At 72.9% G+C, this 55,376-nt stretch carries 54 protein-coding genes and 5 pseudogenes (2 of these 59 cut by a window edge); 25 read left to right on the top strand and 34 right to left on the bottom strand.

Going from position 1 to position 55,376, the window contains the following annotated elements:
• Positions 1-107, bottom strand: the 5' end (the start) of a protein-coding gene (locus BLW82_RS02285; RefSeq protein ID WP_093507800.1) for an RNA polymerase sigma factor SigF. Its footprint begins 685 nt before the window's first position; the window shows 107 of its 792 coding nt (coding positions 1-107); its start codon is at positions 105-107; its stop codon lies off the left edge, out of view.
• Between the two features lie 277 nt (positions 108-384).
• Between BLW82_RS02285 and BLW82_RS02280 the strand changes: the two genes are divergently transcribed.
• The 4 genes from BLW82_RS02280 to BLW82_RS02265 all read left to right on the top strand — a co-directional run bounded on the left by BLW82_RS02280 (position 385) and on the right by BLW82_RS02265 (position 3,199).
• On the top strand, positions 385-840 hold the full coding sequence (locus BLW82_RS02280) for a MarR family winged helix-turn-helix transcriptional regulator (RefSeq protein WP_093497211.1): 456 nt from the start codon (positions 385-387) through the stop codon (positions 838-840).
• Positions 837-1,664, top strand: coding sequence for an ABC transporter ATP-binding protein (locus BLW82_RS02275; protein WP_093497210.1), 828 nt, complete (start codon positions 837-839; stop codon positions 1,662-1,664). The genes BLW82_RS02280 and BLW82_RS02275 overlap by 4 nt, the downstream gene beginning before the upstream one ends.
• On the top strand, positions 1,624-2,475 hold the full coding sequence (locus BLW82_RS02270; protein ID WP_093497209.1) for an ABC transporter permease: 852 nt from the start codon (positions 1,624-1,626) through the stop codon (positions 2,473-2,475). Before BLW82_RS02275 ends, BLW82_RS02270 begins: the two co-directional genes overlap by 41 nt.
• Before the next feature lie 199 nt (positions 2,476-2,674).
• Entirely contained in the window at positions 2,675-3,199 is a 525-nt protein-coding gene (locus BLW82_RS02265) for a hypothetical protein (protein WP_093497208.1), read from the top strand.
• A 97-nt stretch (positions 3,200-3,296) separates the two neighbouring features.
• Here BLW82_RS02265 and hemC read toward each other — a convergent pair whose 3' ends face one another.
• Positions 3,297-4,232, bottom strand: coding sequence for a hydroxymethylbilane synthase (hemC, locus tag BLW82_RS02260; RefSeq protein ID WP_093497207.1), 936 nt, complete (start codon positions 4,230-4,232; stop codon positions 3,297-3,299).
• A 157-nt stretch (positions 4,233-4,389) separates the two neighbouring features.
• The gene (locus BLW82_RS02255; protein ID WP_093507799.1) at positions 4,390-5,346 is read right to left on the bottom strand and encodes an ATP-dependent DNA ligase; all 957 of its coding nucleotides are present in this window, start codon (positions 5,344-5,346) and stop codon (positions 4,390-4,392) included.
• A gap of 389 nt (positions 5,347-5,735) precedes the next feature.
• Between BLW82_RS02255 and BLW82_RS02250 the strand changes: the two genes are divergently transcribed.
• Positions 5,736-6,635 carry an ADP-ribosylglycohydrolase family protein gene (locus BLW82_RS02250; RefSeq protein ID WP_093507798.1) on the top strand — a complete coding sequence of 300 codons (900 nt, stop codon included), beginning with the start codon at positions 5,736-5,738 and terminating at the stop codon, positions 6,633-6,635.
• Positions 6,636-6,659: 24 nt separating this feature from the next.
• Here BLW82_RS02250 and BLW82_RS02245 read toward each other — a convergent pair.
• Positions 6,660-6,881, bottom strand: a pseudogene (locus tag BLW82_RS02245) (transposase); the annotation flags it as partial.
• Positions 6,882-6,997: 116 nt separating this feature from the next.
• Between BLW82_RS02245 and BLW82_RS02240 the strand changes: the two are divergent.
• Positions 6,998-7,654 (top strand): annotated as a pseudogene (locus tag BLW82_RS02240) (TetR/AcrR family transcriptional regulator).
• A gap of 72 nt (positions 7,655-7,726) precedes the next feature.
• Positions 7,727-7,852 (top strand): annotated as a pseudogene (locus tag BLW82_RS45055) (winged helix-turn-helix domain-containing protein); the annotation flags it as partial.
• Positions 7,853-7,955: 103 nt separating this feature from the next.
• On the opposite strand, the gene BLW82_RS02230 reads toward BLW82_RS45055, so the two are convergent.
• On the bottom strand, positions 7,956-8,762 hold the full coding sequence (locus tag BLW82_RS02230) for an EamA family transporter (protein WP_093507797.1): 807 nt from the start codon (positions 8,760-8,762) through the stop codon (positions 7,956-7,958).
• 143 nt (positions 8,763-8,905) lie between these two features.
• Here BLW82_RS02230 and BLW82_RS02225 point away from each other — a divergent pair, with 143 nt between their 5' ends.
• Together BLW82_RS02225 and BLW82_RS45050 are read left to right on the top strand one after the other, a co-directional pair.
• On the top strand, positions 8,906-9,763 hold the full coding sequence (locus tag BLW82_RS02225; protein ID WP_093497205.1) for a LysR family transcriptional regulator: 858 nt from the start codon (positions 8,906-8,908) through the stop codon (positions 9,761-9,763).
• Positions 9,764-9,877: 114 nt separating this feature from the next.
• Positions 9,878-10,042, top strand: a pseudogene (locus BLW82_RS45050) (catechol 2,3-dioxygenase); the annotation flags it as partial.
• A gap of 356 nt (positions 10,043-10,398) precedes the next feature.
• Here the strand turns inward: BLW82_RS45050 and BLW82_RS02220 are convergent.
• On the bottom strand, positions 10,399-10,944 hold the full coding sequence (locus BLW82_RS02220) for a TetR/AcrR family transcriptional regulator (RefSeq protein ID WP_093497204.1): 546 nt from the start codon (positions 10,942-10,944) through the stop codon (positions 10,399-10,401).
• A gap of 190 nt (positions 10,945-11,134) precedes the next feature.
• Here BLW82_RS02220 and BLW82_RS02215 point away from each other — a divergent pair, with 190 nt between their 5' ends.
• The 3 genes and pseudogenes from BLW82_RS02215 to BLW82_RS45045 form a co-directional block, all read left to right on the top strand.
• On the top strand, positions 11,135-11,974 hold the full coding sequence (locus BLW82_RS02215; protein ID WP_093497203.1) for an oxidoreductase: 840 nt from the start codon (positions 11,135-11,137) through the stop codon (positions 11,972-11,974).
• A gap of 307 nt (positions 11,975-12,281) precedes the next feature.
• The gene (locus BLW82_RS02210) at positions 12,282-13,733 is read left to right on the top strand and encodes an aldehyde dehydrogenase (RefSeq protein WP_093497202.1); all 1,452 of its coding nucleotides are present in this window, start codon (positions 12,282-12,284) and stop codon (positions 13,731-13,733) included.
• 27 nt (positions 13,734-13,760) lie between these two features.
• A pseudogene (locus tag BLW82_RS45045) lies at positions 13,761-13,861 on the top strand (catechol 2,3-dioxygenase); the annotation flags it as partial.
• 182 nt (positions 13,862-14,043) lie between these two features.
• Here BLW82_RS45045 and BLW82_RS44185 read toward each other — a convergent pair.
• The 4 genes from BLW82_RS44185 to BLW82_RS02190 all read right to left on the bottom strand — a co-directional run bounded on the left by BLW82_RS44185 (position 14,044) and on the right by BLW82_RS02190 (position 17,303).
• Positions 14,044-14,808, bottom strand: coding sequence for a helix-turn-helix domain-containing protein (locus BLW82_RS44185; RefSeq protein ID WP_107408492.1), 765 nt, complete (start codon positions 14,806-14,808; stop codon positions 14,044-14,046).
• 194 nt (positions 14,809-15,002) lie between these two features.
• Complete coding sequence (locus BLW82_RS02200) at positions 15,003-15,425, bottom strand: SH3 domain-containing protein (RefSeq protein WP_093497201.1); 423 nt, start codon at positions 15,423-15,425, stop codon at positions 15,003-15,005.
• Between the two features lie 449 nt (positions 15,426-15,874).
• Entirely contained in the window at positions 15,875-16,885 is a 1,011-nt protein-coding gene (locus tag BLW82_RS02195; RefSeq protein ID WP_093497200.1) for a M56 family metallopeptidase, read from the bottom strand.
• Positions 16,886-16,889: 4 nt separating this feature from the next.
• Positions 16,890-17,303 (bottom strand): BlaI/MecI/CopY family transcriptional regulator, encoded by a 414-nt coding sequence (locus BLW82_RS02190; protein ID WP_177232803.1) that lies wholly within the window; start codon positions 17,301-17,303, stop codon positions 16,890-16,892.
• A 193-nt stretch (positions 17,304-17,496) separates the two neighbouring features.
• On the opposite strand from BLW82_RS02190, the gene BLW82_RS02185 reads away from it, so the two are divergent.
• The 6 genes from BLW82_RS02185 (at position 17,497) to BLW82_RS02160 (ending at position 23,660) form a co-directional block, all read left to right on the top strand.
• Positions 17,497-18,960, top strand: a complete 1,464-nt coding sequence (locus BLW82_RS02185) for a glycosyltransferase (RefSeq protein ID WP_093497199.1) — start codon at positions 17,497-17,499, stop codon at positions 18,958-18,960.
• Entirely contained in the window at positions 18,957-19,682 is a 726-nt protein-coding gene (locus BLW82_RS02180) for a polysaccharide deacetylase family protein (protein ID WP_093497198.1), read from the top strand. Before BLW82_RS02185 ends, BLW82_RS02180 begins: the two co-directional genes overlap by 4 nt.
• Positions 19,683-19,770: 88 nt before the next feature.
• Positions 19,771-20,307, top strand: coding sequence for a MarR family winged helix-turn-helix transcriptional regulator (locus BLW82_RS02175; protein ID WP_093497197.1), 537 nt, complete (start codon positions 19,771-19,773; stop codon positions 20,305-20,307).
• Between the two features lie 92 nt (positions 20,308-20,399).
• Positions 20,400-20,777, top strand: coding sequence for a DoxX family protein (locus BLW82_RS02170; RefSeq protein ID WP_093497196.1), 378 nt, complete (start codon positions 20,400-20,402; stop codon positions 20,775-20,777).
• Complete coding sequence (locus BLW82_RS02165) at positions 20,778-21,245, top strand: peroxiredoxin (RefSeq protein WP_093497195.1); 468 nt, start codon at positions 20,778-20,780, stop codon at positions 21,243-21,245.
• Between the two features lie 57 nt (positions 21,246-21,302).
• The gene (locus BLW82_RS02160) at positions 21,303-23,660 is read left to right on the top strand and encodes an ATP-binding SpoIIE family protein phosphatase (protein WP_093497194.1); all 2,358 of its coding nucleotides are present in this window, start codon (positions 21,303-21,305) and stop codon (positions 23,658-23,660) included.
• A 14-nt stretch (positions 23,661-23,674) separates the two neighbouring features.
• On the opposite strand, the gene BLW82_RS02155 is transcribed toward BLW82_RS02160, so the two are convergent.
• The 3 genes from BLW82_RS02155 to BLW82_RS02145 all read right to left on the bottom strand — a co-directional run bounded on the left by BLW82_RS02155 (position 23,675) and on the right by BLW82_RS02145 (position 25,729).
• Complete coding sequence (locus BLW82_RS02155; RefSeq protein WP_093497193.1) at positions 23,675-24,109, bottom strand: cupin domain-containing protein; 435 nt, start codon at positions 24,107-24,109, stop codon at positions 23,675-23,677.
• A gap of 133 nt (positions 24,110-24,242) precedes the next feature.
• Positions 24,243-24,851 (bottom strand): DNA polymerase ligase N-terminal domain-containing protein, encoded by a 609-nt coding sequence (locus tag BLW82_RS02150; RefSeq protein WP_093497192.1) that lies wholly within the window; start codon positions 24,849-24,851, stop codon positions 24,243-24,245.
• A 47-nt stretch (positions 24,852-24,898) separates the two neighbouring features.
• Positions 24,899-25,729 (bottom strand): aldo/keto reductase, encoded by an 831-nt coding sequence (locus tag BLW82_RS02145; protein WP_093497191.1) that lies wholly within the window; start codon positions 25,727-25,729, stop codon positions 24,899-24,901.
• Positions 25,730-25,877: 148 nt separating this feature from the next.
• Between BLW82_RS02145 and BLW82_RS02140 the strand changes: the two genes are divergently transcribed.
• Positions 25,878-26,852: a TauD/TfdA dioxygenase family protein gene (locus tag BLW82_RS02140; protein WP_093497190.1), complete on the top strand. Its 975-nt coding sequence runs from the start codon at positions 25,878-25,880 to the stop codon at positions 26,850-26,852.
• Position 26,853: 1 nt separating this feature from the next.
• Here BLW82_RS02140 and BLW82_RS02135 read toward each other — a convergent pair whose 3' ends face one another.
• From BLW82_RS02135 to BLW82_RS02120, 4 genes are all read right to left on the bottom strand, one after another.
• Positions 26,854-27,888 carry an LLM class flavin-dependent oxidoreductase gene (locus tag BLW82_RS02135; RefSeq protein WP_093497189.1) on the bottom strand — a complete coding sequence of 345 codons (1,035 nt, stop codon included), beginning with the start codon at positions 27,886-27,888 and terminating at the stop codon, positions 26,854-26,856.
• A gap of 77 nt (positions 27,889-27,965) precedes the next feature.
• The gene (locus BLW82_RS02130) at positions 27,966-29,468 is read right to left on the bottom strand and encodes a metallophosphoesterase family protein (RefSeq protein ID WP_093497188.1); all 1,503 of its coding nucleotides are present in this window, start codon (positions 29,466-29,468) and stop codon (positions 27,966-27,968) included.
• Positions 29,469-29,526: 58 nt separating this feature from the next.
• On the bottom strand, positions 29,527-30,531 hold the full coding sequence (locus BLW82_RS02125; protein WP_093497187.1) for an MHYT domain-containing protein: 1,005 nt from the start codon (positions 30,529-30,531) through the stop codon (positions 29,527-29,529).
• A gap of 166 nt (positions 30,532-30,697) precedes the next feature.
• A complete protein-coding gene (locus tag BLW82_RS02120) occupies positions 30,698-31,348 on the bottom strand; it encodes an NADPH-dependent F420 reductase (protein ID WP_093497186.1) in 651 nt (216 codons plus the stop codon).
• Between the two features lie 419 nt (positions 31,349-31,767).
• Here BLW82_RS02120 and BLW82_RS02115 point away from each other — a divergent pair, with 419 nt between their 5' ends.
• Positions 31,768-34,173 carry a M4 family metallopeptidase gene (locus tag BLW82_RS02115; protein WP_093497185.1) on the top strand — a complete coding sequence of 802 codons (2,406 nt, stop codon included), beginning with the start codon at positions 31,768-31,770 and terminating at the stop codon, positions 34,171-34,173.
• Between the two features lie 63 nt (positions 34,174-34,236).
• On the opposite strand, the gene BLW82_RS02110 is transcribed toward BLW82_RS02115, so the two are convergent.
• The 3 genes from BLW82_RS02110 to BLW82_RS02100 all read right to left on the bottom strand — a co-directional run bounded on the left by BLW82_RS02110 (position 34,237) and on the right by BLW82_RS02100 (position 37,087).
• Entirely contained in the window at positions 34,237-35,436 is a 1,200-nt protein-coding gene (locus BLW82_RS02110) for a glycoside hydrolase family 64 protein (RefSeq protein ID WP_093497184.1), read from the bottom strand.
• A gap of 159 nt (positions 35,437-35,595) precedes the next feature.
• A complete protein-coding gene (locus tag BLW82_RS02105) occupies positions 35,596-36,351 on the bottom strand; it encodes a dienelactone hydrolase family protein (RefSeq protein WP_093497183.1) in 756 nt (251 codons plus the stop codon).
• A gap of 115 nt (positions 36,352-36,466) precedes the next feature.
• A complete protein-coding gene (locus tag BLW82_RS02100) occupies positions 36,467-37,087 on the bottom strand; it encodes an L-threonylcarbamoyladenylate synthase (protein WP_177232802.1) in 621 nt (206 codons plus the stop codon).
• Positions 37,088-37,458: 371 nt separating this feature from the next.
• Between BLW82_RS02100 and BLW82_RS02095 the strand changes: the two genes are divergently transcribed.
• The gene (locus BLW82_RS02095) at positions 37,459-38,988 is read left to right on the top strand and encodes a helix-turn-helix domain-containing protein (RefSeq protein WP_093497182.1); all 1,530 of its coding nucleotides are present in this window, start codon (positions 37,459-37,461) and stop codon (positions 38,986-38,988) included.
• Positions 38,989-39,132: 144 nt separating this feature from the next.
• On the opposite strand, the gene BLW82_RS02090 is transcribed toward BLW82_RS02095, so the two are convergent.
• The 8 genes from BLW82_RS02090 to BLW82_RS02055 all read right to left on the bottom strand — a co-directional run bounded on the left by BLW82_RS02090 (position 39,133) and on the right by BLW82_RS02055 (position 46,571).
• The gene (locus BLW82_RS02090; protein WP_093497181.1) at positions 39,133-40,365 is read right to left on the bottom strand and encodes a cytochrome P450 family protein; all 1,233 of its coding nucleotides are present in this window, start codon (positions 40,363-40,365) and stop codon (positions 39,133-39,135) included.
• Complete coding sequence (locus BLW82_RS02085) at positions 40,362-41,588, bottom strand: cytochrome P450 family protein (RefSeq protein ID WP_093497180.1); 1,227 nt, start codon at positions 41,586-41,588, stop codon at positions 40,362-40,364. Before BLW82_RS02085 ends, BLW82_RS02090 begins: the two co-directional genes overlap by 4 nt.
• Positions 41,585-42,208 (bottom strand): GTP-binding protein, encoded by a 624-nt coding sequence (locus BLW82_RS02080; RefSeq protein WP_093497179.1) that lies wholly within the window; start codon positions 42,206-42,208, stop codon positions 41,585-41,587. Before BLW82_RS02080 ends, BLW82_RS02085 begins: the two co-directional genes overlap by 4 nt.
• On the bottom strand, positions 42,180-42,542 hold the full coding sequence (locus BLW82_RS02075; protein WP_093497178.1) for a DUF742 domain-containing protein: 363 nt from the start codon (positions 42,540-42,542) through the stop codon (positions 42,180-42,182). Before BLW82_RS02075 ends, BLW82_RS02080 begins: the two co-directional genes overlap by 29 nt.
• Positions 42,539-42,961 (bottom strand): roadblock/LC7 domain-containing protein, encoded by a 423-nt coding sequence (locus BLW82_RS02070; RefSeq protein WP_093497177.1) that lies wholly within the window; start codon positions 42,959-42,961, stop codon positions 42,539-42,541. The genes BLW82_RS02075 and BLW82_RS02070 overlap by 4 nt, the downstream gene beginning before the upstream one ends.
• Positions 42,958-44,487 (bottom strand): ATP-binding protein, encoded by a 1,530-nt coding sequence (locus BLW82_RS02065; protein ID WP_107408490.1) that lies wholly within the window; start codon positions 44,485-44,487, stop codon positions 42,958-42,960. The genes BLW82_RS02070 and BLW82_RS02065 overlap by 4 nt, the downstream gene beginning before the upstream one ends.
• A 219-nt stretch (positions 44,488-44,706) precedes the next feature.
• Positions 44,707-45,951 carry a serine hydrolase domain-containing protein gene (locus BLW82_RS02060; protein ID WP_093497176.1) on the bottom strand — a complete coding sequence of 415 codons (1,245 nt, stop codon included), beginning with the start codon at positions 45,949-45,951 and terminating at the stop codon, positions 44,707-44,709.
• Positions 45,952-46,100: 149 nt separating this feature from the next.
• A complete protein-coding gene (locus BLW82_RS02055; RefSeq protein ID WP_093497175.1) occupies positions 46,101-46,571 on the bottom strand; it encodes a hypothetical protein in 471 nt (156 codons plus the stop codon).
• 332 nt (positions 46,572-46,903) lie between these two features.
• Between BLW82_RS02055 and BLW82_RS02050 the strand changes: the two genes are divergently transcribed.
• Both BLW82_RS02050 and BLW82_RS02045 read left to right on the top strand, forming a co-directional pair.
• Complete coding sequence (locus BLW82_RS02050; protein ID WP_093497174.1) at positions 46,904-48,253, top strand: transaminase; 1,350 nt, start codon at positions 46,904-46,906, stop codon at positions 48,251-48,253.
• Between the two features lie 37 nt (positions 48,254-48,290).
• Positions 48,291-48,731: an Lrp/AsnC family transcriptional regulator gene (locus tag BLW82_RS02045; protein WP_093497173.1), complete on the top strand. Its 441-nt coding sequence runs from the start codon at positions 48,291-48,293 to the stop codon at positions 48,729-48,731.
• Positions 48,732-48,759: 28 nt separating this feature from the next.
• On the opposite strand, the gene BLW82_RS02040 is transcribed toward BLW82_RS02045, so the two are convergent.
• On the bottom strand, positions 48,760-49,857 hold the full coding sequence (locus BLW82_RS02040; protein ID WP_093497172.1) for a PP2C family protein-serine/threonine phosphatase: 1,098 nt from the start codon (positions 49,855-49,857) through the stop codon (positions 48,760-48,762).
• Positions 49,858-50,099: 242 nt separating this feature from the next.
• On the opposite strand from BLW82_RS02040, the gene BLW82_RS02035 reads away from it, so the two are divergent.
• Positions 50,100-50,993 (top strand): GNAT family N-acetyltransferase, encoded by an 894-nt coding sequence (locus tag BLW82_RS02035; protein ID WP_093497171.1) that lies wholly within the window; start codon positions 50,100-50,102, stop codon positions 50,991-50,993.
• Positions 50,994-51,092: 99 nt separating this feature from the next.
• Here the strand turns inward: BLW82_RS02035 and BLW82_RS02030 are convergent, their stop codons facing one another.
• The 5 genes from BLW82_RS02030 to BLW82_RS02010 all read right to left on the bottom strand — a co-directional run bounded on the left by BLW82_RS02030 (position 51,093) and on the right by BLW82_RS02010 (position 54,757).
• The gene (locus BLW82_RS02030; RefSeq protein WP_093497170.1) at positions 51,093-51,980 is read right to left on the bottom strand and encodes a Gfo/Idh/MocA family protein; all 888 of its coding nucleotides are present in this window, start codon (positions 51,978-51,980) and stop codon (positions 51,093-51,095) included.
• Positions 51,981-52,027: 47 nt separating this feature from the next.
• On the bottom strand, positions 52,028-53,011 hold the full coding sequence (gene tgmB / locus BLW82_RS02025; RefSeq protein ID WP_093497169.1) for an ATP-grasp ribosomal peptide maturase: 984 nt from the start codon (positions 53,009-53,011) through the stop codon (positions 52,028-52,030).
• 15 nt (positions 53,012-53,026) lie between these two features.
• Positions 53,027-53,218: a putative ATP-grasp-modified RiPP gene (tgmA, locus tag BLW82_RS02020; protein ID WP_089102565.1), complete on the bottom strand. Its 192-nt coding sequence runs from the start codon at positions 53,216-53,218 to the stop codon at positions 53,027-53,029.
• 165 nt (positions 53,219-53,383) lie between these two features.
• The gene (locus tag BLW82_RS02015; RefSeq protein WP_093507794.1) at positions 53,384-54,250 is read right to left on the bottom strand and encodes a fructosamine kinase family protein; all 867 of its coding nucleotides are present in this window, start codon (positions 54,248-54,250) and stop codon (positions 53,384-53,386) included.
• A 27-nt stretch (positions 54,251-54,277) separates the two neighbouring features.
• Positions 54,278-54,757: a hypothetical protein gene (locus BLW82_RS02010; protein ID WP_256215600.1), complete on the bottom strand. Its 480-nt coding sequence runs from the start codon at positions 54,755-54,757 to the stop codon at positions 54,278-54,280.
• Positions 54,758-54,986: 229 nt separating this feature from the next.
• On the opposite strand from BLW82_RS02010, the gene BLW82_RS02005 reads away from it, so the two are divergent.
• Positions 54,987-55,376, top strand: partial view of a glycoside hydrolase family 43 protein gene (locus BLW82_RS02005; protein WP_093497167.1) — the start only. Its footprint extends 999 nt past the window's final position; the window shows 390 of its 1,389 coding nt (coding positions 1-390); its start codon is at positions 54,987-54,989; its stop codon lies beyond the right edge, outside the window.

Genomic DNA, 55,376 nt, shown 5'->3' with positions numbered 1-55,376 from the left:
GCCCGGCGCTCCGGGCCCTCGGGCAGTTCGGCCAGCCGTACGAAGGCCCGGGCCGTGTCAGGAGCGTCGTCGTGGGGACGGGACCTGGGTGTGCAGGCGGTACGCATCATGCGCACCTCCCTCGGCGGATGCTGGTGGACGGACACCGTGGGAGGAAAACGCGCTCGGACCCTGGGGAGGACACGGGGGCGGCCGGCGGAACCAGGCTCCCACGCACGTGCCTCCGGTCCGAAGCACTTCCCTATGGATGCCCCGAACGGCGCACAGGAAAACAATTCGGGCAAAGGTGAAGCAACTCCCATTTCTTGGATGCGCTTCCCGTCGGATCACCCCTTGACCGTCCCTTGGGAGAGATATCTCTGTAGCAGAGGTAATCTTCGAGGTGTGGAATCGGAGACCTTTCCGGAAGAACTCGCCGACGCGTTGGTCGGCATCCAGCGGCTGATCCGCCGCAGACTGCGCCGCGGGCTCACCCGGCCGCGGCTGCGCGGCGCCGAGGTGGAGCTGCTGCGCCTGGTCGAGTCCCGGCCGGGGATCGGCATCTCGGACGCGGCCAAGGAGCTGTACCTGGCGAGCAACTCGGTGTCGACCCTGGTCAACCAGCTCGTCAAGGAGGGCTTCATGCGCCGGGAGACCGACCCGGCCGACCGCCGGGCCGCCCGGCTGCTGCTCACCGACGACGCCGAGAAGCGGCTCGCCGACTGGCACCGCCGTCGCGCGGAACTCGTCGCCGGTCATGTCACCCGGCTGGACGAGGCGGACCAGGAGGCGCTCAGGGCGGCGCTTCCCGCGCTGCGCAGACTGGCCGACACTCTGCACGAGGAGACCGGGGAATCATGACAACGGACACCGCCGCAGTCGCCTGCACCGGACTCTCCTACTCCTTCGGGGAGACCAAGGCCGTCGACGGGCTCGACCTCAGCGTCGGCGAGGGCGAGGTCTTCGGCCTGCTCGGCCCCAACGGCGCAGGCAAGACCACCGCCATCCGCTGCATCACCACCCTGCTGCCCGTCCCCGCCGGGATGGTCCACGTCTTCGGCCACGACACCGGCCGGGAGCGGATGGCCGTGCGGCGGCTGCTCGGGTACGTCCCGCAGCAGCTGTCCGCCGACAGCGGGCTCACCGGACGCGAGAACGTCGAGCTGTTCGCCCGCGTCTTCGACGTCCCCCGGCGCGAGCGTGCCCCGCGGGTCGCCGAGGCGCTGGCGGCCGTCGACCTCGCCGACGCCGCCGACCGGCTCGCCGGCACCTACTCCGGCGGCATGGTCCGCCGCCTCGAACTGGCGCAGGCGCTGGTCAGCGCGCCCCGGCTGCTGATCCTGGACGAACCGACCATCGGCCTCGACCCGATCGCCCGCACCGGCGTGTGGGACCAGATCAACTCCGTACGCGCGGCGACCGGCATGACCGTCCTGGTCACCACCCACTACATGGACGAGGCCGACCAGCACTGCGACCGGGTCGGCCTGATGCACCGGGGCCGTATCCGCGCCCTCGGCACCCCCACCGAACTCAGGCGCGGCCTCGCCGAACGCCGGGGCACCGACGTCCTGCCCACCCTCGAAGACGTCTTCCGCGACGTGGCCGGCAGCGGCCTCGACGACCAGTCAGGAGGTTTCCGCGATGTCCGAAGCACCCGCCGCACCGCGAACCGTGTCGGCTGAGCGCACGGGCACGTCCCTGCTCCTGACCCCGCCCCGGCCCCGCTCCGGCTGGCGACTGCTGCCCGCCCGGGTCGTCGCCATGTGCGCCGTGGAGCTGCAGAAGCTCCGCCACGACCGCACCGAGCTCTACACCCGTGCGATCCAGCCCGCCCTCTGGCTGCTGATCTTCGGTCAGACCTTCACCCGCATACGGGCGATACCCACCGGCGGCATCCCCTACATCGACTACCTCGCACCCGGCATCATCGCCCAGTCCGCGATGTTCATCGCGATCTTCTACGGCATCCAGATCATCTGGGAGCGCGACGCGGGCATCCTCAACAAGCTCCTCGTTACCCCCACCCCCCGCTCGGCCCTCATCACGGGCAAGGCCTTCGCGGCCGGCGTGAAGTCCCTCATCCAGGCCGTCGTGGTGATCGTCATCGCCGCGATCCTCGGCGTCTCTCTCACCTGGAACCCGCTGAAGCTCCTCGGCGTGGCCCTGGCCGTCGTCCTGGCCTCGGCGTTCTTCTCCTGCCTGTCGATGAGCATCGCCGGCATCGTCCTCAGCCGCGACCGGCTGATGGGCATCGGCCAGGCGATCACCATGCCGCTGTTCTTCGGCTCCAACGCCCTCTACCCCGTGGCGATCATGCCGGGCTGGCTCCAGGTGGTCAGCAAGATCAACCCACTGAGCTACCAGGTCGACGCCCTGCGCGGCCTGCTGCTCGGCACCCCCGCCCACCTCGGCCTCGACTTCGCCGTGCTGGCGGTCGCCGCCGCCCTCGGCGTCGCCGCGGCCTCCTCGCTGCTCGGCCGCCTGGCCCGATGAGCCGGCCAGGGCGCCGGGGAGGCACCGACGTGATGTGCGGCACGCGCCCGCGACCCGCCCCGGACCCCCGGGGCGGGATAACCGCTGCGCAACGCTTGATCAGCGATCAAAGCGGGCGAACCCCCTGGCCACAGCGCATTCCACTCATTTGACAGTGCGCTGAGCACACAGATAAACAGCGGGGGTCGAGAGGGGCACTGTGTACGAGCCGAACGTGGTCGGGGACTGGCACGAGTACGACGAGCATGCCGGTCTGCGGGTCCGCGTCCACCGCCTGGAGGAGTCCGAGCCGCCGCGCGGCCGGGACGACGCCGCGGCCGGGCTGACGTACTTCAGTGCCCGGGTGACCATCGAGAACCGCGGCTCCGGTCCCTTCGGCGTGCAACTGGAGGACGGCCAGATCGACGTCCGGGTCGGTCCCGACGGCGAGGGCGCGTTCATCGACTGGCGCAACTCCCAGTTCATCGAGGGCTTCGACGTCTACCCGCTGCGCCGGGCGACCGCCGTCCTCTACGCCGCGGCCCCGGAGGCCGCCCTGACCCAGGTGGACATCCAGGTCCACCTGCGCGTCGACGAGGAGTGGACCGAACGCCGGCTCTGGGCGGGCGGCATCGGGGTCCTGGAGACGACCACCGCCACGGCCTGCCCGTCCGCCGGCAGCCTGTCCCACCAGGTGACAGCCTTCCTCAAGGACCAGACAGAGCCCGGCCCCACTACCTCCTGAGGACAACGCGCCCCTCAGGGGCGCGGGGAACCGCGCGACCGGCCACCACGGCACCGCAGCCGAACGACGACACAACCGGCCCCATCCGGCGGAGTGCCTAGTGCGGGATACCGTCGATGATCTCCCGTGCCCCCTGCCGCAGCAGCGCCACCGCGACCGACGTGCCGAGGGTGGCCGGGTCGAGGCGGCCCGCCCACTCGTGGGCGTTCAGCCGGGTCTTGCCGTCCGGGGTGAACACACAGGCGCGCAGCGACAGTTCGCCGCCGCCGTCGACCCGGGCGTAGCCGGCGATCGGGCTGTTGCAGTGGCCCTGCAGCACGTGCAGGAACATCCGCTCGGCGGTGGCCTCCCGGTGGGTGGCCGGGTCACCGAGCCCGCTCACCGCGTCGATCAGGTCGGCGTCGCCCTCCCGGCACTGCAGGGCGAGGATGCCCGCGCCGATGGGCGGCATCATCGTCTCCGGGTCCAGCACCTCGGTGAGCACGTCCGTGCGGCCGATCCGCTCCAGCCCCGACATCGCCACCAGCAGTGCGTCGGCCTCACCGGCGGCCAGCTTCTCCAGCCGCCGGTTGACGTTGCCCCGGAAGGGCACGCACTCCAGGTGCGGGTGGGTGGCCGCCAGCTGGGCGACCCGGCGGACCGCGGAGGTGCCGATCCGGGTACCCGGCGGGAGCTCGTCCAGAGTCAGCCCGCCCGGGTGGACGAGGGCATCGCGGATGTCGTCCCGCTTCAGGAACGCCGCGAACACCGTCCCGGCGGGCAGCGGCCGGTCCGCGGGCACGTCCTTCACGCAGTGCACGGCGAGGTCGGCCGCACCGGCCAGCAGCGCGGCGTCCACCTCCTTGGTGAACGCTCCCTTGCCCTCGACCAGGGACAGGGCGCCCAGCCACTTGTCGCCGGTCGTCTTCACCGGCACCACCTCGGTGCGCACCTGCGGATACAGCGCGGCCAACTCGGCCCGGACTCGGGCCACCTGAGCGAGCGCCATCGGCGAGTCGCGGGAGACGATACGGATCAACTCGGGTACCGACATGGGGACACGATAGACCTTTCCGCCGGCCACCGATTCCGACATCCTGTCGGCTGTCCGGTCCAGTCCAGTCCAGTCCAGTCCGGTCCAGTCCAGTCCGGTCCGGTCCGCAGACGCCGGGCGGCCAGTGCCTCTCCAACGGCGAGTCCTACGGCAGGTCCTACGGCGGGTCCTCGGGCAGGTCCGCCGCCGACTCCTCCGGCGCGAGGTCCGGGCGCAGCCGGAGCCAGGACGGCTGGCGCAGCAGCCCGGCCCGGGTCCGGGTGCTGTAGCTGACCTCACCGACCAGCCGGGGCACCACCCAGCGGGCGCCCGGGACCGGCGGCGCCGGCTCGAACGGGCACGTGTCGGTCCCGGCCGCCCGCAGCAGCGCGGCCAGTTCCGCCCGCTCCGCCGCACTCCAGCCGGTGCCCACCCCGCCGACGTACCGCAGCCGCCCGTCGGCGGACCGCTGGCCGACCAGCACCGCGCCCGGCAGGCCGGTCAGCCGCCCCTTGCCCGGCAGCCAGCCGCCCACGATCACGTCCTCCGCCCGCAGGTTCCGGATCTTGATCCAGGCCCGGGACCTGACCCCCGGCTCGTACACCGAGTCGAGGCGTTTGCAGACCACGCCCTCCAGACCGTGCTCCCGCGTCGCCCGCAGCGCCTCCGCGCCATGCCCCACGACGGCCCTCGGCGTCGACCAGTGCGGCCCCTCCAGGGAGAGGGACTCCAGGCGCGCGCGGCGGTCCGCGTAGGCCATGGTGAGCAGCGGGTCCGACAGCAGGAGCGCGTCGAACAGCACCAGGTGGACCGGGATCCGGGCCGCCATCCGGGCCGCCCGGGCCGGGGCGTGGGCCAGGCCCATCCGGCTCTGCAGCAACTGGAAGTCGGCGCGCCCGTGTTCGTCGACGGCCAGCACCTCGCCGTCCAGGACCGCCGGGGTCCGCCCCAGGGCCTTCGCCAGCGGGCGCAGCTCGGGGTAGGCGGCGGTGATCTCCTCGCCGGACCGGGCGCGCAGCAGCAGGCTGCCGTCGCCGGGCAGGTAGACAACCGCCCGCTGGCCGTCCTGCTTGGTCTCGTAGGCCCACCGGGCGTCCTGGGCGGCGGACGGCAGCCGGCCGGGAGTGGCGAGCATGGGCGGGATCACGGGGAGGGCGGTCACGCAGGAGATGTGACCCGGCACGGCCGCCGCACGCGCCTTCGGGAGCCGGTTCCCCCGAACAGGCCTCCGCTCCGGTCGGTCCCCTGCCGCCCCGGCCCGCGATCGGGAGGGCGGGGCCGGCCCGCCCACCGGAGGTACGGCCCACCCCGTCGCGGCCAGCTCCTTGGCCTTGGCGTTCAAGTCAGTCGCCTGACTTGGAACGGCTGACGGAAAGACCGGCAGATGAGTGTGCATCGGAGGGCGAGGAAGGCTTCGTGGATGGCGCCTGCGGATCTCCAACGGACCCGCAGGCGGAAGCCTGGCGGCTCCGAAATCGGAGTGCGGGAGAGCCACCGCGCTGCGATACTGCGCCGGTGATCAACATGCCTGCCCCTGTGCTGGACTCGTTGCACGGGCTCGCGTTCGGCGACGCCTTCGGCGACCGCTGGTTCGGCATCCTGCGTAGGCATGGCCCGGCAGCCCTGGAGGCGCGGACGCTGCCCACGGAACCGCTGTGGCGGTGGAGTGACGACACCGCTCAAGCGCTGGTTCTCGTCCGGGAGCTCGTCGAAGGCGGGGGCATCGTCGACCAGGACCGCCTGGCCCTGCGTCTCGCGGCGGCCTACACCGAGGACACGCACCGCGGCTATGGAGCCTCGATGCATGACGTGCTGCGCCGGATCGACGCGGGTGAGCCCTGGCAGGAGGTGGTCGCCGGACAGTTCGGCGGCCAGGGCTCCTGGGGCAACGGCGCGGCCATGCGAGCCGCCCCGCTCGGCGCGTGGCACAGCGCCGACCTCGACGTGGCCGCTGAGCAGGCCGCCCGTCAGGGTGCGGTCTCGCACCACCACCCGGAGGCGGTCGCCGGAGCCGTGGCAGTCGCCCTGGCCGCGGCGCTGGCGGCCCGAAGCCGGGGCGGGGCCACCCCTGCCAGATCGGACTTCCTTCAGGCAGTCGCCGAACGACTCCCCGACAGCGACGTCCGGTCGGGAGTGCGGATCGCGGCCCGGATGCCGGAGCACACCTCGGTTCGGCACGCCGCGGAGGTCCTGGGCTCCGGCTACCGGATGTCAGGGCCCGACACCGTCCCGTACGCCCTGTGGTGTGCGGCGGGGCACCTCGACGACCTGCACGAGGGCCTGTGGGTCACGGTCGCCGGGCGCGGCGACATCGATACCACCTGCGCCATCGCGGGCGGGGTCATCGCAGCCCGCACCGGCGTTGCCGCTCTCCCTCCCGCATGGCACGCGGCCCGTGAACCGTTGCCCCCGGTCGTGACGTAGCAAGGACTCCTATCGGGACGGGTTCAGGCGTCGCAGGCAGGTCATGCCCGAGCCGAAGCCGAGTTCCTGCGGCAGGTGTTCCCAGGCGATCCCGGTGTGCAGCACGAACAAAATGTCCTGGAACACCAACCGGTCCGGATGCCGCTTGGGTCCCGGGTGCCGGGTCTGACGCTCGGCCCTGGGCAAGAGCGGCTCGATCACCGCCCACAGCTCGTCGTCGGCATGACACGGCTTCGGTCGAGCCACTGGCAGGGTGTTTCCGGCTCCGCGGCCCTGCCGCGTAGGCTTCTTCGGTTGGACCCCGCTGCGGCTCGCGGGACTGGCCGGACGGGGTGGCGGCCGGTCCCGGAGCGGTGGTGGGCATGGCGGGCAGGACGGCGCGGGCGGACCAGGCCGGCGCGACACGGGAGGCCATCCTGGACGCGGCGGAGCGGCACTTCGCCGAACAGGGCGTGTAAGCCGTCTCCAACCGCCAGGTCAGCGAGGCCGCCGGCCAGGGCAACAACGCGGCCGTCGGCTACCACTTCGGCACCAAGGCCGACCTGGTCCGCGCCGTCGCCGCCCGGCACTTCGGCCGGATCGAGGAGATCCGGGTCCGGCTGCTCGCCGAGACCGGCGACTCCGACGACGTCCGCGACCGGGTGGACTGCCTGGTCCGACCGATCACCGAACACCTCGCGAGCCTGGGCAGCCCCACCTGGTACGCCCGCTTCTGCGCCCAGGTCATGACCGACCCCGCCCTCTACGACATCATGGTCGCGGAGTCCCTGGCCTCGCCGTCGCTGCGCCAGGCCGTCGACGCGCTGAACCGGCGGCTGCCGGAACTTCCCGCCGAGGTCCGCGCCGGACGCGGCTTGATGGCACGGACGTTGATCCTGCACACCTGCGCCGAACGGGAGCGTGCCCTCGCCGAGGGCACCACCACCCCGCGCGCCACCTGGGGCGACGCGGCCACCGGGCTCACCGACGCGCTCCTCGGGCTGTGGCTGGCGCCCGTCTCGGCGGTGCGTCGAAGGTGACGACGGCTACGCGTCGAAGGTGACGACGACCTCTTCCGCCGATCCCGGCGTCGGCGGAGGCTCGAACGCCGCCGGGCCCGCCGGGACGGCCGCACCCTCAACCTCACGCCAGCCGAGTACCGTCTGCTGCGCCACCTCCTGGTCCACGCCCGCAAGGTGCTGTCCCAGGAGCAGATCGGCCGGCGCGTCTGGGGCGAGTTGCCGTGGGAGCGAGGTGGGGGAGGCCCTGGGGTGAAGGGGTGGGGTCGGTCGGTGGTGAAACGTGGGCCGGTGGGGGCTGGTCGCGCAGTTCCCCGCGCTGCTAGCGGGGCGCCAGGCTGACCGCGTTCGCGGCGACCACCGCTCCTATCCCCACCCATGCGGACGCCTCCAGCCCCTGTCCCAGCACCACCCACCCCACCACCGCTGCCAGCACCGGGTTGACGCTCATGAACAGGCCGAAGGTCTGGGGCGGGACCCGGCGCAGGGTGAGCAGGTCGGCCAGGTACGGCACCGCCGACGAGAGTACGCCCGCCGTGACCGCGCAGAGCAGCGCACCGGCCGTGGGCGGGTGTCGCAGCGCCACCGCCATTCCGATCGGCAGGAACGTCAGTGCCGACACGCTCGCGGCCGCGGCCGGGCCCTGGGCACCCGGTATCCGGCGGCCGACCACCCGGTTGAGCAGGATGTACGACGCCCAGCAGCCCGCGGCGACCAGGCCCAGCGCCATCCCCCCGTAGTCCGTGGACGGCTGCGGGCGCATCAGTACCACCACTCCCGCCGCGGCGAGCGCGGCGCAGCCCGCGTCCAGCCGGCGGCGGGACGCGGCGAGGGCGACGGCGAGCGGGCCCAGGAACTCCAGGGTGACCGCGAGGCCCAGGCCGACCCGGTCGATCGCGGTGTAGAGGGTCAGGTTCATCGTGCCGAAGACCGCCGCCAGCAGCAGCACCGGCCACCACTGCCGCCAGGTGAAGGCACGCAGGCGGGGCCGGCCGACGGCCACGAGGACGAGCGCGGCCACGTACTGCCGTACCGCCACCACCCCGAGCGGGCCGAGGACCGGGAAGGCGAGGGCGCCGACGGCCGCGCCGGTCTGGTTGGACAGGCCGCTGCCGAACATGGCCGCCACGCCGGAGAGCCGATGCGGGGCGGCGGGCCGGACCGCGGGGGAGGGGAGCGGGCGTTCGAGGACTCGTCGTCGCATGGGAGGAGGGTCCGCCCGCCCGGCGTTTGCGCAAAATGCATGCGCGTGGGGATCTATACGCTTGGCGCATGAACGAGGTCGAGCTGCGGCAGCTGCGCTGTCTCGTCGCCATCGTCGACGAGGGCACCTTCACCGACGCGGCGATCGCCCTGGGGGTGTCCCAGGCGGCGGTCTCGCGCACCCTGGCCGGGCTCGAACGGGCCCTGGGCGTAAGGCTGTTGCGGCGGACCTCGCGCGAGGTGACGCCGACGGCGGCCGGCGCGCGGGTGGTGGAGCGGGCCCGGCGGGTGCTGGCGGACGTCGCCGACCTCGTCCAGGAGGCCGCCTCCGGGCCGTCCCGGCTGCGGATCGGGTACGCCTGGTCGGCGGTGGGGCGGCACACCGTGGCCTTTCAGCGCGGCTGGGCCGCCGCGCACCCCGGGACCGAACTGCATCTGGTCCGGGTGAACACGGCCTCCGCCGGGCTCGGTGAAGGGGCCTGCGACCTCGCCGTCCTGCGGCGGCCGCTGGAGGACCGGCGGTTCGGCTCGGCCATCGTCGGGCTGGAGCGCCGTCTGTGCGCGCTCGCCGCCGACGATCCGCTGGCCCGGCGCAGGACCGTACGGCTGGCGGACCTCACCGGCAGGGTCCTGCTGGTCGACCGGCGCACCGGCACCACCACCCCGGAGCTGTGGCCGGCGGAGTCACGGCCGGTCGTCGAGGAGACGCACGACGTCGACGACTGGCTCACCGCCATCGGGGCCGGCCGCGCGGTCGGGGTGACCGCCGAGTCGACCGCCAACCAGTACCCGCGGCCCGCCATCGTCTACCGGCCGGTCCGGGACGCCCCACCCGTCGCCGTCCGGCTGGCCTGGTGGCGGGACGACCCGCACCCCGCCCAGCAGGCCGTTCTCGAACTGCTCAGCGACCTGTACCGCACCGGCTGAGCGCGCCGGGCGCCGGATCGCCCCGGCCATACGGCGGACGAACACCCCACCGGAATCCTGGAGCTCGACACCAGCGTCGACCCGGGCTCCGGCACGGTCCGTCTGCGGACGTACGACCCAGGTCTCGGCAAGCTCTCCGTCACCACCGACCCGGACGGCCACGAATTCGCCAACTACCGGGAGAGCGAGCACTACCGGGCGCCCCCGACGAGCTGAGGCCGACGCTGAGGAACCAGCCGCGGGCCAAGCCCAACCGCGGGGGCGGCGTGCGCCGCGACTGGACGCCTTACGCCGGCGCCACGAGCACGACACGTTCTGGTGCGGACTACTGCCGGGAGGCTGCGGGCGGCCAGCCGACCACCAAGCTGTACACGGACAGGGCCTGCCACTTCGCGCACCACCCGGGCCCGGCCGGGCGACCACACGAGTGCCGGCGCCGCTCCCGGCGCGTGACCAGCGCCGACAGATCCGGATGTGCAGACGCGCCCCGCACCGGTAATGGTCCGGGGCGTCCTACGCACCCAAGCGAGTTGTTGCATCCGCAGGGCAATCCGCACGGTTGACGAGAACTCGAACCGTCGATGGGCGAGTTGTCGGAGGCCGCCTTGGGCCACCGCGGCCGGGCCGGTCGGTGGTCAGGTGGCGCCGAGGCCGCTGAGGAAAGTGCTGGCGACGAGGTCGGCGGCTTGCGGGGGATCCATGGCGGGGAACTTGTGGGCGGCCGTGTCGACGAGTCCGTCGAGGACCGCCCGCGCCCAGTCCGCGTCGGTGCCGGCGCGCAGGTAGCCCTCGTCGATGGTGCGGCGGACGAAGGCGTCGAGCCGGGCGCTCTGCTCCTGGCGACGGATGCTGGCCTCGGGGTCCTTCTGCATCATGCGGCGCGTGTCGACAGGCCATTGACGGCTGACGGGGATGATCCCTTCCAGGTAGCGGTGGAGGGCGACCGGAACAGGGGCCTCGGTGAGGCGTGCCTCGTCCAGGACCTGTTCGGCGGAGTCGAGTTTGGCCTGGAAGACGGCACTGAGCAGCGCTTCGCGGCTGGCGAAGCGGCGGTGGACGGTGGTGCGGTCCACTCCCGCGGCCGCGGCGATGGCCGCCATCGAGGTGCCCGGGTCCTCGGCCAGCAACCGGGCCCCGGCCTGGAGCACAGCGGTGAGGTTGCGTGCGGCGTCAGCTCTCATGATCTGGAGATTCTACGTCCAGTGGTCACTTTCGGCCCGACTTCCAACGTGTGAGTCGCAACACCAATAGTAAATGCAACTTTGATGTTGCAGTAATCGAGCATTCCTCTACTGTGGAGTGGCAACCCCGCGCTGGAGCGCTGGGACAACGACGAAACGACGAGGCGACGCACGAGAAGAGGGATGCGCTGTGTCACGGACTTGGCTGATCACTGGAGGCTCACAGGGGCTGGGCAAGGCGCTGGTTCTCGCGGCGCTGAGCGCCGGCGACCGGGTCGTGGTGACTTCTCGGAGGCCGGAGGCGCTGGCCTCCTTGCGGGCCGAGCACCCTGAGCGACTGATGGCGGTGGCGCTGGACGTCACCTCCCCGTCCGACGCCCGGCACGTGGTGGCGACGGCGGTGGAGCGGTTCGGTTCGATCGACGTGCTCGTGAACAACGCCGGTTACGCCACCAGCGGCTCGATCGAGGACTTTCCGGAGGACGAGTTCCGCGCGCAGGTCGAGGCGAATCTGTACGGCGTGGTCAACCTGACCCGGGCGGTGCTGCCCGTGATGCGGGGCCGGCGCACCGGGCACATCGTGCAGATATCGTCCATCGGCGGACGCGTGGGCGGCACGCCCGGCCTCAGTGCCTACCAGACCGCGAAATTCGCCGTCGAAGGGTTCTCCGAGGTGCTGGCGAACGAGGTGGCACCGTTCGGCGTCAAGGTCACCATCGTCGAGCCCGGCGGCATCCGCACCGGCTGGGCCGCGGGCGCGGCGGAGCCGTCCGGTCCCGTCACCCCCGACTACGAGGAGACGGTCGGCGCGTGGCTCGCGAGGTTCGCCGAGTACTCCGGCAACGAGCCGGGTGACCCCGACCGCATGGCCCGCGCGGTCGTCGATGCGGTGGAGGCGGCGAAACCCCCGCGCCGACTGCTCCTCGGCAACGATGCCCTGGAGATCGCCATCAGCGCCGAGGAGGCGCGCCTCGCCGAGGCCCGCGAGTGGGCCGAGGTCAGCCGCTCCACGGACTACCCCACCGCCTGATGGGAACTGCCGGGTCGGTGATGCGCCCGCACGCTCAGGCACCACGGGAGCTGCCCGACCACCGGAGGTCGGCACAGCCACCGGAGCGCGGCTGCCCGACCACCGGTGGCCGACGCAACCACCGAGGGCCGGCTCAGCCGGCCCGGTCGGAGCGCCTGCCTGTCCTTTCGACATGACGGCGGAGCGGCTTCGCCCAGATACCCGCACGCGAGGTGCCACCGACCGCAGCCGCCGGCTTGCCGACGCGCCCCCGCTCCCTCCTCCCCGCCACCCTCTCGCCCCTTTCGCACAAAGGAACCGTGAAGACATGACTGTTCGCGACAAGCTCTACATCGGCGGCGCATGGGTCGCCCCCAGCGACCCGAATCTGCGGATCGACATCCTTTCCCCGCACGACCAGTCCTGGCTGGGCAGCGCCGCGCAGGCCGCGCCCGCCGACGTCGATGCCGCCGTCGCCGCGGCCCGCGCGGCCTTCGACGACGGGCCCTGGCCGCGCACCAGCCCCGAGGAGCGACAGGAGATCGTCCGGCGCTACGACGCCCTGCGCGCTGCCCACGCCGACGAGGTCGCTCGGGCCATCTCCGTCGAGAACGGCTCGGCCGGCTGGTTCACCGAGGCCGGCCAGCCCTTTCTGACCCGCCAGGTGGAGGCGTACCTGAAGGCGGCCGAGGAGTTCGGCTGGGAGGAGATCATCGAGCCGTCCGACCCCTCGGTGTCCTTCGACACCATCGTCCGACGGGAGGCGATCGGCGTGGTCGCCGCCGTCATCCCGTGGAACTCGCCGTTCTCCGCGGCCACCGCCAAGCTGGTCCCGGCCCTGCTGGCCGGGAACACCGTCGTCCTGAAGGTCTCCCCGGAGAACTCTCTCAGCATGATGCTGCTGGCGGACCTGTGGCACGGGGCCGGGCTTCCCGCGGGCGTGCTCAGCATCCTTCCCGCCGACCGCGAGACCAGCGAGTACCTCGTCTCTCACCCCGACGTCGACAAGATCGCCTTCACCGGCTCCACCCGCGCAGGCCGGCGCATCGCCTCCATCGCGGGCGAGCACCTCAAGCGGGTCAGCCTGGAGCTGGGCGGCAAGTCCGCCGCCCTCATCCTCGCCGATGCCGACCTGGACGCCGCCGTCCAGGGCCTGCGATTCGGCTCCTTGGCGAACAACGGCGAGGCCTGCATCCTCCAGACCCGCATCCTGGCCCCGCGCAGCCGCTACGAGGAGGTCGTCGCCGCGATCAAGGCCATGGTCGAATCGCTGAAGGTCGGCGACCCGTCCGCTCCGGACACCTTCATCGGCCCGATGATCCGCCCCGACCAGCAGCAGCGCGTCATCGACTACATCCACGTCGGCATGGCGGAGGGCGCCCGGCTGGTCACCGGCGGACCGCAGATCCCCGAAGGCCTGGAGAAGGGCAACTACGTCACCCCGACCGTCTTCGCCGACGTCGACAACTCCATGCGCATCGCGCAGGAGGAGATCTTCGGCCCGGTCCTGTCCGTCATCGCCTACGACGACGAGGACGACGCCGTCCGCATCGCCAACGACTCCGCCTACGGCCTGTCCGGCGGCATCTGGACCACCGACCCTGACCGGGCCCTCGCCGTCGCCCGCCGACTGCGCACCGGCACGGTCACCCTGAACGGCTCCCCGATGAGCTTCGACGGTCCCTTCGGCGGCTACAAGGCGAGCGGCATCGGCCGTGAATACGGCAAGGTCGGCCTGACCGGCTACGTCGAGCACAAGACGATCACCCGCGACCGGTAGTCGCACGCTCCGCGACACAAGCACCGGCCGTTGGTCACCTGGACCGAGGCGGAAGGCGCCAAGGGCCAGGCCTGGGTCTGACGACGATCGAGTCCTTCCACACCCACGGGACACCACCGGTGGGCTGACCGGGACGGCAGGCATCCAGGGGGTGCGTGACGCGGTACGACGCGTCGCCCGGCGTCGCCGCCCTGTGCTCGGCCGGGCAGCCGCAGGCCGGCCACGACCGGGAGAAGCCGGGCGCCGCCCACCGACCGGCCTCCGCGGGGCCGGTCCGGCGCCGCGCTCCCTCCATGGGCGCGGCGCCTTCCTACGGTTCCCCGGTGGGCTCCGCCTCCAGCCCGGTGCACGCCAGCTGTCCCGCCACCTCGGCGCACGCCTCCACTCCTCGCGGAGCCGGCACCGCGAGCATCGGACTGGTGTAGCCGACCGAGTCCGAGGCGGGGTAGCTCGCCGAGAGCGCGTCCTCTCCGGCCCGGACCGAGACCTCGCGCGCGACCGGGGTGTGCAGCCGTACCTCGGACCAGGCGGTTCCGCAGGCGGGGGACCAGCGCAGCCGGACGTCGTAGGCGACACCGGTGACGCGGCTCTTGGTCCGTGCGTCCCGGTCGCACGCCGACGCGTCGGGCAACTCGCCCTGGCAGGCGCGGCCGTGGCAACGCGGCGCCGCCGACACCGGCTGCACGCCCGGTGTGCCGCGCCGGTCCGAGACGGTCACGGCCGCCGCCGTCACCCCGGCCACGGTGAGCAGCGCGACCGCGGTCAGCGGCAGCTGCCACCACCTCCTCGCCGCCCCCCGCTCCTGGGGCGGCGCTGCGGCCGGCGGCCCCTCGGGGGCCTCGCACAAGGCCAGTACCGCGGCGGGATCGGCGCCCGCGAGCCGGGCCAGGGCCTCCACGGCCGCGCGCGGCGGCCGTTTGTCGCCGGAGAGATAGCGGTGCCACGCGGACTTGCTGTACGGGGTGCGGGCCGCCAGTGCCGCGAGGCTCAGCCCCGTACTCTCCTTCAGCTCGCGCAGCCTCGCCGCCGGCGACTGGTCCGACGGGGTGGTTCTCGCTCCTTCGGGGTGCGGCATGTTGCGTGCCTCGACTTCATTACGCTATGGGCGTTTCGCCCCTGTTGTCGGAATGGCTTCCCATCGGGACCGGGCCCGCAATCGGCGAACAGGTGTGAAGTCGGTGAATCAGGGGGTGCATGTCGAAGGCCTGTTCGGGAACGCGGGTTCCCGAACAGGCCTCTGCGGTCAGGGAGTACGCTGGTGACGGACCGTCAGCACCACGGGACGGCGTGGCCGACCCGCACGTAGTGGGCGGAGACGTACCCCTTGTGGTGCGGGAGCCGGTACCAGGTGTGGTTGCCGTGCACCGAGCCGCCGTACGTCTTGCAGGACAGCGAGACGAGCCGGTTGTTGTGACGGTGGCTCACCACGCGGTAGCGGGTGCTCGGGCCGGAGCGGACGTTGAGCCGGACGCGGTGTGTGGTCACCCGGCCCACGGTCCGGTACGCGTAGTGCCGGGTGTGAAGACGGTGGCCGGCCGGCGCGGGCAGGGTGGTGTAGTTGTAGTACTGCACGATTCCCTGGGGGGCGGGGACCGGGGTGGCGGCGCTCGCGGTGGCAGCCCCGGCCGTGGGCAGGAACGCGAACACCGCGACCGTGGCCAGCAGGCCGTTCTTCAGGATCCGACGGGACATGGAAACCTCCGTGCTGTCGTGCCGGTGACCACGAAGCGTGATCACGACTCGGAGCGTTTCCGTGCCGAACCGTCACCATGTCGTCCCCGCGTGCCCTGGGACGCCTGGGACGTCCCAGGCCACCGCCGGTCCAGCCCGTCCGGTCCTCGGCCGCCAGGTGTTCGACCGCCTTCTCCGTGGCCGCGAAGGTCCGCATGACGTACGCCGACGAGTAGACCCACGGGATCCGCGGCGGGGTGTCGCCGACGGTGCGGAACAGGTGGGGGACGGGGGGACGGGACGAACGTGGTGTCGAACCGGGTCAGCAGGGTCGCCTCGCCGTCCGCCCGCACCTCCGCCTCGCCCGCCAGGACACGTGTGCGGGCGGCGAGAACCTCGTCACGAGCGGGATGAGCGTCTGCCCGGTGGGCGCGGCGGCAAGAACGCGTCGGTGGTGCTGCGCGACGCGGTCAGCGGAGGTCCGGGCCCGCTTCGTCGCGGTCGCGGGGCGGGTGGCCGCAGGGGCCGTGTGCGGGCGGCCGCGCCGGCATCGCGGTGTCCCCGAGCGCGGTCACGCACGCGGCGAACTGGGCGCCCTCGATCATCCGCTCGCTGTCGGACATGGCCTCGGCCAGGCTCGCGCAGGACAGCGCGAGCAGCACGGCGCCCGCGACCAGCGGCAGCGCGCGGCGCGGTGGCGGCGGGGCGAGCAGCGCCCGGACCCGCTGCGGCACGGCGCCCCCGGTCGCCGCCAGCGAGGCACGGGCGGGGGCCTTGGCCGAGGCGAGGGCCGCCCGGCCCACCGCGCGTGCGACGACCGTCCGGTCCCCGACGTGCTCCGCGGCCTCCTCGTCGGCCCAGCGCTCCAGTACGAACCCGCCGGTCTCGGCGAGCGGCCTCAGCAGGGGGCAGAGGGCGGCGGTGAGCCGCCAGGCGGTCTGGAAGAGATGGTGGCGGCCGCGCAGATGGGCCCGCTCGTGTGCCAGCAGGGCCTCCCGCTCGGTGCCGCCGAGGCAGCGCAGCATCCCGTGCGACACCACGATCCGGCCCGGCGCCCCGGGGAGCGCGAAGGCGTGCGGCGAGGCGTCGTCGAGCACGGCCAGCTCCAGTTCGCCGGGCAGCCGTGCGCACTCCCGGCGGGCCCAGAGCAGATGCCGGACCTGCCGCACGGCGGCCACCGCGAGGCCGGTGAGGGAGGCGAGCAGGGTGACCGTCGCGACCGCGGACACCGTGAGGTACACGGGATCGTCCGCACGCAGCGCCGTCACCGACCAGCGGCCCTCCTCCGCGACCTCGGGGATCTGTGCGAGCCCCGTGAACGCCAGCAGCGCCAGCGAGCCCAGCCAGCCGAGCGCCGTCACCAGTGCCCCGCCGGCCAGTGCCCAGGCCGCCGCGCGCGGCGCGAACCGCCGGGCGAGCCGGGGCGCGAGCACCGCCAGGACCACGGTGACCGGGAAGGGGACGTAGACGCTGACGGTCATCGGCTCACGGTCCTTCGCCGACGGGGCCGCCGTCGTGTTCCCCGAGCAGACGCTGGAGCAACTGCTCGTCCTCCGCGGAGAGTTCGGAGACGAACCGGCTGAGCACGGCCTCCCGGTCGGAGCCTCGCTCCAGCAGGGTGTGCATCCGCTGGGCGGTGTCGGACGCCTCGTCGCGCACCGGCGCGTACGCGTAGCCCCGGCCGGCCCGGTGCCGTACCAGCACGCCCTTGTCGTGCAGCCGGGACAGGATCGTCAGCACCGTCGTGTAGGCGAGGTCCCCGGGCAGCCGCTCCTGGACCTGGCGGGCGGTCAGCGGCTCGGCCGCGGCCCACAGGGTGGCCAGCACCCCGCTCTCCAGCTCGCCGCGGGCCCGCCGGCCGGATGCCTCGCCGGTTCCGTCGATCTTCCGGTCGCGCACCGTTCACCGTCCTTCAGCCAACGTTCGAGCCCACAGCCTACCGGGGCTGCTACTACGGCATGTAGAACCGGGGCTGCGCGCCACCGAGTTGCGCGAAAGTCGTCTACTACAACTTGTACGAGTTCACCTACTACATGTTGTAGAGTTTCGCCACTCCACTCCACCTGCGGAGTCTCTGCGGAGGAACCCACCCATGCCCCACCTCGGAGGTACGGTGCATCTGCGCGCCCTCGCGGCCGCCGCCCTGCGTCCCCGGCCCGCCCGCGCCCCCCGGCCCGTGACGCCCGCCGAGCGCGTCGTGATCGTCTCCGCGAGCATCGGCGCGGGCCATGACGGCGCCGCACGCGAACTGGAACGCCGGCTGACGGCGGCCGGCGTCGCGGTCGACCGGCACGACCTGCTCGACCTGCTGCCCGCCCGGCTCGGCCGGGCCGTACGCGACGGCTACCACCGGATGCTCGTCCGGGCGCCCTGGGTCTACCAGCGCGTCTACAGCAGCACCGAACGCGCCGGGGGCGGCGGCCCGTTGGCCCGCGCCCTGCTGCGCACCGCCGAGCACCGGCTGCGCGCCGCCCTCCCCGCCGACACCGGCGCCGTCGTCTCCACCTACCCCGGGGCCAGCCGGGTCCTGGGCGGACTGCGGCTGGCCGGCCGCCTCGACGTGCCGGTGTTCACCTATCTCACCGACTTCTCGGTGCACCCGCTGTGGGTGGCCGAGGGCGTCGACGTCCACCTGGCCGCCCACGCGGTACCGGCCGCGCAGGCCCGCGCCCTGGGTGCACGGGACGTCCGGGTCGGCGGCCCGGTCGCGGACCCGCGCTTCCGTCCCGCCGACGCGGGGCGGCGCCGGGCGGCTCGGGCCCGCTTCGGGCTCCCCGCGGATGCCCCGCTGGCGCTGCTGGTCGCCGGCTCCTGGGGGGTCGGACCGGTCCGGCAGGTGGCCCTGGAACTGCGCGACTGCGGCACGGCCGTGCCGGTCGTCGTCTGCGGCCGCAACGAGGAGCTCGCCCGGCAGTTGCGCGCCGACGGCATCGAGCACGCCTACGGCTGGGTCGACGACATGCCGGGCCTGATGCACGCGGCCGACGTGCTGGTGCAGAACGCGGGCGGCCTGACCTCGCTGGAGGCCTTCGCCACCGGTCTGCCCGTCGCGAGCTACCGCTGCATACCGGGCCACGGGCTCACCAACGCCGCGGCGCTCGACGAGGCCGGGGTGGCCGCCTGGATCCGCGACCCGGCCGAACTCAAGGACGTACTGGCCGACCTGATCGACGGCCCGCGCGGCCTGCTGCAACGCGAGGCGGGCCGCGCCCTGTTCGCCGCCGCCGGGGCGGGCCCCGCCGACGAGATAGCCCGCGCCTGCCGCACGGCCGGCGCGCCGCAGGCCCCGCCCGCCCTCGACCGGCTGTCCTCGCTCCCGGCGGACCCGGCCGGCCACGCTCCCGGCCTCGCGCCCGCCCGGCGCAGGGCGCGCCAGGCCGTCCGGCGCCTCGCCGCCAGCGGGGCCGTCGCGTGTGCCCTCTGGGCCGGCGCGGTCGGTACCGCGGTCGCCACGACCGGCAGCGCCCCGGGCGTCATCCACGCCATCGGCCACAGCCTGGACTTCGACGACGACGTCCACCACGGCGGCCCGCACCAGGAGGACCACCACTCGTGACCACCCCCGTACGCCTGCTCCGCGGGGCCGCCCTGGCGGCCCTCCCGGCACTCGCCCTGCACGCGGCCCCCGTGGTCTCCACCTTCGGGCCGCTGCGCAACCGCGCCATGCCCCGCCTCGCCGGCCGGGGCCGGGCCGACCACGTCGCCCTCACCTTCGACGACGGCCCGGACCCGCTGTCGACCCCGTTCTTCCTGCGCGCCCTGGACGAGCGGCGGGTCCGGGCCACCTTCTTCCTGCTCGGCTGCCAGGCCCGCCGCTCACCCGGCCTGGTCCGTGAGATCGCCGCGGCCGGGCACGAGGTGGGGATCCACGGCTGGCTGCACCGGCCGCTCCTGCTGCGCGGCCCGCGCGCCACCCACGACGACCTCGCCCGGGCCCGGGACACCGTCGGCGAGCTCACCGGGCAGCTCCCGCGACTGTTCCGGCCGCCGTACGGGGTGATGTCCACCGCGGCCCACCTGACCGCCCGCCGGCTCGGTCTCACCCCGGTGCTCTGGACCTGCTGGGGCGAGGACTGGACCGCCCGCGCCACCCCGGACACCGTCCACCGCACGGTCGTCCGGGACCTGGACGGAGGTGGCACGATCCTGCTGCACGACTCCGACTGCACCTCGGCGCCGGGCGCCTGGCGGTCGGCCCTGGGTGCGCTGCCACGCCTCCTCGACAGCTGCGACCGGCGCGGACTCACGGTCGGGCCGTTGCGCGAGCACGGAATCTGACAGCCCGTGCGTCCGCGGAGGGTGGACCGTCGGCGAACCCGCACGGTCATCTACTTGAGTTACGCAACGATACGGTGAACTGGCCGGTATGCCCACCGAACCGCCGCCGGACGTCCCCGCCGCCACCCCCGAGGTCATGGAGATCGAGCGCGCCTTGACGCGCATCACCTACTTCAGCACCCGGGCCCGCCGGCACGAGCGGCTGATGGCGCTGGCCGGCGTGCCGCTGGACCGTGCCGCGGTGGCCCTGCTGCGCCAGGTCGCCGACTCCGAGCCGCTGCGCCCGGGGGAGCTGGCGCAGCGGCTCGGGGTGGAGGCGTCCCATGTGACGCGCGCGGTGCAGCAGCTCCAGCGGTCGGGCTACGTCACCCGCGTCCCCGACCCCGACGACCGCCGCGCACAGCGGATCGAGCTCACCGACGCCGGCCCGGCCGCCGTCGACCGGGTCCGGGACGCCGGCGCACGGGGTATGCAGCTCGCCCTGAGCGGCTGGGAGCCCGAGGAACTGCGGCAGCTGGCCGTCCTCTTCCACCGCATGGTCGACGACTTCCTGTCCTACGCGGTCGAGGACGAGGCCGGCCGGGCGACCACCGAGACGGTGCCCCCGGCCTCCCGGACCGTGTGAGACGCCGGCGTGGACGCGGCGAGGGCGACCCGGCGCCGAACGGGCCGGTACCGCCCGGTAATATCCGGCGGCAGGTCGTCAGAGGAGGCTTCGTGGCCCGGTCCGAACGTTCACCCCTGCTGCTCGCGGGACTGCTCGCCACCGCCGGGTTCGCCCACTTCGCGGTGCCGAAGCAGTTCGACGCCACGATCCCGAAGGCGCTGCCGGGGTCCCCGCGGGCCTGGACGTACGGCAGCGGTGCCGTGGAGCTGGCGCTGGCGGCGGGAATCGCCCTGCCGCGTACCCGCAGGGCGGCCGCCCGGGCGGCCGCCGCCTTCTTCGTGGGTGTGTTCCCGGCCAACGTGCAGATGGCCGTCGACTGGCAGAAGCGGCCAGAGCCGCTCAGGACCGCGGCCCTCGCCCGCCTGCCGCTCCAGATCCCCCTGGTGCTGTGGGCGCGCGGGGTCGCACGCAACGAGGAGGGCCGATAAATGGCGGCACCTGTCGAGGTGGGAACCACGATCGAGGACTTCGCGCTGCCGGACGAGACCGGTACCACGCGGAGCCTCACGGAGCTGCTGGCCGACGGGCCGGTCGTGCTCTTCTTCTACCCGGCCGCCCTGTCGCCCGGCTGCACCGCCGAGGCCTGCCACTTCCGGGACCTCGCCGCCGAGTTCGCGGCCGCCGGCGCCCGGCCCGTCGGCATCAGCGGGGACAGCGTGGAACGCCAGCAGGAGTTCTCCGGGAAGCACACGCTCGGCATGCCGCTGCTCTCCGACACGGACGGCGCCGTCCGGGAGCTGTTCGGCGTGAAGCGGGGCTTCTCGCTCGCCCCGACCAAACGGGCCACCTTCGTGATCGCCAAGGACCGCACCGTCCTGGAGGTCGTCCGCAGCGAGCTGCGCATGAACACCCACGCCGACCGGGCGCTGGCCGCCCTGCGTGCCCACCAGGGCTGAGCCGACGCCGTCGGCCCGCGCTTGATGCGCCGGGACATAGGTCCCATCCTGGGGCGTATGGAGCGTGTCGCCGCCGCGGCGATCATCGATGCCCTGGGCCGGGTGACGGGGTGGAGCGAGGGTGCGCGGATGCTCACCGGGCACCGGGCGGAGGAGGTCGTGGGGAGACCCGCCGCCGACCTCCTCGCCGAGCAGGTCCCCGCCGGGGCGCTGGCCGCCCGCCGCGGGACCGTGGCCCTGCGGTGCGCCGACGGCCGCCGCACGGAGATCGCCCTGACCGCCTGCCCCGTCCTCGGCCCCGACGGCGCGACCACCGGCTACGTGCTCACCGCCGACCCGCCCTTTCAGGCCGACCCCACCCTCGCCGGCCAGGCCTTCCAGCAGGCCTCCATGTCCATGTCGGTCTTCGACCTCCACCAGCGCTTCCTCCGCTCCAACGACGCCGCCTGCCATGCCCTGGGCGTCCCCGAGGAGGCCCTGCTGGGCCGTTTCTACCCGGACACCGTCGAGGAGGCCCCGCACAGCGAGGGCTTCCTCCGTCATCTGCGCCAGGTCGCCGAGACCGGCCGGCCCGTCCGCTACGAGAGCTTCACCGGCGCCCCCAACCTGAACCGGGAGCACGCCTGGAGCATCGAGATGTGGCCGCTGCGCGACCCCGCAGGCGAACTCACCGCCGTCGCCCTCGCCGCCTTCGACAGCACCGAGCAGCACCTGGCCCGGCTCCGGCTCGCCCTCCTCAACGAGGCGGCCACCTCCGTCGGCACCACCCTGGACGTGGTGCGCACCGCCGAGGAACTCGTCGAACTCCTCGTGCCCCGGTACGCCGACTTCGCCAGCGTCGACCTGCTCGACTGGGTCCTCGGCGCCGACGAACCGCCGCCCGTGCCGGAGGGCGACATCGCGCTGCGCAGGGTCGCCCACGGCTCGGGCACCGAGGGCACCCCCGAGGCCGCCGTCCGGCTGGGCGACGCCGAGGTGCACCCGGCCGCGTCACCGCCGGCGCGGGCGCTGCGGGAGCGGCGGGCCGTGGTCGCGCAGGCCGGCGAGCCCGAGTTCCACCGCTGGGTCGACGAGCGCAACGCCATCTCGCCCGCGGGCCGGCCCTACCGCGCGGGCGTCCACTCCGTGATCGCCGTACCCCTGCAGGCCCGGGGCGTCCTGCTCGGTGCCGTCGTGGGCGTGCGCATACGCCACCCCGACGCCTACGTCATCGACGACACCGTCTTCGCCGAGGAACTCGCCAGCCGGGCCGCCGTCTGCATCGACAACGCCCGGCGCTTCGCCCGTGAGCGCTCCACCGCCCTCGCCCTCCAGCACAGCCTGCTGCCCCGCGGCCTGCCCCAGGCCGCCGTCGAGGTCGCCCACCGCTACCTGCCCTGCGGCTCGCAGGCCGGCATCGGCGGCGACTGGTTCGACGTGATCCCGCTGTCCGGCAGCCGGGTCGGCCTGGTCGTCGGCGACGTGGTCGGCCACGGCATCCGCTCCTCCGCCACCATGGGCCGCCTGCGCACCGCCGTACGCACCCTCGCGGACGTGGATCTGCCCCCCGACGAACTCCTCACCCATCTGGACGACCTGATCACCCACCTGGCCGCCGACGGCTTCGGCGAGGAGGTCGCCGAGCTGGGCGCCACCTGCCTGTACGCCGTCTACGACCCCGTCTCGCGGCGGCTGAGCCTCGCCGCCGCCGGGCACCCGGCGCCCGCGGTAGTGCTGCCCGGCGGTGCGGCCGAGCTGATCCCGATGACCGCCGGGCCGCCGCTCGGCGTCGGAGGTCTGCCCTTCGAGGCGACCGAGCTCGAACTGCCCGAGGGATCGGTCGTCGCCCTCTACACGGACGGTCTGGTCGAGGACCGCGACCGGGACCTGGACCGCGCCACCGAGGAGATGTGCCGTGCCCTGAGCGCGTCCGCCGACTGCCTGGAGGACCTCACCGACTACGTCCTCAAGGCCGTCATGCCGGAACGGCCGGCCGACGACGTGGCCCTGCTGCTGGCCCGCACCCGGGCGCTGGGCGCCGACCGGGTCGCCACCTGGGACGTGCCGCCCGACCCGGCCGCGGTGGCGCACTTCCGGCAGGCGGCCGTCGAACGGCTCACCGACTGGGGCCTGGACGAGGAGGCGTTCGTGACCGAACTCGTCGTCAGCGAACTCGTCACGAACGCCATCCGCTACGGCGACCCGCCCATCCAGCTGCGCCTGATCCGCGACCGCGCGCTCATCTGCGAGGTCTCCGACGGCAGTTCCACCTCACCGCACCTGCGCCGGGCGCACGCCTTCGACGAGGGCGGCCGCGGCCTGCTCCTGGTCGCCCAGCTCACCCAGCGCTGGGGCAGCCGGCAGGCGGGCAGCGGCAAGACGATCTGGGCCGAACAGCCGCTGCCCGAAGGCCCGTTGCCGATCGCCCGCGAGTGACGGGCTCCGCGCCGCTACTCGAAGTCGCAGCCCGGGTTCGGCACCGACTCCGAGTACGGCGAGCCGTGCGGCAGGACGTACAGCACGTCGAGGACCAGGTCGGTGCGACCGAGGTTGGCGCCCAGGTGTACATCGCCGGGCCCGCCCGACTCGTAGACCGTGCCGCCCTGCCGGTAGACGCCGTCCTCCTTGCAGTCCGAGTGGAAGTGACTCAGCGTGCCCTTCCGGACGTACCCGTAGACCGGGCCGTCGTGGTAGTGCCAGCCGGTGGTCTGGCCGGGCGGGACGGTGATCTCCCGCAGGACGTAGTCCGTGTCGCCGACGGTGGTCTGGCTGATCACCCTGCCGGTCACGCCGGGTCCGGCGGGGGTGGCATGGGCGGTGCCGCAGGTCAGCAGAGTGCCGGCGGCCACCGCCCCGGCCACGGCGGTACGGAGCGCGGTACGCATGTGTGGGGGCCTCCTGAACCGAAGATCGAGTACCTTCGTGAACATAGGCCCCCGCACGGCCGGACGAGGCGGGAACGGCTCAATCCGCATACGCGCAGGCGACGTTGAGGTTCGTCCGGGCGGCTGCCGCCCGTCACCCCTCGGCGGCGTCCGCCGCGACCTGGGCGAGGGTGCGGCCGGTGCGCACCGAACGGGCCCGCCGGGGATCGGGCGTGCCGTGGCCGTTCGGGCGGCCGGCCCCCTTCTTCACCAGCAGCCAGGCGTCCTCCCCGTCGCGGCCCCGGAACCGGGTCAGGGCGTACTCGCCGTGCAGCTTGGAGCCGTGCAGGCGGAAGGTGGCGTGCCCGCGTTCCAGCGACTCCGCGAAGCCGACCGGGTGCCCCCCGCGGTCGTGGCTGAGGGGCTCGTACCAGCCGTGGTCCCAGACGATCACGGTGCCGCCGCCGTACTCGCCCTTCGGGATCACGCCCTCGAAGTCCTCGTACTCCAGCGGATGGTCCTCGGTGGGCACCGCCAGCCGCTTGTCCCCGGAGTCGGCGGACGGCCCCTTCGGGACCGACCAGGACTTCAGGACGCCGCCGACCTGCAGCCGGAAGTCGAAGTGCATCCGCCGCGCGTCATGGATCTGCACCACGAACCGGAGCCGGTCACCGGCCTCCGCCGCCCGGCCCGACGGCTCCCGGGTCCGCCGGAAGTCACGCTTGGCACGGTACGTACGCAACCGGTCGTCGCCGTCACCCACCGCGGCTCCTTCCCTCGGACCTGCGCCCCGGGTACCCGGCGGGCGGTTCAGAACTCCTCGTGGCGGTCCGGGTCGCCGCCGAGCCGCCGGTGGGGCCGCTCGGAGACGGCCGCCATCTCGGCCGCGTCCAGTTGGAAGCCGAACAGGTCCAGGTTGGCCCGCTGCCGGGCGGCGTCCGCCGACTTCGGGATGGGCAGGGCACCGAGCTGGACGTGCCAGCGCAGCACCACCTGAGCGGGCGTCACGCCGTGCGCCTCCGCCACGGCGACGACCGCCGGGTCGTCGAGGAGCCGCACGTCCCGGCCGAGCGGGCTCCAGCTCTCGGTGACGATGCCCCTGTCCGCGTGAAAGGCCCGCAGCTCGTCCTGCGGGAACAGCGGGTGCAGCTCCACCTGGTTCACCGAGGGCAGCACCCCGGTCTCCTTCTCCAGCCGGGTGAGGTGTTCCTCGGTGAAGTTGGAGACGCCGATCGAGCGCACCAGACCGTCCTCGCGCAGTTTGATCATCGCCTTCCACGAGTCGACGTACTTGCCGACCCGCGGGTTGGGCCAGTGGATCAGATACAGGTCCACGTACTCCAGGCCCAGCCGCCGCCGGGACTCCTCGAAGGAGGCGAGGGTCTCCTCGTAGCCGTGGTGGCGGCCCGGCAGCTTCGTCGTCACCACCACCTCCTCGCGGGGCACCCCGCTGCTCGCGACACCCCGCCCGACCCCGGACTCGTTGCGGTAGTTCACCGCCGTGTCCACCAGCCGGTAGCCCAGCTCCAGGCCCTGGCGGACGGCCCGCTCGGCCTGCGCGTCGTCCATCGGCCAGGTGCCCAGGCCAATGGCGGGGACCGTCGTACCGTCGTTGAGCGTGTACACCGGAATGCTGACCACGATGTGACCTTCCCTCGGCTGTGTCGTACCTCCAGCCTCGCGGACCGGGCGGGAGATGATCAACCCGGGCCGGGTGCTCCCTTCCGCGGTGCGGGCCGGGCTGACACGATCTTTCCTGGACGGGTACCGACGACCACGCGGAGTACGCATGACGACCGACCGGGTTACGGCAGGACGGGCACCGGGCGCCGCCGGAGCCGAGGTGCGACCCGTCGCCGGGCACATCGGGGCCGAGATCACCGGGGTCGACCTCACCACGGAACTCGACGACGCCGTGGTCGCCCTGATCCGTGAGGCAGTGCTGCGCTGGAAGGTGGTCTTCTTCCGCGACCAGCGGCTCGACCACGCCGGACACGTCGCCTTCGCCCGCCGCTTCGGCGAACCGGTCGTGCTCGGCCGGCGCGGCAGCGCCTCACCGGCCGGCTTCCCCGAGGTGGAGACCACCGCCGACCGCCTCGAGCTCGGCGGCCGGTTCGGGATGGAGCACGAGGAGTGGCTCCAGCGGCGCCGGCACACCCTGCTGCGCGGCTGGCACTGCGACCACGGCGCCCGCGTCGACCCGCCCGCCGCGACCATCCTGCGCGCGGAGACCGTCCCGCCCTACGGCGGCGACACCACCTGGGCCAACCTGGCCGCCGCCTACGCCGGACTCTCCGCGCCCGTGCGCGCCTTCGTCGACGGCCTGCGCGCCGAGCACCGCCTCGGCGTCGGCTACCAGCCCCGCCCCGGTGACGACTCCTACCTGCGCCACCTCCTCGACCACCAGGTGGCCTCGGTGCACCCGCTGGTCCGCGTCCATCCGGAGAGCGGGGAGCGGGTGCTGTACGTCAACGGCTACTACGTCGAGCAGATCGCCGGCGTCTCCCGCCCGGAGAGCGCCGCGCTCCTGGAGATGCTGCTGGAACAGGCCGTACGGCCCGAGTACACGGTCCGCTTCCGCTGGGAGCCCGGCAGTGTCGCCTTCTGGGACAACAGGGCCACCATCCACCTCGCGCCGAGCGACAACGCCCACCTCGGCCACCCCCGCGTCATGCACCGGGTGATGCTGCACGGCGAGGTCCCGGTCGGGGTGGACGGCAGGCCGTCGGAGCCGGTGACCGGCACGGAGGTGCGCCGCTGGTGACTCAGGCGGTGGCCGCCGGGCGCCAGCCGAGAGCAGGGCCCAGGCGGGTCGCCATGTCGGTGAGGATCTGTACGTAGTCCTCGTGCTCGAAGGTGAACGGCAGGGCGAAGGCCACCTCGTCGACCTCGCGGAACGCGGCGTGCGCGTGCAGTTGTCCGACGATCTCCGCCGAGGTGCCGACGATGTCCGGCGCGAACAGCAGCCGGCCAGGACCCTGTGGGACGGAAGTGCGGGGCAGCCGCTTGGCCGCGTAGGCCTCGTACCTGGCGCGCTGCTCGGGCGTTGCGGAGTCGGTGGGGATGACGACCAGGCCCTGGGAGACCCGGGCCGCCTCGCCGTCCGGGTGACGGGCGCGGAACTCACGGATGTGCGAGAGCTGGATCTCCGCGAAGTCGTACGCGTCCGCCTCGTCCCCGGCCCGTACGACGCTGCTGGTCAGGAAGTTCATGCCGTGCTCGCCCGCCCAGCGGGCCGAACCGAGGCTGCCGCCGCCGTACCAGAGGCGCCGCCCGAGCCCGGCGGAGTGCGGCTGGACGACGTCGGAGAACACCTCGAAGCCCTCCACCCCGCTGAAGTCGGTGGCCGGCTTGCCCCGGACGAAGTCGAGGAGCCGCCGCACCCGCTCGTAGCTGAAGTCCTCGACATCGGCCGTGTCCGGGTAGAGAGCCGCCTTGACGTGCTCGTAGTGCATGGGCGGGCCCACGCTCACCCCGGGGTTGAGGCGGCCGCCGGACAGGAGGTCGACGGTCGCCAGGTCCTCGGCGAGCCGCAGCGGGTTCTCCCAGCCCAGCGGGATCACCGCGGTGCCCAGCTCGATCCGGCTGGTGCGCTGCGAGGCCGCCGCGAGCACGGCGACCGGCGACGAAATGCCGTACTGGAGGTGCCGGTGGCGTACCCACGCGCTGTCGAAGCCCAGCCGCTCGCCCAGCTCGATGATCTCCAGCGTGGACTGGTGCCCCCGGCCCGGATCCGCGCCGTCGAACAGGCCGATGGTGAGGAAGCCCAGTCTGCGCAGGGGACGGGGGGTGGACGGCACGGGTCCTCCAGCGGTCGTACGTCAGTTCTGCCCCGATTGTGGCACCCGAACATTGCGGGAGTGTGATCGGCTTCGGATCAGCGCAGCGGGATGGTGACCTCGTCCTCGACCGGCGGGTCCAGCTCCTGCGGGCGGTTCCCGGTGGCGGCGAAACAGCGCAGCCGTACCGCCTCCGGGGTGACGTCGAGGCGCAGGAAGCACTTGAAGAAGGGCGGGCTGTAGGTGGCCGAGCCGGGGGAGAACAGCTGGGTGTAGATCTTCTTCACGGGCAGCCGGAAGCGCGGCCCGCGGTCCCGGCTGCTGCCGGCGCCCAGCAGGGTCGCCACCAGGCGGGCGCGCCAGGTGATCCGGGTGTCCTCGGCCGGCGTCCGGCCGGGCCTGATGCCGAGGCGCTCGGCGATCACGGCCGTCGCCTGCGCCTCGGTGAGCGCGAAGAAGCGGCGGAGCCGCAGCCGGCGGCCGTACAGCCTGCTGTAGAAGGCGAGCGAGTCGCCGCGCAGCGGATAGCAGCGGAAGTCGTCCTCGGTGACGTTCGCGACCGACACCGGGGGGATGGTGTGGGTCGCGTGCATGAAGGCACCGCCGCCGCCCGCGACCACGTACTGGATGGTGCGCCCGTTCACGTCGACGGGGTAGCGCTGGTAGTTGTGGATGTCGCCGCCGATCGCCGCCACGTAGTGGTGGGCCGGGTCGCGGACGATGTCGTCGACCGTGCCGCCGCCCTCGATCGCGCACGGGTGGTGCTCGGCGTCCACGTACAACGGGGAGCCGGTGACGAGGATCTTCGGACGCGGCCCCCGGGACACCTCCCGCAGCCAGGCGCCCTGTTCTGCGTCGATGGTGCCGAGCAGGCCGGTGTCGATGCCGACGATGCGGACCGGCCCGGCGTCGATCGCCCAGTACGGCCCCGGCTGCACGGCCGCCTGCTCCTGCTGCCCGCGCAACTTCCGTGCCTCGGCCAGGAGCTGCTCGTCCGCCGGACGCGGGCGGTGCCACAGCAGGGCGCGCCACCAGGCGCGGGTGAGCGGGCGCGGCCGCGGTTCGGCCGGCAGCGCCGCGGTGTCGTCGCAGAAGACGCGCATGAACGCGCCGAGGTCCTCGTACCAGTCGTGGTTGCCGGGTATCGCGTAGATCGGCGCCGGATAGTCCCGGTACGGGCGGAAGAACTTGGTGCCGTAGTCGTCGGTGGCGCCGACCGGGTAGATCACGTCGCTCGCGATCACCGCGAAGTCGGTGTCCTGACTCGCCTTCAGGAACCCCGGCACGACGGCGTACTGGGAGGCGTCGCCCTCACCGGTGTCGCCGATCACCATGAACGAGAACCGGTCCGCCTCATGACGCCGGATCAGCTTGTCGGCGGGCGCCCCGGCAGCCGCCCGCTGCGCCACCCAACGGCTTCGGGTACGGCCGGTCGGGTCGCCGAACCAGGAGGCCAGCACACCGTTGCGGGCGGCCCACAGGGTCCTCGGGCTGAACCAGAACAGCTTCTCGACATGGTCCGGCATCAGTTGGCGGTAGGCGCCGCGCTCGGCCTCGCCCCAGCCGGCGCCTTCTGCGGTATCGCGTGAGGAGTCAGACACGCGGGAACCGTACAACGATCAACGGATGGCTGCGGGACGGGGGTTCGGGCCGGACCGGTCACCATTCGTAGGGGTTCGAGGGCGCGCCGTACGGGCCCTGCGGACCGGGGGCCGGGCGGCCGGGGGTGCCGAACCGGCCGGCGCCGCCGGGTGCGGGCCGGTCGGCGCGCCTGCCTGTTCCGCCGGGTGCCTGGTGCGGCGGGCGGCCGCCGTGGCGCCGGGGGGTGTGCGTGGTGCGCCGGCCCTGCGGGCGTGAGCGCGCCGCCTCCACCGACGCGGCCGGCCGGGGACCGCTTTCCGCCGGCGCCCGCCGGTTCCAGTCCCCTTCGCCCAGGACCAGCAGCGGGTCGAACATCACCACCACCCCGGCCAGCAGCAGGAACATGATCGGGCCGAGCAGCATGGGCAGCAGCAGCGAGGTGGGTGACGCACTCGACCAGGAGGTGGCGGACGCGGGATGTACGTCGACGCTCACGGCCGCCATGGCGGTGTAGTGCATGCCGGACACCGCGAGGCCCATCACCAGACTCGCGCCCAGGCTCGCCGCGAACCCCCGCACCGACACGGCCGCCCACAGCGCAGCCGTCGCCGCGGCGATCGCGATCAGCACGGAGAGGCCGACCGTGACCGGGTCGTAGTGAATCGTTCCGTCAAGGCGGAGCGCGGCCATGCCCAGGTAGTGCATGGCGGCCACGCCGAGACCGGTGATGACGCCCGCCGTCCACAGCGTCCCCGCGGTGGCGCCCCGGTAGCCGACCGCGAAGACGCCGATGCCGACCACCAGGATCGCCACCACGAGGCTGAGCAGGGTCAGGCCCACGTCGTAGCGGATCGTGGTCTCCCGGACATGGAAGCCGATCATCGCGACGAAGTGCATCGTCCAGATGCCGCAGCCGATCGAGGCCGCCCCCAGGGCGAGCCAGCCGGGCCGCCACGACGCGCCGTGGTGGTACAGCGACCTGACGATGCAGCGCAGCCCCAGCGCCCCGCCCAGACAGGCCGTCAGATAGGCGGCGACCGGAGTCAACGCGCCGTAGTGGAAACCGTCCGTCGTGCCGTGCATGTGTGCAACTCCCCCCAGAGTCACGGCTGTTGTAAGGGAAGGTACTACGCGCCGGGGGCGTGCGCGGGGGCGTTCACCGGGACGCCGGCTGCCTCTCGGGAACCAGGGACCGGCACCGCCGCCGCAGGGCCGGTGTCCGGTCGTGGCGCGGACGGGTCCGGGGAGCTCAGGGCGCGACGATCTTGATCGCGCTCATCCAGCCGTGCCCCCCGGGCCGGGTCTGCAGGGCCATGTGCAGCAGCTGCATGCCCTCCAGCTCCCGGGCGTGCCGCAGTCCGCCGACGACCACCGGATTGAGGCCGCCCGAGGAGACCAGCTCGGCCACCTGGTCGCGGGCCGCGACGTTGTCGCCGGCGATGAACACGTCCAGCGGGAGCCCGCCGACCTCGCCCGCGACGAGCGAGCCGGCGAACGTGGTGTTGAAGGCCTTCACCAGATGCGTGCCCGGCGCGGCGGCCTCGGCCAGCTGCTGCGCGCCGGAGCTGTCCGCGGGCACCGTCAGTGAGTCGAAGGTCGAGAAGTCCACGGGATTGGAGATGTCGACGACGGTCTTCCCGGCGAGCCGGTCCCCGTACTCGGTCACGACCTCCTTGGCCGCGTCGAACGGCACGGCCAGCACCACCACGTCCGCCGATCCGACCGCGTCCGGCACCGCGGGGGCCACATCCGCCCCCGGCGTCCGCTCGCCCAGGGCGTCGACGAGTGTCATGGCCTTGGCCGGATCCGTGCCGACCAGCCGGACCGAGTGGCCGCCCGCCAGGGCCCGGGTGGCAATACCGCCCGCCATGTTGCCCGTGCCGACGATGAAGACCCGCATGCGTGAGCCCCTTCCTCGGGGGTGGGAGCTGCCGACGCCCGGTCCGGGGGCGCGAGGCTGCCGCAGCTCTGCTGAACCAGGATAAATCGGGCGGGTCGGTGCGGCTCGGGCTGGTCGGCACGGCCCGGGGCCGGTCGTCCACGGGGGCCGGCACGGCCTCGCCGGATCTCGGCGGGGGCCGCACCGCCGCGCATAGGGAAAACCCTCGAACGACCTCGGCGTGGCTGACATGCGCGGGTCAAATCTGGAATCCTCGCTCAACACACGCTTTCTCCCCGGCGTGTCCACGGATCACGGATCACGCACCCCGGTCCCCGGATCCCGGTTCCCGCACAGCTCAGCTCTTCCCGGACAGCACATCCCCGTCTGCCCGGTCTGTCACCGGCCGCGACCCGGCGGCCGCAGCAGGAGGAGTACGAGTGAGACGTCTTCCCCACAGACGGGCCACGGTAGGAGCCGCCCTGGTCTCCACCGCGGCCTTCCTCGCCGTCGGCATCCAGTCGGTCCCGGCGAACGCCAAGCCCGCCAGCCCCCACCCCAGCCCCTTGCGCACCGGCGGCGTGGAGGCCGAGCTGACCCCCGCCCAGCACGGCGCGCTGCTCAGGAGCGCCCAGCAGAAGACCGCCGCGACCGCCCGCACCATCGGCCTCGGTGCCAAGGAGAAACTGGTCGTCAAGGATGTCGTCAAGGACAACGACGGCACCGTGCACACACGGTACGAGCGAACCTTCGACGGTCTGCCGGTCCTCGGCGGCGACCTGATCGTGCACACGCCACCCGCCTCCCTCGCGGCCGGCACCGTGAGCACGACCTTCAACAACAACAGGCACACCATCGCGGTGCCCACGGTCAGCGCGGCCTACAGCAAGTCCGCCGCCCAGACCAAGGCGCTCAGGACCGCAAGGGCCCTCGACGCCCGGAAGCCCGTGGCCGACAGTGCCCGCAAGGTGATCTGGGCCGGCAGCGGCACCCCGAAGCTCGCCTGGGAGACCGTGGTCGGCGGCTTCCAGGACGACGGCACGCCCAGCAAGCTGCACGTCGTCACGGACGCCACCACCGGCAAGGAGCTCTACCGCTACCAGGCCGTCCAGACCGGCACCGGCAACACCCAGTACAGCGGCACGGTCACCCTGAACACGACGCTGTCGGGTTCGACGTACCAGCTGTACGACACCACACGTGGCGGCCACAAGACGTACAGCCTCAACAACGGCACGTCGGGCACCGGCACCCTGATGACCGACTCCGACGACGTCTGGGGCACCGGATCCGGCTCCAACACCCAGACGGCCGGCGCCGACGCGGCCTACGGCGCCCAGATGACCTGGGACTTCTACAAGAACACCTTCGGGCGCAGCGGCATCAAGAACGACGGCGTCGCGGCCTACTCCCGGGTCCACTACAGCAGCAACTACGTCAACGCGTTCTGGGACGACTCCTGCTTCTGCATGACCTACGGCGACGGCTCCGGCGGCACCCACGCCCTGACCGCGCTCGACGTGGCCGGCCACGAGATGAGCCACGGCGTCACGTCGAACACCGCCGGGCTCAACTACACCGGTGAGTCGGGCGGGTTGAACGAGGCGACCTCCGACATCTTCGGCACCGGCGTGGAGTTCTACGCCAACAACTCCTCCGACGTCGGCGACTACCTCATCGGCGAGAAGATCAACATCAACGGCGACGGCTCGCCGCTGCGTTACATGGACAAGCCGAGCAAGGACGGCTCGTCGGCCGACAGCTGGTACTCCGGGGTGGGCAACCTCGACGTGCACTACTCGTCGGGCCCGGCGAACCACATGTTCTACCTGCTGTCCGAGGGCAGCGGCAGCAAGACCATCAACGGCGTCACCTACAACAGCCCGACCTCCGACGGCGTCGCCGTCGCCGGCATCGGCCGGGCCGCGGCGCTGCAGATCTGGTACAAGGCGCTGACGACGTACATGACGTCGAGCACCAACTACGCCGCGGCCCGCACCGCCGCCCTGAACGCGGCCGCGGCGCTCTACGGCACCAGCTCCACCCAGTACGCGGGTGTCGGCAACGCGTTCGCCGGCATCAACGTCGGCAGCCACATCACCGTGCCCACCTCGGGCGTCACGGTCACCAACCCCGGCAGCCAGTCCTCGACCGTCGGCACCGCGGTGAGCCTGCAGATATCGGCGAGCAGCACCAACAGCGGCTCGCTGTCCTATGCGGCGACCGGGCTGCCCACCGGCCTCTCGATCAACAGCTCCACCGGGGCCGTCACCGGCACACCCACGACGGCCGGCACCTACAGCACCACCGTCACGGTGACCGACTCGACGGGCGCCACCGGCACCGCCTCCTTCACCTGGACCGTCAGTTCCAGCGGCGGCGGGGGCACCTGCACCTCGACCCAGCTGCTCGGCAACCCGGGCTTCGAGTCGGGCAACACCACCTGGACCGCGTCCAGCGGTGTCATCACCACCGACAGCGGCGAGGCGGCCCGTACCGGCTCCTACAAGGCGTGGCTCGACGGCTACGGATCGACCCACACCGACACGCTGTCCCAGTCGGTGACGATCCCGTCCGGCTGCACCGCCACCACGTTCACCTTCTACCTGCACGTCGACACGGCCGAGACCACCACCAGCACCCAGTACGACAAGCTGACGGTCACCGCCGGTTCGACCACCCTGGCCACGTACTCCAACCTCAACAAGGCTTCCGGGTACGTGCAGAAGTCCTTCAGCCTCGGGTCGTACGCGGGCTCGACCGTCACCCTGAAGTTCAGCGGTGTCGAGGACTCCTCGCTCCAGACCAGCTTCGTGGTCGACGACACCGCCGTCACCACCGGCTGACGCACGGCAGCCGAGTGTCCCGCACCCGCGAGCCGGGTGCGGGACACTCGCGCGGGTCAGCGGTCAGCTCAGCGGGTCCAGGGTGAGGTAGGCCTGCTGCGGGTTGCCGTCGTTGACCAGGGACTCCTGGTTGCCCACGTCGTCGAAGGCGAAGGCGTACGCCTTGCCGTCGGCCATCTGGGCGTGCACGGCGCGCGCGTACTGGTTGGTCACCGAGTCCTTGTAGAAGTCGGCCGGGTTGGTGTCCGGCTGGTTCGAACTCGTCAGCAGGGTGGACCGGTTGAAGCCCGCGCAGAGGGTGCGCGAGATCGGCCCGCGCACCAGGTCGTTCGGCGCGTCGAGCAGGTTGTGGCAGCCGAAGACGCTGTTCGCGTCCGGCTTCTGGAAAGTCGTCACCACCGCGCCGGCCGAGTTGGTGAAGTTCATGACGTTCCCCGAGACCCGGCCGAAGTACTTGGTGTTGGGCTGGTCGGCGAACGGCGTGACGGTCAGGGTCGACGTCGCGTACTTCGACCAGACCCGGTTGACGTAGTCGTCCATGACGGTCGAGGCGAGCGCCCCCGTCTCCACACCGTACAGCGGGGAGAGCGCGCGGAGCACGGTGCCGTCGGAGCGGGTCTGGACCAGGTTGGCCCAGCCGCCCGACTGACCGCGCAGGGCGCTGAAGACACCGTTGTAGCCGCCCGACTTGAGGTGCCCGGTGCTCGCCGTGCTGCCGTCGGAGCGCTGCACCCCGACCGCGTACGGCACCGAGAACATGTCCACCTGGGTGCTGTTGATCCACAGACCCGAGTCGTTCAGTGTGTACTCGGACCAGTTGAAGAGGATGTTCCGGTTGGGGTCGGTCGGGTTCTGCACCGCGGGCTGCACCAGACCGCCGGTGGTCAGCCTGAAGTCGAGCTTCTGGCCGTAGGAGAAGTAGATCCGGCCCGAGAACTTCGGGATCCGGATCGTCTTCGACTGGCCCGCCGCCGGGCCCGCGATCGAGGCGTCCGGCGCCGGGGTCGGCGGGTTGCCGCCGGCCGGCCAGGCGTGGAAGGTGCCGTTCGCGTCGGCCCAGCCCTGCTGTCCCGAGGAGAGCTGGGTGCCGAGGTCGTAGAGGTAGACCTGGTCGCCGCGGCCGGAGTTGTTGGTGATCTTCAGGGGGATGGTGTCCGGCACGGCCGCCCCGGCCGGTGCCGGCGTGCCCAGGGTGAGCACCCCGCCGATCAGTGCCGCCGCGGCCGTGAGCGGCAGCGCCCGGCGTACGAGTCCTGTGCGCACTCTCCACCTCCGTGTGGGGTCGGGGTTGGCCCGGGAATTGGTCCGGACCAGTTCTGAGAGCGCTCTCAGGTTGGCGGTCGGTCGGGTCCATGTCAACAACGTGGACGAAATCGGGGGCCCGCCGACAGGCGGGCCCCCGGGATCGGACGAGCGGATTGATCAGAAGGCGCGCTTCAGCAGGTCGAGCAGCGCGGACCAGTGCCGCTCGTCGGCCTCGGCGGAGTAGGCCGGGGTGTCGGCCTGCGTGTATCCGTGGTCGGCGCCCCGGTAGATCTCGCAGGTGTTGCGCACCCCGGCCGCGGTGAGCGCCGCCTCGAAGGTGGCGATCTGCTCCTCCGTCATCGACTGGTCCTGGTCCGCGAAACCGAAGTACAGCTCCGCGGTGATCCGGTCGGCCAGCAGGTGCGGGCTGTCCGCGTCGTCGGTGACCATCCGGCCGCCGTGGAAGCCGCCCGCGGCCGCCACCCGGTCCGGGAACGCCGCGGCGGTGCGCACGGCCAGCCGGGCGCCCATGCAGTAACCGGTGATCGCCACCGGCCCGTCGGCCACCAGCGGGCTCTCGGCCAGCCAGTTCAGGTACGCGGCCGAGTCGCGGTCGCTGAGCTCGGGCGTCAGCGACATCATGATCGGCGTGATCCGCTGCCAGATCGTCGGGTCCGCCGAGGGGTCGATGAACTCGGGGAGGTCGATGACCGGCGTGCGGCCGCTGCGGTAGAAGACGTTCGGGAGCAGGACCGTGTAGCCCGCGCCGGCGAGCCGGTCCGCCATCGACTTCAGGTGCGGACGGATCCCGTAGGCGTCCTGGTACAGGAGCACGCCCGGGTGGGGGAGTCCGTCGGCGGGGTGGGCCAGGTAGGCGTCTGCGACGCCATCCTCGGTGGTGAGGTCCACGTCGGTTCCCTGTACGGGGGTCATGGCGCAAGTGCCTCTCTGTGGAGTCGGCGTCGGGGTGGGGGGACACCCGGCGCGGCATGTCACGATCATCGTGGCACGCGAGGGTGAGAGAGCCGCGGACGGGGGATCGTCGAGTTCACTCGAAGCGGGAGGTGTCGCCCGCACCCCGGCGGACGATCACCGCCTCGCCGCTGGAGAAGTCGATGACCGTGGTCGGCTCGGTGCCGCACTCCCCGGAGTCGACCACCGCGTCCACCTGGTGGTCCAGCCGGTCCTTGATCTCCCAGCCCTGGGTCAGCGGCTCCTTCTCGTCCGGCAGCAGCAGGGTGCTGGACAGCAGCGGCTCGCCCATCTCCGCCAGCAGCGCCTGGGTGACCACGTGGTCGGGGATGCGGACGCCGACGGTCTTCTTCTTCGGGTGCAGCAGCTTGCGGGGCACCTCCCGGGTCGCCGGGAGGATGAAGGTGTAGCTGCCGGGCGTCGACGCCTTCACGGCCCGGAACACGTCGTTGTCGACGCGCACGAACTGGCCGAGCTGCGCGAAGTCCCGGCACATCAGCGTGAAGTGGTGCCGGTCGTCCAGATGCCGGATGGACCGGATCCGGTCGATGCCGTCCCGGCTGCCGAGCTGGCAGCCCAGCGCGTAGCAGGAGTCCGTCGGATATGCGATGAGCGCCCCCGAGCGGACCGCGTCGGCGATCTGCGAGATGCTGCGCGGCTGCGGGTTGTCGGGGTGCACGTCGAAGTACTTCGCCATCCGCCGAGCTTATGCCGTACGGCGAGTTCCGGCCGGGCGGGGCGCTCGGCCGGAGGTGCCGGGACATGCCGTGATCCGGCTGCGGCGCCGTCGTGGCTGGTCGCGCCGTTCCCCGTGCCCCTTCGGGGCGCCGGCCTCGTAGCGGGATGCGGGCGGGCCGAAAATTGGTGTGCATGGTCCGTGGATTCCCGGGCACCTGAAGACTCAGCCACCCCGGGACCCTCCCCCCGGTCCCGGGTGAGGCTTCTCCGTCGGCGGCCCTTCCCCCGAGGGCCGCCGACGGAGCCCTGCCCGCTGGTCGGGACGGGGCTTCGGCCATCGGGTAACGTCCGTGGACCGAGGCCGACGCGAGGGACGAGGGGCAGGGTGAGATGGCAGGCCGAGCAGGCGAGGGCCCGCGGCACCCGGCACTCCACGGCGACGGCTGGGCCGAGCGGCTCCTCGACCATCTGCGCCCCGGCGCCCGCGACCCGCGCCGGGTCGTCGACTGGCTCGCCGCCGCGGTGCAGGGGACCGTCTGCCTCCAGGCCGCCGACGGCACCCTGCTCGCCGGCACCCCGGTCTGCCTCGATCCGGATCTCGCGGCCGACGTGACCACCGGACGGATCTCCGCCGCCGCCGTCCAGGACGGCGACCGCCACCTGCGGCTGGTCGCGGTCCGTACTCCCGAACCCCGTCCGGCCGCCGCCGCACTGCTCGCCGTGGCCCGCGCGGCACCCTTCGACCGGCGCGCCGCGGAGATCGTCACCCACACCGCCGGAGTCGTCGAACTCCTGTTGCGCGAAAGGGAGCTGACGGCCGCCGGGCACCGGCTGAGGCGGGCCACCGCCGACCTGCGCCTGGCCATTCTGCAGCTCCTGATGGTGGAGGACACCGTCTCCGCCCGCCGCGTCGCGGCCGGCCTGTGGCCCGGACTCCTCGACACCGACAGCGCCTGCGTCTACATCGTCGAGGGGCACCCGGCGGAACGCGACGCCCTCGCCGAGGACTGCCTGGTCGTGACCCGCGGCCAGGCCCTCGTCGTGCGCTGCCCCGCGATGGACGGCCACGTCATCGTCCTCAGTCCCGCGCCCGCGACGGCCGAGCGGCTGCGTTCGCTCGTCGGTGACCGCCCCGGCACCTTCCTCGGCGGCAGCGTCCGGCAGAACCTGGCCCAGACGGCCACCGCCTACGGCCAGGCCGTCAGCGCGCTCGCCGTCGCCCGGTTCCGCCCCGGCCAGACCGCCGTCTACGCGGAACGCACCCATCCGGAGCGGCTGATGGACCCGGGCGCGCTGCACGCCTGGTCCGCCGCCGTGCTGCGGCCGTTGGACACCCTGCCCCACCACACCCGCGCGGAACTCCTCGCGACCACCCGCCTCGGTCTGGAGTTCACCGCCGTCAGCGCGGGCAAGGTGCTCGGCGTCAGCCGCAACACCGTGCGCGCCCGCATGGACCGCGTCGAGGCGCTGCTGGGCGCGGACTTCTCCGACCTCACCGTGCGGGCCACCGCCCACCTGGCCCTGAACACCCAGGCGGCCCTGACGGAGGAACTCGCCGCCACGCTGCCGGGGCCGTCCTCCGTCCGCCTCGGCGACCTGCTGGCCGGTCCGGGGCTGCGCGCCTGGGCGCGCGACCTGCTGGACCGCCTGGTCCGGGACGGCCGCGACCTGCGCGGCACCCTGCGCGCCTGGATCGCCGCCGACGGCAACGCCGAACGCGCCGCCCAGGAACTGGGCGTGCACGCCCAGACCGTCCGCGAACACGTCCGGGGCGCCGAACCCGTGCTGGAACGCCAGCTGCTGGCCGCCGGCACCGACCTGTACGAGGTGGTGCTGGCCCACCTCGCCCTCGGGGACCTCGCCACCCCCGCCCTGCTGCGGGCGAATCCGGGCCAACCGGACTCACCTGTGCACGGGTGAGCCCTCAGCAGGTACGAACGGGCATCGGCGCGATACCCAACGGCCGGATCCGGACGTATGTTCACGATGCGCGGGGGCACGACCGGAACGGGGGACCGGTCGAGGCCCCCGCCGTTCTCGTCCCACCGCCCCCGCGACGCCGGCTCACGCCTCCAGCCGTACCGGGATCTCCTGCCAGCCGCACGCGATGAACGACGGCACCTGCCGCAGCTCGTCCGCCCCGACCGCCAGCCGCAGCCCCGGGAACCGCTCGAACAGTGCGGGCAGCGCGGCCAGCGCCTCCGCCCGGGCCAGCGGCGCGCCGATGCAGCGGTGCACGCCAATCCCGAACGCCAGGTGGTCGTCGCCGCCCCGGGCCGCGTCGAACACGGCCGCGTCCGGTCCGTAGTGCGCCGGGTCCACGCCGGCCGCCGCGTACGTCGTGATGATCGCGTCCCCGGCCGGAACGGTGACGCCCGCGACCTTCAGGTCGCTCACCGCGAACCGCAGCGGCAGCGAGGCGATGGACGGATGCACCCGCAGCGTCTCGTCGATCACCGCGTCCCAGCCGGCCTTCCCGGTGCGCACGGCCGCCAGCTGCGCCGGATCCGTCAGCAGCGCCACGGCCGCGTTGCCGATCAGGTTGACCGTGGTCTCGAACCCGGCGCCGATCACCAGCAGCAGCGTGTACAGCAGCTCCTCGTCGCCGAGCCGGTCGCCGTCCTCGTCGCGGACCCGGATCAGCTCCGTGGTCATGTCGTCGCCGGGGTGCTCCACCTTGTACGCGATCAGCCCGCCGAGGACGGTCCCGATCCGCTCCTGCACGAACGCGGCGTGCTCGGGGGTCGGGTCGGAGGTGTCCATGATGGCCGCGATCAGCGCCCCGGCGTCGTCCCGCATCTCGTCGGGCACCCCGAACAGTTCGCAGATCATCCGCATCGGCAGCGGCTGTGCGAGACCGGCCCGCAGGTCCACCACCGAGCCGTCGGCGCCCGCGGCCGCCAGCCCGTCGAGCAGTTCCGCGGCGATCGCCGCGACCCGCGGCCGCATCGCCGCGGTACGGCGGTGCGTGAAGCTCGGCGCCACCAGCTTGCGCAGCCGGGTGTGGTCGGGGCCGTACGCGGAGAGCATGTTCACCACGCCGATCCAGCTCACCACCCAGCCCCAGGAGGGGTGTTCGCCGATCTCGGGCCAGAGCCGCCAGTGCTTGCGCGGGTCCTTGCTGACCCGGGGATCGAGGATGAGTTCCTTCAGGACGTCGTAGCCGGTGGGCGCCCAGGCGGGTATGCCGCCGGGCAGTTCGACGGGCACGACGGGGCCGAGGGCGCGCAGCCGCGCGCTCTCCGCCGGGATGTCGGAGCCGAACGGGTCGAGAGCGATGCGGTCGGTGACGGTCACGACGACTCTCCAGGCTGGTCGGGGGAGCGGGGACTGAACCGGACGGGCAGTGAGGTCAGCGAGCGGTGGAACGGGCCGGGCCGCCAGCTGAGCCTCTCGCGGGGCAGGACCGGGTCGAGGTCGGGAAGCCACAGCGTCAGCTGCTCGATCGCCTCGGTCGCGATGAGCAGCGCGTGGTGCCGGACCGGACAGGCGTGCGGGCCGGCACCCCAGGACAGGTGCGAGGCGTCCGCCGCGTGCCGGCCGCCGGTCACCTCTCGTTCGGCGAACAGGCCGACCGCGCCGAAGGAGACCACCACCGGGACCGCGGGCCGCACCCACGCACCGTGGAAGGAGACCGGCCTGCGGGCGTAGTAGATGCCGTAGTTGGCCAGCGGGGTCTCGTGGTGGAGCACCTCGATCACCGCGTCCATGACCGGGCGGGCGCCGCTGGTGAGCGTGGAGTAGTAGAGCGGGTTGCCGAGGATCCGGGAGAGCGCGTTGGAGACGAGGTTCGTGCTCGGCTCGTAGCCGGCGCCGAGGGTGAGGAACACCTGCCAGGTGACCTCCTCGGGGGTCAGCCCGGCGGGATGGTCCAGGAGCATGCTGGGCAGGTCCTCACCGGGCTCCGCCACCTTGGCCGCGATCAGCCGCAGCACGTACTCGGCGAAGTCCGCCTCGCCCGCGGCCGCCTGCGCGCCGCCCTCCATCATCTTCAGCAGGCCCTCGTTGAGCCGGTCGCCCTGGCTGTCCGGCAGCCCGAACAGGTTGTTGAAGACCAGGGCCATCAGGGGCCGGGTGAAGTCGGTGACGAGATCCGCCTCGCCCCTGGGCCCGAACCGGTCGACCAGCAGCCGGACCGCCCGGTGCACCAGCCGGCGCAGGTCGTGCGGCTCGATCAGGTCGAACACGTCGATCAGAGTGGTCCGGTAGCGGATGTGCGCGTCGGCGTCGGAGAACAGGGCGTTGGGCCGCCAGCGCATCATGCCGAGCAGCGGGGAGTCCTCGGGGACGGTCGCCTCCCAGTCCCGCGGGTCGTGCGAGAACGTCTCCACGTCCCGCAGCACGTCGAGGGCGGCACGGCGTTCGGTGACCACGTACGCCGGGGTGCCCGGTGCGAGCTCCGCCCAGCCGACCGGGCCCTGGGCACGCAGGGCCGCGTAGTAGCCGTGCGGGTTGCGGGCGAACCCCTCCTCCCACAGCCGTACCGGACCTGAGACGGTGAAGGACTGCTGAGCGGTCATCGGGCCTCCGCCGGCCGGTCGTCGATCAGATGCTGGACGAGGGCGAGCAGCGCGTCCACCGAGGAGTGCGTGTCCCGGGCGTCGCAGGTCACCATCGGGGTGCCCGGCGCCAGGTCCAGGGCGGCGCGCAGCTGGTCGCCCGTGTGGTGGCTCGGCGCGTCCGGGAACGCGTTGAAGGCGACCGCGTACGGCAGCCCCGCCTCCTCCACCAGGCCGAGCACGTCGAAGGAGGCGTCGATGCGGCGGCTGTCGACCAGGACCAGCGCGCCGAGCGCCCCGTGGGAGATGTCGTCCCACAGCGTCCGGAACCGGTCCTGCCCCGGTGTCCCGAACAGGTACAGCACGACCCCGCCGGACAGGCTGATCCGCCCGAAGTCGATGGCGACGGTCGTGGTCTCCTTCGCCCGCACCCCGTCGAGGTCGTCGACGGGGACGGAGGCCTCGGTCAGCTGCTCCTCGGTGTGCAGCGGGCGGATCTCCGACACCGAGTCGATCAGGGTCGTCTTGCCCACCCCGAACGGCCCGGTGACCAGGATCTTCACCAGGTCGCGGGCGCCGTCGGGGAGATGGGTGCCGCCCCCGCGGGGCAGCTCACCGGTGCTTGAGGGCGCGGAGGCCATCGGCCACTCTCTTCAGCAGGTCGGGGTCGAACCGTTCGGCGGGCGGGATCGGCGCGCGGGCCAGAACCAGGTCCCGGTCGACGAGGTCGGCGGCCAGCACCCGCACGGCGGAGAACGGCAGCCGCAGCAGCGCCGCCGCCTCCACCGCCGTGAGCGCGCCGCCGGACAGCAGCTCCAGCAGGGCCAGTTCGGCCGCCGGCAGACCGGCGGGCAGGGGAGTCCCGGCACGGGTGAGCACCGTCAGCCGTTCCAGGTGCGGACGGCTGGGCCGGGCCACCCCGCCGGTCGACAGGTACGCGGGGACCAGGGGACGGCCGCCACGGCGGCCGGTCATGCCGGCGCGCCGCCGTCGGACCCTCTGGGCGAAGCCGCCATCGCCTTCTCGCCCAGCCGGGCCACCTGTGAGTGCACCCGGTGCGCCAGCAGGTCAAGGCGCACCTCCGGGTCGCCGTAGGCGGCGACACAGGTGCCGTGGTCGGTCGGCACGATCAGCACGTACCCGTGGTCCGACTCGATGACCACCTGCCGTACGTCGGCCCGGTCCCGGTCGGCGAACGCGGCCGCCGCGGCCCGGCAGGCGCCCTGCACGGTACTGGTGATCGCGGCGACCCGCTCGGCACTCGCCCGGGACAGCCCGTCCGTGTAACCGGTCGCGAGGCCGTCCCGGGTGAGCAGGACGGCGGCCAGTACATGCGGCACCTGCAGGACGGGGTCCAGCACCCATGCCGTCTCGCCCACTTCGCGGCTGGTCATCCGGCCGTCCCTCCTTCGTCGTCGGTCCGCTGGGGTCCGGGCGCGTTCGCCCGCTTGGGGGCCCGCGCCGCCGCGGTGCCGTACTGCAGGGCCGCGAGCGCCGCCGCCGCCTCCTCGGGCCGGCGCGCGGCCGGCTGCGGCTGCGGCACGTCGGGAGCGGCGGCCGAGGTACGGCGGCGCCGTTGCGGCAGACCGCCCGGGCCAGCCGGGTCACCCGGGTCCTCGCGGCCGGGAGCGGGGGTGCGCCCGTGCTCGGCGGCCGTCCCGGACCGGTCCGGGGGCGGCCCGGCGACGGCCTCGGACCGGTCCGGCCCGACCGCGGGCGCGGGTGCCTCGGGCACGGGCGTCTCGCGCACGGCTTCTTCGCGCAGGGCTTCTTCGCGCACGGCTTCTTCGCGCACGGGCGTCGTGCGCACCGCGGCCTCCCGCACCGGTTCCTCGCGCACCGCGCGCTCCCGGGTCGACCGCGGCGCGCTGGCCGCGGGGGGCCGTTCGCCCGGGTCGATCCGGCCGAGCAGGTGAGTGTCCACCCGCAGCACCGCCCGCACCCCGCCGTACGGCGAAGGGGAGGAGAGGTCGACGTTGAGGTCGAACTGGCGGGTGAGCTGGCCGATCGCGGCCAGGCCCATGCGCGGCGGGTCGCCGAGGTCGGTCAGCAGAATCGGGTCGCTGCCCGCCACCAGCCGCTGGGCGCGGGCCCGTTCGTCCTGCGTCATGCCGAGGCCCGCGTCGTCGACGGTCACGCACACCCCGTGGTGGACGTGCTCCAGATTGACCACGACGGCGGTGTCCGGCGCCGAGTGGCGCAGTGCGTTGTCGAGGAGTTCGGCGACGATGATGGCGACCGGCTCGACCGCGTGCGACACCAGGGCGGTGCCCGGCTCCAGGTGGTTGTTGACCTGTACCCGGTGGTAGCCCGAGAGCCGGGCCAGGCCGCCGGTGACGGCGTCCACCACGTGGGACTCCTCGCGGGCCAGCCCCACCCAGGCCCCGCACACCACCGCCGCGACCTGCGCCCGCCGCAGCGACTGCTCGTTCTCGTGGTCCAGCGTGAACAGCGTCTGCGCCAGCTCCGGGTCGTCGTAGCGCTGCTGGAGCCCCCGCAGGGCGTCCTGCAGCCGGTAGAGGGCGGCCTGGATCTCTCTGGTCGCGCCGCGCAGTCCGGCCTGGGCGGCCGCGTCGATCCGGGTGCGCTGCGCGGTCAGCTCCTCGCGCAGCGCGGTGAGCACGTACTCCAGCGCGATCCCGGCGGGGGTCCCCGGCGTGTGCCGCCCGGCCGGGCCCGGCACCTTCAGGTGCGGGTGGGCGAGCTGGGCCGCGGCCGCGGGCATCCGGCGGGCGGCGAGATGCTCGACCTCGGTGATGAACGCGCCCTCGGTGCCCTCCAGCCGGGCGCGCAGTTCCGTCACCTCGGCCCGCAGCGCGGCCTTCTGGCGCCGGGACCTGAGCAGGCCGCCGCCCAGGGCGAGCGCGGAGAGCGTTCCGGCGGCGAGACCACCGGCCACCAGTTCCGGTAATTCGATCATGGAATCGGTTTCCAGGGGGGAGTAGGGCGGCAGGGGGGCAGGGGGGAGCCCGGGCCCCTCCCGTGTGGCGCTCGCTGCACAGTACACACCGTCATCGACCGGCCTCGCACGGTGAATCGTTACATCGTCGCGAATCCGTTCGGTGCCTGTTCGCTTCTGTGTCAAGTGTCTGAAATGCCGTACGGGACAGGCGAGTTGATGCTTCGTGGGCCCGTTCCCTCACCGCGTGGCGGAGGCCGGCACCGGCAGGTCGAAGACGTGGGCCGGGGAGATGACCCGGGTCACCGCCTCGCCGAACAGGGTGCTGGGCTCGATGTCCCCCCGGTAGCGGATGTCGGTGTTGAGCAGCACGACCACGGTCGTCCGCGTCGAGGGCAGATACACGGTCAGGGACTCGTAGCCCGGCAGTGAGCCGTTGTGCCCGATCCATCCCCGGACGTCGAAGATGCCGAGTCCGTACCCGGCGCCCCGGAGGCCGGTCGCCGGGGTGGTCAGCCGCTGCTTCTGGACGGCCGGCCGGACCATGGCCGTACCGTCGGGGAAGACCCCGGTGGCCACGGTGCCCGCCCAGGTGTGCAGATCGTCCAGGTCCGAGATCATCGCGCCGGCGGCCCAGCCCCAGGACGGGTTCCAGCCGGCGGTCTCCGCGACCTTCCCGGTGGCCGTCTGGTCCGTGTAGCCCTGCGCGTGCGGGGTGGGGAACTCGTTCCCCGCCGGGAACAGCGTGTGGCGCAGGCCCGCGGGCTTCAGGACGTGCCGGTCGAGGTAGTCGCCGAGCCGCTGCCCGCTCACCTTCTCGACGAGCAGGCCGAGCAGGATCAGGTTCGTGTTGGAGTAGGAGAACTTCTCGCCGGGCCGGAACATCGCGGGGTGCCGGAACGCGTACCCGAGCAGCTGCCGCGGGGTGAAGGAGCGTCGCGGATCCGAGGTCAGGGCCCTGAAGAAGCCCGCGTCCTTCGAGTAGTCGAACAGCCCGCTGCGCATTCCGGCCAGGTCCCGCAGGGTGATCCGGTCGCCGCCCGGCACACCGTCGAGGTACCTGCCGACGGGGTCGTCCAGGCCGACCCTGCCCTGGTCGACCAGTTGCAGCACCGCGGTCACGGTGAACGTCTTGGTCTCGCTGCCGATCCGCATGTAGAGGTCGCGGGACATCCTCCGCCCGGTCGCCTTGTTCGCGACCCCCAAGGAGCGAACGTAGTCGCGTTGCCCGGGCGTCCAGACGCCGACGGTCACGCCGGGCACGTCCGCCTCGCGCATCACGTGCTGGACGACCGCGTCGAGTTGGCGGGCCACTGTCGGAGTCATCGCGCGGACGCCGGAACCGCCGTCGGGCGACGGGGTGGGCGACGGCGCGGCGAACGCGACGGGTACGGGGGCGGGCGCCGCGACGAGGGGGACGGTCAGCGTCCCCAGCACGACGGCGATCGCGGCCCCCCGGCGCAGCATGGCGGACCTGTGCATCATGGGCTGACTCCCAGCACGTGGGCGGAACGTGCGGTGGGGTCGGACGGCAGAACCCTGGGCTCACAGAATACGGGCACGGCCGGCCGGCCGCCTGCCGCACCGGAGCGCCGCCGGGCCGCCGTCCGCGTAGTGCCGCCCCGCCGTCTGCCTCACTGCTCCTCGCACACCGGCCGCAGGACCGCCAGCGCGCCGTTGGCCTCGCGCAGCGCCGACTCCAGCGTGGCCGGCCGGTGCAGTGCCCCGCTGCCGTCGGGCGGCACCAGCCACTCCAGGAACCGTGTGGGCCGGTACGGCGGCGGGACGGCGACCCACGCCCCCTTGGTCGTGTACCGCAGCCCCGCCCCGATCCAGCCGTCGGACGGGTCGGGCGGGAGGAAGAACCCGACCCGGCGTGCCGCGGTGTCCACCAGCGTCGGTCCCGGCACCGGCAGGGACGGTCGCCACAGCAGGTCGAGCGTGAGCAGACCGAGCCGGTCCGGCACGCTCAGCACGTCCCAGAAGCGGCCCGCCTCCAGCAGTGAGACGCCCTCACCGTGGTCCCACTCCCACTTGCACGCCCGGGGATCCGCCGACGCCGCCGCGAGCCACTCGACACCCTGCATCCACATCCTGTTCGTCATGCACCGCTCCGCGATATCCCGCTCACCCGTTCCGCACACAGGGGAACGCCGGCACCGGGCGCTCGGCGCCTTCGCACGCCAACCCGGCATATGCATGCTGGTAGATATTTCTAACTGGCGGAAGGGGTGGCGAACCCTGGCGTTTGAGGGCGATTGTTCGAACACTGCGCAGTGGTGCGAGTGTTGCCCAAAACGGCGGATTCTCTCCGGTGATCTTGAACGCTCGATTCGGTTGTCGTCGCAATCGATTCGAGCGTTATCTCTTGCTGCGAGGCTGATATCGGTCGTACGCTCGCGCTGTTCCGTCGTCACCGTTCGACCAGGGGTACTCCATGGACCGCACCCGACTGCACGCCCTCCTGGCCCGTGAGAGCGCCGAGGCCGAGCGGCGAAATCCCCGCTCCCGAGCGGCATATGCCGATGCAGGCCATCTCTTCGGCCGGGTCCCGATGACGTGGATGAACAAGAACGCCGGCGCATTCCCCCGGTACCTGGCGACCGCCCGCGGCGCCCGGGTCACCGACGTCGACGGGCACACGTACATCGACTTCTGCCTCGGTGACACCGGTGCGATGGCCGGTCACTCGCCGGCCGCGGTGACCGAGGCGGTGCACCGCAGGTTCGCCGAGCTGGGCGGGGCCACCGCGATGCTCCCGACGGAGGACGCGGAGTGGGTCGGCGCCGAGCTGACCCGCCGCTTCGGGCTCGCCCGCTGGAGCTTCTCGCTGACCGCCACGGACGCCAACCGGTGGGCGATCCGGCTGGCCCGTGCCGTCACCGGACGCCCGAAGATCCTCGTGAACAGCTACAGCTACCACGGCAGCGTCGACGAGTCCCTCATCGTCGTCGGCCCCGACGGCAAGGGGGCACCCCGCCCCGGGAACGTCGGCGCCCCCTGCGACGTCACCCTGACCAGCCGGGTCGCCGAGTTCAACGACCTGGAGCAGCTGGAGCGCGAACTCGCCCACGGCGACGTGGCCGCCGTCCTCATGGAACCCGCTCTCACCAACATCGGCATCGTGCTGCCCGAACCCGGCTACCTGGAGGGGGTACGCGCCCTCACCCGGCAGCACGGCACGCTGCTGATCAACGACGAGACGCACACCTTCTCGGCGGGCCCCGGCGGCTGCACGGCGGCCTGGGGGCTGGAGCCCGACCTGCTGACCATCGGCAAGGCCATCGGCGGTGGCATCCCGGCCGGCGCCTACGGCCTTGCCGCCGGCCTCGCCGAGCGGCTCCTCGCCCGCGACGACCTGGACCTGGTGGACATGGGCGGGGTCGGCGGCACCCTGGCCGGCAACGCGCTCTCGGTGGCGGCGACCCGGGCCACCCTGGAGCACGTGCTCACCGACGAGGCGTTCGACCACATGGACCGGCTCTCCGCACGCTTCGAGTCCGGCGTCCGGTCCGCCGTGGAGGCACACGGCCTGCCCTGGTCGGTCAGCCGGCTGGGCGCCCGCACCGAGTACCGCTTCGCCGCCCCGGCCCCGCGCACCGGCACCGAGTCCGAGGCCGCCACCGACCCCGACCTCGAGGACTTCCTGCACCTCTACCTCGCCAACCGGGGCATCCTCCTCACCCCGTTCCACAACATGGCCCTGATGTGCCCCGACACCACCGAGCAGGACGTCGACACCCACACCTCGGTGTTCGGCGCCGCCCTGCTCGAACTGGCCGGCTGAGGGCGGGCGGGGGAGAGGACAGGAGAACGTGGTGCACATGGACGACATCGACCGGGCCATCCTGCGCGAACTCCAGGCCGACGGCCGTATCGCCTACGCCGACCTGGGCCCGAAGGTCGGCCTCTCCGCCTCCGCGGCCCGGCAGCGGCTGCAGCGACTGCTGGACTCCCGGGCCGTGCAGGTCGTCGGGGTCACCGACCCGATGGCCATGGGCGGCCAGGCGATGGCCCTGCTCGGCATCGGCGTGGACGGCGACCCCCGCGCCGTGGCCGACGCGCTCGCCGGACACCCCGCGGTGGTGTACTCCGTCTTCACCTCGGGCGGCTTCGACCTGTTCGCCGAGGTGGTCACCCCCGGACCGAAGGACCTGCTCGACTTCGTCAACGACGTGGTCCGGCCGATCGAGGGCGTGCGCGAGGTCCGGCCCTTCCCGTACTTCGGCATCCACACCCACCGGTTCCTGTGGGAGGTGGGCTGAGAGCGCGGCCGGCGGCGGTGCCCGGACCTCAGCCGATGGCCGGTGTCAGGACCAGCATGGTGGCGTCGTCACGCACCTCGTAGTGGCCGACGAGGTCCGTCCAGACCAGCTCGGTGAGGGCCTTCGCGTCCACGCCCGCGAACTCGGCGAGCCGCTCCGGGAGCGGGTAGAAGCCCCCGGAGCCGTCGCGGGCCTCCCAGACGCCGTCCGAGGCGATGAACAGACGGTCGCAGGGGCCCAGCTCCACGGTGACCTCCTTCGGAGGGTCCCCGCCCACCGGTCCCAGCCCCAGCGGGGCTCCGGGGGCGACGATCACTTCCTGGGCCTGCCCGTCGCGCAGCAGCACGGGCGGCGGATGACCGCAGGCCACGACGCGCACCGACCGAAGATCGTCCGAGAACTCCAGCAGCAGGGCCGTGGCGAACAGCTCCGCGTGCGGGACGTCGGCCGAGTCGACCGTCAGTCTGCGGTCCATCTGCGTCGCCACCGACTCCAGGTCGGGCAGGTCGAGCACCGCCTCCCGGAACGCGCCGAGCAGCGAGACCACCGTGGCGACAGCGGCCAGCCCGTGCCCCCGCACGTCCCCCATCACCGCCCGGACCCCGTACGGGCCGTCGCGCACGTCGAAGAAGTCCCCGCCGACCAGCGTCCCGTGCTGAGCGGCCTGGTACAGCCCCACGCAGCCCACCGCGCCGACGTGCTCCGGCAGCGGCGGCAGCACGGCCCGCTGCACCGCCTCGCCCACCGCCCGCTCGGTGAGCAGCTGGGCGTCCCGGTGACTGCGCACGTAGGAGACGAACACGCTCAGCAGCGCCACGAAGGTCACCGTGAGGAGGTCGGTGTCGCCGGGATGGTTGAGGTGGGTGGCGGGCACGTTGAGCAGCAGCACCACCAGGCAGCTGAGGACGGCGGTGGCCAGCGGGCCGTAGGAGAGGACGGCCAGCGGCGGGATGGCGCCGAGCAGGAAGCCGAAGTCGTGTCCGTCCGGGCTGGTCAGCGTAGCCACCGTCACGACCCCGAGGAGGACGATGGGCAGCACCCGCACCCAGCGTGGCGGCGGCGCACCCTGCAACCAGCCACGACCGTCCCGGTAGCCACGCGGCGACCAGCCGCGCACCGAAGTCACATCCCTAAGCTACGCCGTGACCGGGCACCGCACCTGTCCCGATCATGAAAAGCCGCGCCGGGAAAACCCGTGGACGCGTCCGGCCCCGGCCCCTAACGTATGAGCGCACGCCCGAGACCGGACGGAAGGAGGCGAGTGCGATGTATCTCACACCCACCCCGCGCTCCCTCCCCGTTTCCCGGGCGTGACAGGTCAGAGCTGACCCGGGAGCGCTCCGCACAGCACGCATCCCGGAGGAATCCGTGACCGATCCGGTCATCCGTACGATCGACGACAGCACCGACCATCTCTTCGACTCCATGCCCGACCCGTTGCGCATGCGGGAGCGGCACCAGACGGCCGGGTTTCGTGCCGACTGGAAGCGCGTCGCCCTGCGCGACGGGCGCGTGGTCGCCCGGGCCGCCTGGTGGGGCGCTCCCGGGGCCACCGAACCGATCCTGATCAACTGGTTCGACGTGGCCGAGGGCGAGGAGGAGGCAGGCGCCGAACTGCTGCGAAGCGCGCCCTGGCGGGTGGAGGAACTGGAACTCGACCTGCCCACGGGCTGGCGCGAAAACCCCGCCGTGCGCACCGCCGCCGAGACCAGCTTCACCGCCGCCGGAAAGGCGGGCTTCGACCTCCTGGTGGAGCGCTTCAACTATCGCTGGACGCCCGAGTGCGGCCTGCCCGAACGGCCCGGGCGGCTCGTCTTCACCCCCGAGCCCGACGACGGGGTCTTCTTCGACGCCCTGCGCCGCATCCACTCCGTCACCCTGGACGCCCACGCCCGCCGGGCCACCGAACAGGGGGGAGTGGACCAGGCGGCCCAGGAGGAGATGGACTTCTTCCACTGGATGCCCTCGCCCAGGGAGTGGTGGCAGATCGGCCGCACGCCCGACGGCGAGCCGGTCGGCATCCACATCCCCGGGCGCAACCCGGGCGGGCCCTGCATCGGGTTCATCGGCGTCCTGCCCGAGCAGCGCGGCCACGGCTACGCCTACGACCTGCTCGTGGAGTGCACGCACTTCCTCGTCGAACAGGGCGCCGATTTCATCGGCGCCGCCACCGACCAGGGCAACACCCCCATGGCCGCGCACTTCGCCAAAGCCGGATACCCCGTCGTCCGGGAGCGGGTGAACTTCTGCGTGAGGCACTGACACCCCGCGCCCCTTCAGGGGCGCGGGGAACTGCGCGAGCAACCACGACGGCGCGGCGTGGTCGAACGACGGCGCGCCCTGACCGCGCCGGCGGAGCGGCTAGCCGACGTCCTTGCCCAGCAGCGTCTCCGCCTCCGTGAGGATCTCGGTGACCCGCAGGCCGAAGGCCGCGTCGCACGGGTGCCCCCGCCCCGTGCGCGCGGCCGTGACCAGCGCGTCGGCGGCCCGGCTCAGCGCGGGAACCGCCCCCTCCGCACTCCTCGGAAGGAGCGTGACTCCCGCCTCGCCCCGCAGCTCCACATCGGCCCCGGCCGCCGCCTGCGGCGCGGTCAGGCTCAGCGTCACCGTGCTCGACGCCCCGCCCTCGTGGTCGAGGACGAGGTGAACGGTGTCCGCGGGACCGTGCACCGCGGCCGCCACCCGCCGTACGTCGCCCAGCACCGGCAGCAGCACGGACAGGGCGTGCGGACCCACGTCCCACAGCGCGCCCTTCTCCCGCCGCCAGGGCGAGTCGGTGGCCGGGCCCGCACCGGTGAACAGGGAACCCAGCCAGTGTGCCTGGGCCGTGAACCACCCCGTCGCGGCGGCCTGTTCATCGATCCATGCCTCCGGCTCCGGCTGGAACCGGGTGGTGAAGAACACCACGGAGGCGACCCCGGCCCGCTCGACCGCCTCCACCACCGCCCGCCCCTCGGCGACGCCGAGCGCGAGCGGCTTGTCCAGCAGCAGGTGCCGGCCGGCCGTCGCGGCCCGCACGGCCAGCTCCGCCTGGACGACCGGCGGCAGTGCCACGGCCACCGCGTCCACGTCGCCGAGCAGCGCGTCCACGTCGTCGTACGCCCGGACGCCGTACTCCCCGGCCAGCTCCGCGGCGGCCTCGGGGCGGCGGCCCCAGACCCCGGCGAAGTCCAGCGAACCGTGCCTCGCCAGTGCGGGGGCGTACGCCGCCCGTGCCCAGGGCCCCGTGCCCAGCAGTCCGATGCGCATCTCGCGTTCCTTTCTCCGTACCCGGTCCCCCATCGTCGCCCAGCCGGTCAAGGCGTCGTACTCCGCCCCCGGTCGGCGTACGACCGCCCCCGGTCGCCGCCGTGCGCCAGCCACCCGGCGATGGTCTCGGCGATCGGCTGGCCGGTGTCCATCTCGACGAACCCGAACTGCCCCGACTGGTTGCACTCCAGGAACCACCAGATGCCGTCGGCGTCCTCCGCGAAGTCGAAGGCGCCGTAGGCCAGCTCGGCGTCCTTCATGTACGCGTGGACCGCCTCGGCGACTCGCGGCGGCACCTGTGCCTCCTGCCAGGGCGAGTCGGACGGCGCGAACCGGACGTCCACGTCGTCGGGGTGGGCGTCCGGACTCACCGGCTTGCGGGCGGCCAGCTGCCGGTCGCCGACCACCGTGAGCCGGATGTCGGCCCGCTTGGCGACCCGGCGCTGCAGCAGTGTCGGGCCGAACGCCACCGCCGCGAAGTCGGTGTCCGGCGCCACCCGGCTGGTCGGCACGGCCCGCGGCGGCTCCTGCGGATGCGCGCCCGACACTGGTTTCACCACGAGATCCGGGAACCGCTCCGCGAAGTCCCGGGCCGCCTGCGGAAACGTGGTGATCAGCGTCGCGGGCACGGCGAGCCCGCTCTGCTGCGCCAGCCGCAGCTGCCAGGGCTTGTGGCGGGCCCGGCGGGCCGCGTCCGGGTGGTTCATCCAGCGCGCCTCGGTCCCGCGCAGCATGCCGTACAGCGCCTGCTGCGACTCCTCGGTCAGCCAGGCCGACGGCTGTGCCGCCCGGGCGGCCGCCGCCCCCGGCCTGCGCACCCAGATGGAGCGCAGGCCGTCCACGCTCACCAGGCGCCCGTTCACGGACAGATGCCCGCGGCTGACGCCCTGCACGTACTCGCCCGACAGGGCCACCCCGCTGGTCAGATCGGCAGGATCGAGACGGACCACAGGCACTCCAGCCGCGTGCAGCCGGAGGACCACCATGTCCGCCGTCACGTCCTCGTCACTGGTCAGGATGAGCACGGTCATCGTGAGGATCCGCGATCAGTCGTCGAAGTGCGTCTTGGAGCCCGCGGTGGAGGTCGTTGTCCCCAGGGCTCTGAGCGTTGCGTGATCGGTGGCTGCGATCCGGCCATCGTGGAGAACGTTCAACTGCAGTCCGGAGTCATACGCGTACGGAGTGGTGACGTCCAACTGCACTGCGGGGCGTGCGTAGTTGAGCGCGAACGGTTGCATGGTCTCTCCCTGTTTCGTTCTTCCATGCACTTATACGATTCGAACGCGTGGTTGGTTTCCTCACTCTGCGTAATCTCAGGCCGAATTAAGAGTTTGTTAAGGGGAAACCGGCGAATCGCTCCCGCACGTGGCCGATTTCACATTCCCGTCCGGCACGTGACTGCGTCACATGTCCGCGCAATTCCGGGATGTCGCCAAAGCCTGTTCGGCATAGGTCCGTCCGAAGAGCACCGCGTGCACCAGCAGCGGGAACAGCTGGTGCAGGCCGATCCGCCGGGCCCAGCCGTCGGTCAGCGGGGCCGCTTCCTGATAACCCGCCAGGATCCGGTCCAGATACGGGCAGCCGAAGAGGTGGAGCATCGCGAGGTCGGTCTCGCGGTGCCCGCCGTGCGCGGCCGGGTCGATCAGCCGGACCCGGCCGTCGCTGCCCCACAGGACGTTGCCGCTCCACAGATCGCCGTGCAACCGGGCCGGCGGCTCGGGCGGACCCGCGAGCTCCGGCAGCCGCTCGCAGACCCGCTCCACCACGGCTGCCTCGCCCGGCCGCAGGATCCCCCGGTCGACCGCCTCCCGCAGGTACGGCAGCACCCGGTGCTCGGCGTACCAGCGCGGCCAGTCGGCGCCGGGCTCGTTGCGCATCGGGGCGAGACCCATCCAGGCGTCGCGCGGACCGCCCGGCGGGGCCGCCCCGAAAGCCGGGGCACCCGCCGCGTGCAGGGTGGCCAGCTCACGGCCGAAGCGCGTCGCCGCCCCGGCGTCCGGCGGCCCGGTGCGGACCAGTTCCGTCACCAGCCACCGCTCGTCGTGCCCTAGCGGCTCGGGTACCGGCACCGCGCGGGCGGCGGCCAGCCAGCGCAGTCCCGCCGCCTCGGCCCGTACCGCCCCGGGGCCGTCACCGCGCTTGACGACGACCGCGGGACCGCCCGCGAGCGTCACCTCCGCAAGGCCGCCCGGCCCCGCCCGCTCACCCGAGACCGGCCGCCCGGTGAGCCGGGCGGCCGCCGCGCCCGGACCCTCGCCGCCGTCGACCACGGCCACCAGGGTACGGGCCGGGTGGGATCACGAGCCCCAGGTGCCCTGGTCGACGGCGCAGTTCCACCCCGAGCCGTGCAGCGTGAACTTCACCTTGTAGGTGTGGGTGCTCAGCAGGTGCGTCTGCACCTTCACCCCGAGAGTGCCCTTCTTCTTGAGTGTCGTCGTGTACACCGACACCGTCTTCGACGTCCGGTGGCTGACCTTGCCGCCCTTGGCCGTGGCGGTGCCGAAGCGGATGTTCCTGACGTCCGTCACGGTGAACGTGACCTTCTTGAAGCTCTTGGCCGTGCTCCTGTTCCTGACCCCGAAGTACAGGCCTCCGCCGGTCACCCAGCCGCTCGCGTTCACGGCGAAGCGGCTCGGATAGACGATGTCGACCGGGCAGCCGGTGCTCCTCGCCGTCCCGGCGCCGGTCTGCGCCCGCGCCGACGCGCCGGTGGCGAGCGCGAGTTGGGCGGCGGTGAGGATGCCGGCGACGGCCAGGACCCGGAAAGACGCACGCATACGGTTCACTGCGGTGATACCTCCCCCTGCGGTACTACTCATCGGACCGTAGAGAAGAATCCCATCCCTGTCGCCCGGAGGCAGGCGAATTTCGAGGACCCGCACAGCGGACTCCCGGTAACTCCCTTGCCGTACAAGCATTGACGCGCCCCACGCCCCCCTCTAGTTTCTGATCGGTTTCCCGAACCACGTCCGAAATCCCGGACAACCCCCCGCGTCTGGAGCGCACATGAACGGCACTCCCCTGTCGCGCCGGCACTTCCTCGGTGCGGCCGTCACCGTCCCCCTCGCCGCCACCGGCGCCCTCGCCCTCGGCGCCGGAGCCGCCCGGGCCGCGACCGACTCGGCCTACGTGATGTGCTACTTCACCGAATCCCCGGACATGCTGGCCGCCGACTACGGCCTGCACCTCGCCGTCAGCACCGACGGCCTCCAGTGGACCCCGCTCAACCAGAACGACCCCGTCGCCACCCCCACCGCGGGCTCCCGCGGCCTGCGCGACCCGTTCATCCTGCGCAAGCAGGACGGCACCTTCGTGGTGCTCGCCACCGACCTGTACGGCACCGACTGGTCCTACGTCAGCCAGTACATCCACGTCTGGGACTCCACCGACCTGCGC

Origin of the sequence: Streptomyces sp. Ag109_O5-10 (genome assembly GCF_900105755.1) — a bacterium.
GTDB lineage: Bacteria > Actinomycetota > Actinomycetes > Streptomycetales > Streptomycetaceae > Streptomyces.
Note: the sequence above shows the minus strand (reverse complement) of the source record. Positions and strands in the feature narration are given on the sequence as shown.

What these genes read in the sequence shown, in the direction of transcription:
- BLW82_RS02275 (WP_093497210.1), top strand. Translation starts at nt 837, where the DNA reads ATGACAACGGACACCGCCGCAGTCGCCTGCACCGGACTCTCCTACTCC.
- BLW82_RS02270 (WP_093497209.1), top strand. Translation starts at nt 1,624, where the DNA reads ATGTCCGAAGCACCCGCCGCACCGCGAACCGTGTCGGCTGAGCGCACG.
- hemC (WP_093497207.1), bottom strand. Translation starts at nt 4,232, where the DNA reads ATGTCGGTACCCGAGTTGATCCGTATCGTCTCCCGCGACTCGCCGATG.
- BLW82_RS02255 (WP_093507799.1), bottom strand. Translation starts at nt 5,346, where the DNA reads ATGCTCGCCACTCCCGGCCGGCTGCCGTCCGCCGCCCAGGACGCCCGG.
- BLW82_RS02250 (WP_093507798.1), top strand. Translation starts at nt 5,736, where the DNA reads ATGCCTGCCCCTGTGCTGGACTCGTTGCACGGGCTCGCGTTCGGCGAC.
- BLW82_RS02225 (WP_093497205.1), top strand. Translation starts at nt 8,906, where the DNA reads ATGAACGAGGTCGAGCTGCGGCAGCTGCGCTGTCTCGTCGCCATCGTC.
- BLW82_RS02220 (WP_093497204.1), bottom strand. Translation starts at nt 10,944, where the DNA reads ATGAGAGCTGACGCCGCACGCAACCTCACCGCTGTGCTCCAGGCCGGG.
- BLW82_RS02210 (WP_093497202.1), top strand. Translation starts at nt 12,282, where the DNA reads ATGACTGTTCGCGACAAGCTCTACATCGGCGGCGCATGGGTCGCCCCC.
- BLW82_RS44185 (WP_107408492.1), bottom strand. Translation starts at nt 14,808, where the DNA reads ATGCCGCACCCCGAAGGAGCGAGAACCACCCCGTCGGACCAGTCGCCG.
- BLW82_RS02200 (WP_093497201.1), bottom strand. Translation starts at nt 15,425, where the DNA reads ATGTCCCGTCGGATCCTGAAGAACGGCCTGCTGGCCACGGTCGCGGTG.
- BLW82_RS02195 (WP_093497200.1), bottom strand. Translation starts at nt 16,885, where the DNA reads ATGACCGTCAGCGTCTACGTCCCCTTCCCGGTCACCGTGGTCCTGGCG.
- BLW82_RS02185 (WP_093497199.1), top strand. Translation starts at nt 17,497, where the DNA reads ATGCCCCACCTCGGAGGTACGGTGCATCTGCGCGCCCTCGCGGCCGCC.
- BLW82_RS02175 (WP_093497197.1), top strand. Translation starts at nt 19,771, where the DNA reads ATGCCCACCGAACCGCCGCCGGACGTCCCCGCCGCCACCCCCGAGGTC.
- BLW82_RS02165 (WP_093497195.1), top strand. Translation starts at nt 20,778, where the DNA reads ATGGCGGCACCTGTCGAGGTGGGAACCACGATCGAGGACTTCGCGCTG.
- BLW82_RS02160 (WP_093497194.1), top strand. Translation starts at nt 21,303, where the DNA reads ATGGAGCGTGTCGCCGCCGCGGCGATCATCGATGCCCTGGGCCGGGTG.
- BLW82_RS02155 (WP_093497193.1), bottom strand. Translation starts at nt 24,109, where the DNA reads ATGCGTACCGCGCTCCGTACCGCCGTGGCCGGGGCGGTGGCCGCCGGC.
- BLW82_RS02140 (WP_093497190.1), top strand. Translation starts at nt 25,878, where the DNA reads ATGACGACCGACCGGGTTACGGCAGGACGGGCACCGGGCGCCGCCGGA.
- BLW82_RS02125 (WP_093497187.1), bottom strand. Translation starts at nt 30,531, where the DNA reads ATGCACGGCACGACGGACGGTTTCCACTACGGCGCGTTGACTCCGGTC.
- BLW82_RS02120 (WP_093497186.1), bottom strand. Translation starts at nt 31,348, where the DNA reads ATGCGGGTCTTCATCGTCGGCACGGGCAACATGGCGGGCGGTATTGCC.
- BLW82_RS02105 (WP_093497183.1), bottom strand. Translation starts at nt 36,351, where the DNA reads ATGACCCCCGTACAGGGAACCGACGTGGACCTCACCACCGAGGATGGC.
- BLW82_RS02100 (WP_177232802.1), bottom strand. Translation starts at nt 37,087, where the DNA reads ATGGCGAAGTACTTCGACGTGCACCCCGACAACCCGCAGCCGCGCAGC.
- BLW82_RS02095 (WP_093497182.1), top strand. Translation starts at nt 37,459, where the DNA reads ATGGCAGGCCGAGCAGGCGAGGGCCCGCGGCACCCGGCACTCCACGGC.
- BLW82_RS02085 (WP_093497180.1), bottom strand. Translation starts at nt 41,588, where the DNA reads ATGACCGCTCAGCAGTCCTTCACCGTCTCAGGTCCGGTACGGCTGTGG.
- BLW82_RS02080 (WP_093497179.1), bottom strand. Translation starts at nt 42,208, where the DNA reads ATGGCCTCCGCGCCCTCAAGCACCGGTGAGCTGCCCCGCGGGGGCGGC.
- BLW82_RS02075 (WP_093497178.1), bottom strand. Translation starts at nt 42,542, where the DNA reads ATGACCGGCCGCCGTGGCGGCCGTCCCCTGGTCCCCGCGTACCTGTCG.
- BLW82_RS02070 (WP_093497177.1), bottom strand. Translation starts at nt 42,961, where the DNA reads ATGACCAGCCGCGAAGTGGGCGAGACGGCATGGGTGCTGGACCCCGTC.
- BLW82_RS02065 (WP_107408490.1), bottom strand. Translation starts at nt 44,487, where the DNA reads ATGATCGAATTACCGGAACTGGTGGCCGGTGGTCTCGCCGCCGGAACG.
- BLW82_RS02060 (WP_093497176.1), bottom strand. Translation starts at nt 45,951, where the DNA reads ATGATGCACAGGTCCGCCATGCTGCGCCGGGGGGCCGCGATCGCCGTC.
- BLW82_RS02055 (WP_093497175.1), bottom strand. Translation starts at nt 46,571, where the DNA reads ATGACGAACAGGATGTGGATGCAGGGTGTCGAGTGGCTCGCGGCGGCG.
- BLW82_RS02050 (WP_093497174.1), top strand. Translation starts at nt 46,904, where the DNA reads ATGGACCGCACCCGACTGCACGCCCTCCTGGCCCGTGAGAGCGCCGAG.
- BLW82_RS02045 (WP_093497173.1), top strand. Translation starts at nt 48,291, where the DNA reads ATGGACGACATCGACCGGGCCATCCTGCGCGAACTCCAGGCCGACGGC.
- BLW82_RS02030 (WP_093497170.1), bottom strand. Translation starts at nt 51,980, where the DNA reads ATGCGCATCGGACTGCTGGGCACGGGGCCCTGGGCACGGGCGGCGTAC.
- tgmB (WP_093497169.1), bottom strand. Translation starts at nt 53,011, where the DNA reads ATGACCGTGCTCATCCTGACCAGTGACGAGGACGTGACGGCGGACATG.
- tgmA (WP_089102565.1), bottom strand. Translation starts at nt 53,218, where the DNA reads ATGCAACCGTTCGCGCTCAACTACGCACGCCCCGCAGTGCAGTTGGAC.
- BLW82_RS02010 (WP_256215600.1), bottom strand. Translation starts at nt 54,757, where the DNA reads ATGCGTGCGTCTTTCCGGGTCCTGGCCGTCGCCGGCATCCTCACCGCC.